The sequence below is a fragment of the Neorhizobium phenanthreniclasticum genome, assembly GCF_040066075.1.
Taxonomy (GTDB): domain Bacteria; phylum Pseudomonadota; class Alphaproteobacteria; order Rhizobiales; family Rhizobiaceae; genus Neorhizobium; species Neorhizobium petrolearium.
In genome coordinates this window covers 54,617-110,893 of the sequence record NZ_JBEAAL010000005.1, presented here as the reverse complement: position 1 = coordinate 110,893, position 56,277 = coordinate 54,617, and the positions used below count along the sequence as shown (strand labels likewise).

Genomic DNA, 56,277 nt, shown 5'->3' with positions numbered 1-56,277 from the left:
GCATCGACATGCATCTCCATTTCGTCCGTGCCGTATTCGAGACTGTAGGCCATCCGCACGGTCTCATGCGGCAGCTTGCCCTTCTTGCGGATCGGCACGAAGCCCGCTGAGAGTTGATGCGCCAGCGCGCCGCCTAGGATGAAGCCGCGCGCCTCGATGCCGGCGATCTTGTCGACGCCCAGGCCGACATAGGGTTTCACAAGCTCATCGACTGCCTGGCGGAAAGCAACGGCATCCCCCAGCAGCGTGGTGATATCGCGGAAAATGATACCGGGTTTCGGATAATCCGGAATAGACCGGATGGAGAGAGCGAGATCGGTTTTGAAAGACATGGGAGCCCGGAAGGATTGGTGAGACCACGAGGAATGAGCCTATCAAGTCGCGCCCATTCACCCAACAAAAAAGGCGACCGAAGTCGCCTTCCTATTGGCTTCTGAAACCGAAGTTTCAGTGTTCCTTGTTGGCGTAGACCGACTTTTTCGTCAGGTAGATCAGGCCGGTGAAGATCACCAAGAAAACCATGACCATGAAACCGGTCCGCTTGCGCTCTTCGAGATGCGGCTCGGCTGCCCACATCAGGAAAGCGGAAACATCCTTGGCATACTGGTCGACCGTCTGCGGCGTCCCGTCGTCATAGCTCACCTGGTCGTCGCTGATAGGCGGAGCCATGGCGAGAGAGGCCGAGGCAACGAAATACGGGTTGTAATGCGTACCTTCCGGAACCTCGACACCTGCCGGCGGGTCCTGGTAGCCGGTGATCAGCGAGTAGATATAATCGGGCCCGCCTTCCTGGTACTGGGTGAAGATGTCGAAGATGAACTGCGGGAAGCCGCGGGTGATACCGCGCGCCTTTGCAAGCAGCGACATGTCCGGCGGAGCGGCACCGTTGTTGGACGCTGCTGCGGCCTGCTCGTTCGGATAGGGCGGCGGGAAATTGTCCGAAGGCAGCGCCTTGCGGGCGAACATCTCGCCATCGTCGTTCGGCCCGTCCTGCACCTCGTAATTTCCGGCGAAGGCCTTCACCTGCGCCTCCGAATAGCCGAGGTCCTCGAGCGTACGGAAGGAGACGAGCTTCATCGAATGGCAGGCGGAACAGACCTCGGTGTAGACCTTCAGGCCCCGCTGAAGCTGGCCCTTGTCGTAGTGGCCGAACGGGCCTGCAAAGCTCCAGTCGACATGCTTCGGATGATTGATCGGATAATGCGGCGTACCGCCTTCCGCATGCTCCGCACCGGCTTCGCCACCGCTTTCCTGCGCCACTGCCGAAGCGACGCCGAGACCTGCCATGAAGGCCAGCGACACGAGGCTTGCAACAAGCTTTTTCATTTTTTTAATCCCTCTCGGTCGCGAGCTGTCAGACGCTAGCTGTGGCTGTGGCAGCGGCGGACTTGCCGTTCTTTTCCAACACGGCTTCCGTGATGGAGTTCGGAATCCGTCGCGGGGTCTCGAACAGGCCGAGCAGCGGCATGATCACAAGGAAGAAGCCGAAGTAGTAGAGCGTGCCGAGCTGCGACATGACGACGAAGATGCCCTCGGCGGGTTGAGCGCCGAGCCAGCCGAGCATGATGCAGTCGGCGACGAACAGCCAGAAGAACAGCTTGTACCATGGGCGGTAGACGGCAGAGCGAACCTTCGAGGTGTCGAGCCAGGGCAGGAAGAACAGGACGATGATCGAACCGAACATCACCAGAACACCGCCGAGCTTCGAGTCGATCGGGCCGACATTGAAGGTGATGGCGCGCAACATCGCGTAGAACGGCAGGTAGTACCATTCCGGGACGATATGAGCAGGCGTCTTCAGCGGATTGGCCGGGATATAGTTGTCCGGGTGGCCGAGATAGTTCGGCATGTAGAAGATGAACCAGGCATAGACGATCAGGAATACCGATACGCCGAGCGCGTCCTTCAGCGTCGCATAGGGCGTGAAGGCGACGGTATCCGTCTTGGATTTCACCTCGACGCCGGTCGGGTTGGTCTGGCCGGTGACATGCAGGGCCCATACGTGCAGGACGACGACGCCGGCGATCATGAAGGGCAAGAGATAGTGCAGCGAGAAGAAGCGGTTGAGCGTCGGCTGGTCGACGGCGAAGCCGCCGAGCAGGAATGTCTGAATCCACTCGCCCACCAGCGGAAAGGCCGAGAAGAAGCCGGTGATGACGGTGGCGCCCCAGAAGGACATCTGACCCCAGGGAAGCACATAGCCCATGAAGCCGGTCGCCATCATCAGGAGGTAGATCACCACGCCGAGGATCCAGAGGATTTCGCGCGGCGCCTTGTAGGAGCCGTAATAGAGGCCGCGGGCAATATGGAGGTAGACGGCGATAAAGAAGAACGACGCGCCGTTCGCGTGCATGTAGCGCAGCAGCCAGCCGTGATTCACGTCGCGCATGATCTTTTCGACGGAGTCGAAGGCGACGCCGGTCGACGCGGCGTAATGCATGGCAAGCACCACGCCGGTGAGGATCTGCACCACGAGCATGACCGACAGCATGGCGCCGAAGGTGTAGGCGTAATTCAGGTTCCGGGGAACGGGATAGGAGACAAAGCTATCATGGACCATGCGCGGCAGCGGAAGCCGCGAATCGATCCACTTCTCGATGCCGGTCGATGGCTGGTATGTGGAATGACCGCTCATAGGTATGAATCCCCTCACCCGATCGTAATCACTGTGTCGGACGTAAATGTGAAAGTCGGAATGGCGAGGTTCTGTGGCGCCGGGCCCTTACGGATACGGCCGGCCGTATCGTAATGCGAGCCATGGCAAGGACAGAACCATCCGCCGAAATCGCCGGCCTGGCCGAGCGGCACGCAGCCGAGATGCGTGCAGGAACCGATCATGACGATCCAGTTCTCCTTGCCCTCGCCGGCCGACCGGTCGATGTCTTTCGCTTCGGCATCAGCCGGAAGGTTGGCATTGCGGGCGACCGGGTCCTTGAGGTCGGAGAGCGGAACCGCATTCGCCTCTTCCACTTCCTGCTGCGTCCGGTTGCGAATGAAGACCGGCTTGCCCCGCCACTTGACGGTCAGCGACATGCCGGGCTCCAGAGCTCCGACATTCACTTCGATCGAGGCGAGCGCCAGCGTGGAAGCGTCCGGCCGCATCTGATCGATGAACGGCCAGGCAACCGAAACCGCACCGACGACGCCGGCCATGCCAGTCGTCAGGTAAAGGAAATCACGGCGAGTGGGCTCGCCCAGTGTTTCGCTATGTGTGTCGTGCTCGCTCACGGCTCAATCTTCCTTCTCACGCAATTCGCGAAATCGCATAGCCCTGGCCGGCGAATCTCATCTGAACACAATTCCAACACAGATTCCCCGGCAATCCGGCGCCTTCTATGCTTGATCGCAAAATATGTCCAGCCTTGGCAAGGGCCTGAGGCCAGTTTATCGCAGGAAAACCTGGGGCTTTCCAATCCGCAAGAAACGTGGCTGTGGAGAGCCTCGCAAGCGAGACGAAAATCCGGCACTTGGCCCCGCGAAGGCAGGTGGCAACATAAAAAACGCGGAAATCCAGCGTCCAGCGTTAACCGCATCGCGGGATGCCGCATTGCAACAAACCAGGCCTCGTGATAGGCCGGGCGCACGACAAGAGGCGGCCGTTCCGGACAGACCTGAATGAGACAAGCAATATCGGTTGCCATCTGCGTCATCGTGTCGCTTGTGCTTGCCGCGATCGGCACCCGTTACATCCATCCCCATTGGATTCTGGCCACGCTTTACAGCCTGCAGCTGCACGCGGCGGCAATGTGTGTCCTCGCGATGCTTATTGCCCTTGTCGTGAAACGGCACTTCCTCGTCTGGCTGCTTTTTGCTGCAGCATTGCTCTTCACGGGCCATGCCGTGCTGATCAGTCGCGAGTTCGCAGAGCCGATGACCGCGTCCGACGCCGCTGCGCCGACCTTCCGGCTAATGTCCTTCAACATCCTCAACGACAATTATGAAAATACGGAAAATATCACCCGCACGATCCTGTCGTCGGGTGCTGATCTGGTGAATATCATGGAGGCGGCGCCGCTGCGCGTTCATATGAATGAACTGGCGCAAACCTATCCCTACCGGATCGGATGCGGCATCCTCATCCAGGATTGCGACCAGCTGATGCTGTCCAAGGTGCCGATTGAGTCGCCTCAGGTGCGGACGCTCAGCGATATCTTCCCGGAACGTTTCATCCTGGCGAAGGTCACCGTCGCGGGCCGGACGATCAATTTTGTCGGCATCCATACGACCAAGCCCTATTTCGACAATTTCCACTCGCTCGAACTGAACCGGGCCGCCCTGGCAATTGCCGAAACGACCGGTCCCCTGCTTCTTTCGGGTGATTTCAATGCATCGAGCCTGGCGCCGAACATGCGCCGTTTTCTGCGCATCACGAAACTCAAGACCGGGGGATGGGAACCGCCCACCTGGCCGATCAGAGCCGGCAGGCTCGGCGTGCCGATCGACCACGTCTATGTTCGGGCGCCGTTGAAGATAAAGTCGGTGACACAGATTCCCGATGCACATGGCTCGAACCATTACGGGCTCATAGCCGAAATCGCCATCACCGGCGCCGGCAGCGGGGATTAGACCTATTGCGCCGCGTCGGCGGCAAGGAAACCGCCGGACTGCCTCGCCCAGAGCTCGGCATAGAGCCCGCCTCGCGCAATCAGTTCGTCATGGCTGCCTTCCTCGATGATCCGGCCTTCGTCCATGACGATGAGTCGGTCGAGGGCGGCGATGGTGGAGAGCCTGTGGGCGATCGCCATGACGGTCTTGCCCTGCATCAACCGTTCGAGATTGGACTGGATCGCAGCTTCCACTTCGGAATCGAGCGCCGAGGTCGCCTCGTCCAGCACCAGGATGGGCGCATCCTTGAGCATGACGCGGGCGATTGCGATGCGCTGACGCTGGCCGCCCGACAACTTGACACCCCGCTCGCCCACATGTGCATCGAAACCCTTGCGGCCACGCTGATCTTCAAGCGCAGCGATGAATTTATCGGCTTCTGCCTTGCTTGCGGCGTCGAGCAATTGCGCTTCCGTCGCATCCGGTCGACCGAACAGGATATTGTCGCGGATTGAGCGATGCAGCAGCGATGTATCCTGCGTCACCATGCCGATCCGGGCGCGCAGGGATTCCTGTGTGACCTCTGAAATATCCTGACCGTCGATCAGGATGCGCCCGCCTTCAAGGTCGTAGAAGCGCAACAGCAGGTTGACGAGCGTCGACTTGCCAGCCCCCGAGCGCCCGATGATGCCGATTTTCTCGCCCGGCCGGATGGTGAGGGAGAGATTGTCGATCACGCCCCCCTTCCTGCCATAGTGGAAGCTGACGTTTTCGAAACGGATCTCCGGCCGCTTGACGACAAGTTCGGCCGCGTTCGGCGCATCCACAAGCCCGATCGGCTGCGAAATAAGCTCGGTGGCGTTTTGCACCGTTCCGAAATTGCGCATGATGCCGTTGAATTGCGTCATGAGTCTTCCGAGCAGGAAGTTGAGACGCAGCACTAGCGCCAAAGTGAAGGCCACGGCGCCCGCGCTGATTTTGCCTGAAAGCCACAGGTGAATGCAGAGCGCGGCCATGCTGGTAATCATCACGCCGGACAGAAGCGCCATCGAGGCCCGCACTCCGGTGATGAAGCGCGTGAACATGATCAGCGTGCGCTGATAGATATCGAAGCCCTCGCGCATATAGCGGTCATTGGCTTCGTCGCGACCGAAGAGACGCAGCGTCTGGATATTGCTATAGGCGTCGACCATGCGCCCATTCAGCATCGAGGCCGCTTCGGCCGTTTCGCGGGAATGATAACGGATGCGCGGAACGAAATAGCGGGCGAGCAGCGAAAAGATGAACACCCAGAGGCAAACGACCACGGCCAGCCGCCAGTCCAGGCCGCCGACGAGCAACAGCATGGAAACCGAATAGATGCAGACGAACCAGACGCTTTCCATCAGCGACGTCACCAGATCGCCGACGGCCTGACCGCCGGACCAGACCTTGGTGACGATCCGCCCGGAAAAATCGTTCTGGAAGAACGTCAGCGATTGCCGTGCGACATGCAGATAGGACTGCCAACGCACGAGGTTGTAAAACCCGGGCGTTATGATCTGCTGATCCGTCAACGCCGTCAGAAGCGTGACCAGGAAACGGACGACGCCGATCAGCACAAGCATGCCGAACAGCTCGGCTCCGTGCTGTGCAAGCAATCCATGCCATCCGTCGCCGGGCTTCACTGTCGCAAGAATATCGACGAGACGGCCCACGAACCAGAACAACGCAGCCTCGATCGCAGCGGTAAGACCGCCCAGAACGAGCATGACCAGGAATGGAGCCTTGGCCTGCGAGATGTAGAACCAGATGAAGGCGAATACGTCCTCAGGCGGCTTGAGATCGTCCCGCCTGTCAAATGGTTTGATCCAGTTCTCGAACGTGCGGAACAGCCAGCTTGTCATAGCTCGGATATAGGCGGTTTCCCGCAACCGGCAAAGCAAAAGCAGCCGATGACCGGCTTACATTTTTTTAATGTCGGCTGCCCCTTTGAGATGAACAATCGAAACGGCGGCGGATTACTCCGCCGCCTCTTCTTCCGGCACCTCATGGCCGATGAACCCACCCGACTGGCGATTCCAGAGGTCGGCATAGATGCCGCCGGACGCGACCAGCTCCTGATGCGTGCCGGTCTCGATGATCCGGCCCCGATCAAGCACGATAAGCCGGTCCATCTCGGTGAGCGTCGACAGCCGGTGGGCGATCGCGATCACCGTCTTGCCCTGCATCAGGGCGAAGAGGTTTTCCTGGATCGCCGCTTCCACTTCGCTGTCGAGCGCCGAAGTCGCCTCGTCGAGCACCAGGATCGGCGCGTCCTTCAGGAAGACGCGGGCAATCGCGATGCGCTGCCGCTGGCCGCCAGAGAGCTTCACACCGCGTTCGCCGACATGCGCGTCGAGACCCTTGCGTCCCTGCATGTCCACGAGCCCTTCGATGAAGTCCCAGGCGTTCGCCCGCTTTGCCGCCTCGATCACCTCCGCATCGCTCGCCTCCGGCTTGCCATAGGCAATGTTGTCGCGGATCGACCGGTGCAGGAGCGAAGTATCCTGCGTGACCACCCCGATCAGCGCGCGCAGGCTGTCCTGCGTCACTGTCGAAATATCCCGGCCGTCGATGGTGATGCGGCCGCCCTCCAGATCGTAGAAACGCAGGAGAAGGTTCATCAGTGTCGTCTTTCCGGCACCGGAGCGCCCGACAAGACCGACCTTCTGACCAGCCGGGATGTCGAGACTGAGGTCGTCGATAACGCCCTTCGTCTTGCCGTAGTGGAAGCGGATGTTCTCGTAGCGGATATGCCCCTTCTTCGCGGCGAGCCCAGCAGCATCCGGCCGATCCACCACATCATGCGGCTTGGTCATCATCGCCATGCCGTCATAGACCGTGCCGATATTCTCGAACAAGGCCGAGACTTCCCACATGATCCACTGCGACATACCGTTGATGCGCATCGTGAGGCCGATGGCGATCGCGATGGCGCCGGTCGAAATCGCACTCGCCAACCAGAACCAGATGGACATGCCCGCGACAACAAAGAGCGCCACGCAGTTGATGAGGTAGACCAGCACCTGGAAATTGGTGACCTTGCGCATCTGCCGGTGCACCGTCTCCAGAAAGCTGTTCATCGCATCCTTGGCGTAGCCCTCCTCGCGACCGGCATGGGAAAACAGCTTGACCGTGGCGATATTGGTGTAGCTGTCGACCACGCGGCCGGTCATGAGCGAGCGGGCATCCGCCTGCTCGGCCGAAATCGTCCTCAGCCGCGGCACGTAATAGGCCACGATCGCGGCATAGAGGATCATCCAGACGACCAGCGGGATGACGAGCCGCCAGTCGGCATTGGCAACGACCACGATCATTGAGATGAAGTAGACCGCGACGTACACAAAGACGTCGAGCACCTTCATCACCGTCTCGCGAATGGCGAGCGACGTCTGCATCACCTTGGTGGAGACGCGGCCTGCAAACTCGTTGGCGAAGAACGTCATCGAATGCCGCAGCAGGAAGCGATGCATCTGCCAGCGGGCGATCATCGGAAAATTGCCCATCAGGATCTGGTGCATGATGAGCGCGTTGAGACTCGCCACGACCGGCAGACCGATCAGCACGACGAGCCCCATCATCAGCAGCCGCGGCCATTCGGTCGCGAGGAAGGTCTCGCGATCGGCAGTTGACAGCCAGTCGACGATATCGCCGAGGAACTGGAAGAGCGCCACTTCCCCGACGGCAATCAACGTCGTGAGGATGGACATCAGGACCAGCCACGGCCAGACCGGCTTTGTGTAATGCCAGAGAAAGGCGACAAGGCCGGAGGGCGGCAGCGCGGGCGTTTCGTCCGGATAGGGATTGATACGCCGTTCGAACCACGAGAACATGGAAATAGCTCCGTAAATCGGATGACCGGCCTGCCCTGCGCGCACAATGCGAACCTTGGGCCGGACGGCGAAAATTCAAGACAGCATGGCCGCGTGTCGGCCACGTAATGGATCAGAAAGGGAAGAGTTTGCGTGAAACCGCGAAACGCCTAAGCCAGATGCGAAATGTTCTGGCAGCGGAGGCGCGAGAGCACGGTCATATCCATGTAGGCCTCCTGGGATTGGCGTTAAGATGCGCGGTCTTTCTAACCGTTTGCGAGCGAATTGAAAAGGCCAAATCGACGCGAAAACATGCTTGAGGCTTTCCTGTTGCCCGATCGTCACAGCCATGGCGCGTATCGAAAAAGCTTGAGGCAGCCCTCGTCTTTCCCGTAAAGACCGGCCATGAACGACACTTCCAACGCTATACCTCCCAGGCTTCGGATCGCCCTCTACCAGCCCGACATCCCCGGCAATACGGGTACGATCCTCAGGCTTGCCGCCTGCTTGGGCCTCAGCGTCGATATCATCGAGCCAGCCGGCTTCGATATTTCCGACCGCAACCTGAAGCGCTCCGGCATGGACTATCTGGCAAGCGTCGCCCTCACCCGCCACGTCAACTGGCAGCGCTTCGATGAATGGCGCCGCGAAGACGGCCGCCGTCTTGTGCTTGCTTCCAGGAAAGCCGCCCTGCCCTATACGCGCTTCGAATTCCGCCCGGACGACATCCTGCTCTTCGGCCGCGAAAGCGCCGGCGTGCCGGACCACGTACACGAAACGGCCGATGCCCGGATCCTGATCCCGATGATGGCAGGACAGCGCTCCATCAACGTCGCCATGTCCGCGGCAATGATTGCCGGTGAGGCGCTCAAGCAAACGTGCTGGAACTAAAACGGCCGATTTCCGGTAAGAAACTGTCGCGAGCGGCCCTGTGCACGGGCGTGCAAGCGACTTATATTCATTAGCCGGCAATTGAAAATCGCCACCCGTTCGCCTTTGAATGAGGAGCATTCGCGTGGAGTCCACCATCGTCATCATCAATCTCCTGGGTGCAGTCGCCTTGCTGCTCTTCGGTCTTGCACAGGTGAAGGATGGCGTGACGCGGGCTTTCGGCGCCCGGCTGAGGAGCAGTCTCGCCACCGGCACCCGCAGCGGTTTGCGCTCCTTCGTCTCGGGTCTTGCGGCCACGATTGCCCTGCAAAGTTCCACTGCCACCGCACTCACCGTCGCTTCTTTCGCCGAGCGCGACCTGATCCGCCCGCGCATGGCGCAAATCGTGCTGCTCGGTGCCAATATCGGAACAGCAATTACCGCCTGGCTGGTCGCGACAGGCATTGAATGGCTGTCGCCGCTGATCATCCTCATCGGCCTCGTCCTCCGTCGCGGCAACTCCGGCACGCGGCAGGGCGCCGGTACGGCGCTCATCGGTGTCGGCCTCATGCTGCTGTCGCTGCATCTGCTTGGGCTTGCGACCGAGCCCATGCGCCAGTCGCCGGCGCTTGCCGCTTTCATCGGCCTCCTCGACAATGCCTGGCCCGTCGCACTCATCGTCTCCGCAGCTCTTGCCTTTGTCTCCTCGTCCAGCCTCGCAACGATCGTGTTGATCCTGTCGCTCGCCTCGACGGCAATCCTCTCGACCGGTCTCGTCATCGTACTGGTTCTCGGCGCCAATCTCGGCGGCGCCGTCCCGCCGGTCATTGCCACGCTTTCCGGTCCCGCAGCAGCAAGGCGCATCACGCTCGGGAACCTGATCATTCGGGCCATCGGCTGTGCGATCGCTCTGCCGCTTGCCGGCTTTGGCGCCGACATCCTGCAATCCTTGCCGCTTTCGCCGCAAAAACTGCCGGTCGACGCCCACCTCGCCTTCAATATCCTGCTGGCGCTGATCGCTTGGCCTTTCTCAGGCCTGCTGTCGGACATGACCACACGTCTCGTCCCGGCCGATCCGGAGGTCGAAGACGGCCCACGCTTCCTCGATCCGCAGGCACTCGAAAATCCCGTCATGGCGCTCGCCAATGCCACGCGCGAAGTGCTCGGCGTCGGCGACGTGATCGAACGCATGCTGATCCGGGCGGAAAACGCCTTCAAGCACAACGACCTTGCCCCGCTTGCCGAGATTGCTGTCCTGGAGAAGCGCGTCGATCGCCTCCAGCAGGAGGTGAAGATCTACCTCTCGAAGCTCGGTCGCCAGGGCCTCGACGATGAGAGTGCGCGCCGGTCCATCGCCATTATCGACTATGCCATCAATCTCGAACATATCGGCGACATCATCGAGAAGGGAGTGTGCGAGCAGGTGAGCAAGAAGGTCACGAGCGGCCTGAAATTTTCCGACGACGGGTACCAGGAGCTGGAGAGCCTGTTCAACCTGACGATCGACAACCTGCGCACCGCCCAGACCATCATCGTGACGGGCGACTTCAATCTCGCCCGCCAGCTCATGGAGATCAAGGTGGACGTCCGCCGGCTGGAGAAGCGCTCCTCCGAGCGGCATCTGGAGCGTCTGCGGGACGGGAAGATGGAAAGTCTCCAGACCAGTTCCTTGCATCTCGACATGCTGCGCGACCTGAAGCGCATCAACGCCCATATCGTCTCGGTCGCCCACCCGATCCTCGATGACAGCGGCGTGCTGATCGAAAGCCGGCTGCGCTACGCCGAGCCACACAATTGAGGTTTTAGAAGTCATGAGCGGCCTCCTTCGGCTCTCAGTGGGATCCGCGGCGTAAGCCTCGCCGCCAAGGAAGCGAAAGCAGCAACCAGCATCGCGACGCCCGCCAAAGCATAGGTGGCTGCAAAGCCGTTCAAGCCGATGGCCGGCTGGGAAAGGATCGGCGACAGGAATTGGCCGCTGAAAATGCTTGCGACGAGCAGGCCCGATATCCGGCCTCTCAGGTGCGGCGGCGCGATCATCATCGCGGCGCCGGCAAAATTCGGCATGATCGTGCCCATGCCGATCCCCGAGACCGCCATCGCGAACAGGATGCCGTTATAACCTTCCGCAAAGGACAGCAGGACGAAGGCGGACCCCATCGATCCGAAAGCGAGCGCGAAAACGCCCATCACGCCGAAAGCCTGCCGGAACCGGGCAAAGACCAGCGAAGCGACGATGCCGACCAGTTGCCCGAGGCCGATCGCCATGCCGGCAAGACTGGGAGCTTCGAGCCCCATCGATTTCAGATAGAAGGGAAGCTGTGTCGGGATCATGTAAAAGCAGAGCATGTTGAAGATCGCCCCGGCAAGCAGGATCGCAAGCAGCATGACCCGACGCGGTCCGAGCCCATCCCGCGGCATCGCCGCCTGTCCCGCGACCGTGCGCACTGGTTCACGGATGAAGAGGAGTGCTGCCGGCAGGAGCAGGAAGGCCAGCGCATAGATCAGGAATGGCGCCCGCCAATGAAGCTCGGCGAGAAATCCGCCCCCGGTCAGGAAGATCGTGCCGCCGATGCCGACAAAGGCCTGCTGCAGGCCCATGTAGCGGTCTCGGGCGGGGCCCGCGAAGTAATCACCGACCAGCGCCGTGCCCGTCGTCATGATCCCTCCGACCGCGATGCCGAGGATTGCCCGGCCGATCAGCAGGCCTGTCAGGCTGTCGGCGACAAGCCCGGAGCAGCCGGCAAGCGCAAAGAACACAAGGCCAGCGACCAACATCGGCTTGCGGCCGTGACGGTCGATAACAAGACCTGCGATCGGCGAGAAGACGGCGATGAACAGTGCCGGCAGGGTCAGCACCAGCCGGCTGAGCAGTTCGACATTCGGCATGTCGGAAAAGCGTGCGGCAATGCCCGGCAACGAGGCGGAGATCGTCGCGCCCGACATGATCGTCAGCGTGCTGACCGAAAGCAGGGTCGCGTTACGGCCGAATTCTGACGCAGGCCGCACTGCCAAGGACGCATTCTTACGGGCGGGCATCACGCGACCTCCTCCAGAACCACCGTTTCCCGGCCGGCCTTGAGTGTCACCGCCCACCAGGAAAGCTGCTTTGCCAGGCGTTCAAGCTGACGGATCGTCCGCTCGGGATCGCGGACGTCGCCGTTTTCGTCAAAACGCTCGACGGCATGCGGGAAACTGAGGGTCTCGCGGATGGTAGCGGCACCGAGCTCGGCAAAGACCTGCCGCAACTGCTCGATCGCTCGCAGCCCGCCGGAAATGCCGCCGTAAGAGACGAAGGCGACCGGCTTTCCCCACCACGGCCGATAGAAGCTGTCGATCAGCTCCTTCAGCGCGGCTGTATAACCGTGGTTGTATTCCGGCGTCACGATGAGGAAGGCATCGGCACGGGCAAGATCGCGCGCGATCCGGCTTTCTGCTTCCGCCCTCACGATACGGGATTCCGCAATCAGATCGGCCGGATCGACAAGGACGATATCGGCGGCAACCATGTCCGGCAGACGGGCGAGAATCCAGTCGACGACCATATCGCAGAAACGGCCTTCGCGGGCGCTGCCATAGATCAGTGCCAGGGTGAATTTTGTCTTCATCAGACAATGCTCCCGGGTTTCGGTTCGAGGGAGCATCTGCTATAAAACCTCAAGTAATATTGAGGTCAATAGCGGTGATGAAGAAAAATCCGGACGGACGCATTCCCCTTGAGCTGACGGTCGGTGAAGTCGCCGAACGCAGTGGCGTGGCAGTCTCGACCTTGCATTTCTACGAGACCAAGGGGCTAATCAAAAGCTGGCGCAACCGCGGCAACCAGCGGCGTTATCCCCGCGTGGTGCTGCGCCGGGTCGCCGTCATCAAGGTGGCGCAGAGAACGGGTATTCCGCTTGCCGATATTGCCGCGGCCTTGTCCGTCCTGCCACACGACCGGCCGCTGACCGCGAAGGACTGGCAGCGCCTTTCGGAAACCTGGAAGCAGCAGCTCGACGCCCGGATCGCCAGCCTCACCGCGCTGCGCGACCAACTGACCGGCTGCATCGGCTGCGGCTGCCTGTCGATGCAGGACTGCCCGCTCAGGAATCCCCATGATGAGCTCGGCGAGAAAGGGGCAGGTCCGGTCCTGCTCGAGCCGTAAATGGAGCTCGAGAACCTTTTGTCGCAGCCTGAAATTGCGGTTGGCACTGCAGCATGTTTATGAGAAGCTCTACTTTGAATGCATATCACGAACGAACGGCAACCGGGCGAGGCCACCATGTTCCCTACCGCATTCACCCACAACCTGACGCAGTTTGCGCGAACTTTAAGCTTTCCCGAGCGTCTGCAGAAGACGCCGCTTCGCAATTTGTCGCTGGAGACGCTGCGGCAGCGAAACACGACGCTCGACTCCCTCTTCTATGACGTCAAGACCGTGACGCCGGAGGAAGCTTTCTACATCAGCGACTCGCTTGCGGCCGAGGGGGCGATCCTGATCGTCCCGCCGTCGGGCGGCGCGCCCCTGAAACTCTATGACACGCTCGACGAATTCATCCTCGACGGCGGGCTGGAAATCGACATCCTCGCCGTCGCGGGCGTCGGCAGTTCCGCCCTCGGTTCGGCTGCCTTTGCCCGCAATATTGCAGATGCCGCGGGCCGGTCTGCAGCCGTCGTCGTGTCAGGCTACGGTTTAGCCGATGTGGTGACGGAAGCGCTCGGCGGCCATTTCCTGTTTGGTTACTTGAACAACATCCGCCATTCATTTGAAATACTGGACGAATTCTCAGGAAGGCCTAAATTCGGGGCCGCGCCGTATCTCAGCGGTGAGCGACTGACCGGCAGTAGTCTCGACACGCAAACGGTCAGAGCCATGCTGGGCGATCCCCGTCTCTCCTTCCGCCTGCTGACCGGCCATTCGAAGGGCAACCTGGTGCTTTCCGAAGCGCTGTACGATCTTCAGAAAACCGATCGGCCGGCGGCGGAAAAGCTCGCGCGCCAGGCAAGGATCGTCACCTTCAGCGCCCGGATCGCCATGCCGCCGCTGTTTTCCGACGTTATCGACGTGATGGGCGAATGGGACTGGTTCGGCGAGATCAATTCCCGTGCTTTCATCTCGAATGACGAAGTGATCCCGCAAGCCTGGCATCACACCAATACGGATCTGCCGAACCATCTGCCGGTCACGGCTGTCCTTCGAGAGATTTTGGCTCGAATGGCGGCGGCGGACAGGAAGAAAACCGCAGACCCCGCTCAGCCGGAACAAGCGGTGTCGATCGAAGAACGGGCCGGCGCGGTCCAGCCGCCCGGTGCCCAAGAAACGCCGGAAGAGCCCCCGCCGGCAACTCCGGCCATGAATTCAACAGCGCGGCGTCCGGTTTCAACGCCGCACCGGACATCGCAGCAGAACCGGCGGACCCGTTCCAAGCCGAGCTGAGAACTGGTTTAGTCATATCTGTCAGGGAAATATCACGAGCAATCGGCACGCGCTGGTGCCCGATTTCCAGGTGGTGATATCAATCCGCGCTCGGCAGACGCCGCATGGTGAATTCAATGCGGTCGCCATCGACCTGGCGCCAGCTTTCCACCTCGGTCCAATAGGCAGCTTTCGGAAATGCATCGAACCACTCACGTGCCTTTTGGCGCGCTTCCTCCCGCGACAGCAGGAAGGTTTCCCGCACGAACATCCCCGAACGCTCGCCGGCCTTCTCCTTCCGGTGTCGTTCGATCCTGCGTTTCAGCCCGTCGAGCGGCGGGGGTGTGAATTTCGCCATAAAAGCCTCTGATCCGCACCTATCCAGAGAGTTAGGATAGTGTTTAAGAACATGCTTTGCGAGTCTGATTTTCCATCCGCGATAAGCAATGGAATGGTTTGCGAAAGCCATAACTGCTAATGCCTGACGAAGGAAAAGCGCGAATCGCCAAGGGGATGGCGAAAGGAATCGACGACATGGAACGGCCGGTACTTCCCAAGGGGTTGCCTGAAGACATCGAGGAGAAGAAGGCGACAGCCAAAGCTTGGTTCGAGAGCCTGCGCGACACGATCTGCGCATCCTTTGAAACGCTGGAGGATGAACTAGCCGGTCCCCTTTCGGACATGGAGCCCGGCCGCTTCACGAAAAAGGACTGGCTGCGCGAAGGCGGTGCTGGTGGCGGCGGCCGGATGTCGATGATGGAAGGCCGCGTCTTCGAAAAGGTCGGCGTCCATACATCCACCGTCCATGGCGAATTCTCGCCCGACTTCCGCACCCAGATCCCCGGCGCGGAAGAGGACCCGAGTTTCTGGGCTTCCGGCATCTCGCTGATCGCCCATCCGGTCAATCCCAATGTTCCTGCCGTGCATATGAATACCCGCATGGTGGTGACGTCCAGCCAGTGGTTCGGCGGCGGCGCGGACCTGACGCCGGTGCTCGACCGTCGCCGCACTCAGACGGATCCGGACAGCACTCTCTTCCATCGGGTGATGGAAATCACCTGCAGCCGCCATGCGGATGTCGCCGATTACGGCCGCTACAAGGCGTGGTGCGACGACTATTTCTTCCTGAAGCACCGCAACGAACCGCGCGGCATCGGCGGCATCTTCTTCGACTGGCTTCATTCGGAAGAGGAAAAAGGCGGTTGGAACGCGGATTTCGCTTTCGTGCAGGATGTCGGCCGGGCCTTCAATCTCGTCTATCCAAGGATCGTGCGCTCCAATTTCAACCAGCCCTGGACCGAAGAGGACCGTGACGAACAACTCATTCGCCGCGGCCGCTATGTGGAATTCAACCTTCTTTATGACCGCGGCACAATCTTCGGATTGAAGACCGGCGGCAACGTGGAGTCTATCCTCTCTTCGCTGCCTCCGGTTGTGAGGTGGCCGTAGACATCCCGGATCGGGAGATCACAGGGGATCAACTTTCGGATATTCAAGCCGTCCCAACATCTCACAATTGATAAATGCGATATCCGAATTGGTTCGGCAGTGTTACCTTCTTTCCGGTTGCACGGAGGAGGATCGCCATGACCACGCCGAACAGCATGCCAATTCCAGACGTGTCCATCGCCAAGGATATGTCCCGTCCCCTCGATACCCCTGAAATGATCGACCGGCTCGCCACCGAAATGCGAGTGAAAAGCGGTGGTGAACTGCCTCAATCCTTCTGTATCGAGCAGGTGAAACGCCAGCTTTCGGGCAAGCCCGCCAAAGCTTCGGCCGCCAATGACGAGCCGGCTCAGACGAAGCCACCGGAACAGCCCTCCGTCTTTCACGCCTGGGCGCTCTCCGAATAGAAGGAGGGAACGGTCGGTCCCCTTGGGGAGTTATGGAGACAGAGGCGGGAGGAAAAGAGGAATTCCTGCCGTCTCCAGGCCCAACGACAGCAGGAGAAAATACGATGCGACTGTTCGAATGCGGCACGCTTGTGCCCGGTTGCCAGTGGCATACCCGCGCCGACGAGGACGCCGAAGTGGTCCGCCGCGCTGTGGAGCACATGCGCATGGCTCATGGCGAGGAGATTATCCGCGAAAACATGGTCGAGAACATCAAGGCGCGCATTCGCGATGAAGGCGGCGCCGCCGCGGCCTGACGATCCGAAGCACTGCTTAAAGTGAATTGCGGATCATTTCGTCGAGCCGGGCGGCAAGCGCCGCCCGGTCGGGTGTGAAATTGCGTTCCACCCAGAAATCTTCCAGGTTCTTCAGGAATTCCCCGACCCGTTTGCCCGGCGGTACTCCGGTCGCGACGATATCGGAACCGCTCAAGGGAAAGGCTGGCTTTTCGTATTTCTCGGCCCGTTTCAGGAGGGTCGAAAGCCGCGCCGATCGGCGCATTGCCGCCGGGTCGCCGCTCTTCGCCCCTGCCCGCTCGACCGAAAGACCCAGCTTCAGCCGCATGATCACGCCTTCCGCGCCATGGCGGTAAAGCAGCCGGTCGAACGCCACATCGGCTATCTCGTCCGGCGGCATGGGCGTGCTGGCCCAGTTCGTCAAGCGCGCGCCCTCCGCATTCGACATCCTGAGCCGCTTTGCCATGGCCTCCAGCCGCTCGGCATCGGGCGGCACGATCGCCGCAAGCCTGAGCATCGGGTCAGGCGCCCAGCCGAGCGCCTGCTCGACCGAAACGAGACCGTGAATATTGTCGATGCCCCATTTCTCCGTCTCGGGAAGGATTTCGGTGAGTACGCCGACCTGCCGCATCCACAGAAGCGCCCGGGAAGGATCGGCGGCCGAAAGCAGTTTCTTCGTCTCCGACCAGATGCGTTCGGCCGACAGCGTCGAGAGCTTGTCCTTGGCACGCGCGCAGGCACGTAAGCCATCCGCATCCGGCCGGCCGGAACCGTAATGGGCGAAAAATCGGAAGAAGCGCAGAATGCGAAGGTAATCCTCCGCGATCCGCTGACCCGCATCACCGATGAACCTTATCGTCCGCGTCTCGATGTCCGGCAGGCCACCGACGAGGTCAATCACCGTACCGTCCGCGGTCGCGTAAAGTGCATTGATCGTCAGGTCCCGGCGCTCGGCGTCCTCCTGCCAGCCGGTGCCGAAGGCGACCTTGGCATGCCGGCCATCGGTCTCCACGTCCCGGCGCAGCGTCGTCACCTCGAAGGCGTGGTGGTCGATCACCAGCGTCACCGTGCCGTGCTCGATGCCGGTCGGCACCGTTTTGATACCGGCTTTTTTTGCGCGCTCTACAACGTTTTCCGGCAGAAGCGTGGTCGCGATGTCGATATCGGCGACCGGCAGGCCCATCAACGCGTTGCGCACCGCGCCGCCTGCAACGCGGGCCTCGCCATCGGCGTTAAGCATCGCGAGAACGCGCTGCAGAGCCTGATCGTGGAACCAGGCCTCGCCCGCGACGGAGGTCATGCCCAGGGTCATGCATACAGCCTTTCATATAGCGTGCGCAGAATGCCGGCGGTAATACCCCAGATGTTCCGCTCCTCATAGGGCATGAGATAGAAATGCCGTTCCGTACCGTTCCATTCGCGGCTGCCACGCTGATGGTTCGCCTCGTTCATCAGGAAGGAAAGCGGCACTTCGAAAACGTCGTCCACCTCGGCCGGATTGGGCTTCAGCTCGAAGCCGCGCCTCACCACCGAGAGCACCGGCGTGATACGAAAGCCGGTCGCCGCATAATAGGTAGGGAGCCTCGACAGCGGTTCGACGAAGGACCGATCGAGGCCGATCTCCTCCTCCGCCTCACGCAAAGCTGCCTGTTCCGGAGAAATGTCCTCCGGATCGATGGCTCCGCCGGGAAAGGCAATCTGGCCGGAATGTTTCCTGAGGTTCGATGTCCGCTGCGTGAGGATCACGTGAGCCTCATCGCCATCGTCGACGACCGGCACCAGCACGGCTGCATCCTTCAGCTTCAGCTCTGCCGCAAGATCGACCAGTGTTGGATTGAGCAGATGGTCGCCATGGTCCCGCCAGGCATGGTCGATCGGGCCGCCATTCTGGTTCAGCGCCCGGCGACGGAACTCACCGGCAGAATAAAGAGGGTATTCCTTCATCGTGATAACGCGTCCAATTCAGACTCGGGCATGACAGGAAAAACCTTTCCTCCCGAGCGGACGGAAAACATCGGCACGCCGTCTACCACAATCGTCTCGCCAAGCTCCACGAGATCGTACATTACCGGCCGCGAGACGAGTGCCTCCAGCCGGCCGCGCACCAGGAGATACGGTTTGAGTTCGCGGTTCTCGCCGGCGATCGCAAAGCGCAGCGGATGCTCCGCGCCAGCCTCCACCACGTCACCGACATTTGTTCGGAACGTGAGGATCCGGTCTCCCTCACGCTGCGTGGCCTGCATCTCGACGGCCAGGAAGGGTGCGTCTACGACCTCGATGCCGACTTTTTCCACAGGTGTTACGAGGTAGGTCTTGCCATCCTCATCCTTGCGTAGAACGGTCGAAAAGAGCCTGACGAGCGGGGCTCGCCCGATCGGTGTCCCCATGTAGAACCATGTGCCGTCGGCGCGGATTTCCATGTCTATATCGCCGCAAAAGGGCGGATTCCATTTCTCCACCGGCGGCAGGCCGCGCTTTTCCGCACCGGCCTGCTCGGAAGCACGCGAAATCAGGGCTGCAAGCCCCGCAGCATCGGATGCCGAATTTATCGTCTGCGCCGCCATCTTTCAGTCCCGGTTCGACCGTAATCATTCAAGGAAGCAATCGTCCCTCACGAGATAGTCATTCGAAACGTGCTTGTCAGCCATATTTCGGGGAATAAGTTTGATCGGATGGGGTGTGTGCTGCGGCGCAGCGATTCGCCCCCGGGAGATGAAACCCGGTCTTGAAAGGCCTGCCAGTCCTGATTTGATGGAGAGCGATATGGGCATGATGAATTCCACCGAAACCGTTCTCGATGAGAAAGCCGTCATCGCCGCTGCCGAAAATGCCCTCTCCGATATCGCCGCTATCCGTGCCGAAGTCGCAAAAGTGATTTTCGGCCAGGAAAAAGTGGTCGAAAACACGCTGCTCGCCGTGCTCTCCGGCGGCCATGCGCTGCTCGTCGGCGTACCCGGCCTCGCCAAGACCAAGCTTGTGGCGACGCTCGGCGCGGTCCTCGGCCTCGGCTCCAACCGTATCCAGTTCACGCCGGACCTGATGCCTTCCGACATTCTTGGCTCGGAAGTCATGGATACCGACGATACCGGCCGCCGCTCCTTCCGCTTCGTCAAGGGCCCGGTCTTCGCCCAACTCCTGATGGCCGACGAGATCAACCGCGCCTCGCCGCGCACGCAGTCGGCGCTGCTGCAGTCCATGCAGGAATATCACATCACGGTCGCCGGCCAGCGCTACGACCTGCCGGCCCCCTTCCACGTGCTCGCGACCCAGAACCCGCTGGAGCAGGAAGGCACCTATCCCTTGCCGGAAGCCCAGCTTGACCGCTTCCTGCTGCAGGTCGACGTTCTCTATCCGGAACTCGCCGCCGAGCGGCAGATTCTGCTTGAAACCACCGGCCTTTCGGAAGCCAAGCCGCGCGGCATTATCGATGCGGCCCGCCTTCAGGAAATCCAGATGCTCGTCCGCCAGATGCCCGTAAGCGACAAGGTGGTCGACGCCATCCTCTCGCTGGTACGCTCCGCTCGCCCCGGCCACGGCAATGCGACGACGGACAAGAACGTAGCCTGGGGTCCTGGCCCGCGTGCCGGCCAGTCGCTGATGCTGACGGCCCGCGCCCGCGCGCTTTATGAAGGCCGCCTGGCCCCCTCGCTCGACGATATCTACGCGCTTGCCGAACCGGTGCTCGAACACCGCATGGCGCTGACCTTTGCGGCGCGTGCCGAAGGAATGTCGGTGCGCGACGTCATCGCCGGCCTGGTAAAGCAGGCCCGTGGGTAACGTCCGGCGGCTCAGAAAGGACAATGCGTGGCATCCATCGGCCAGATCGTAGAGCAGACACCGAGTAGCGAAGTTCTCTCCCGCGCCCAGGCGCGTGCCGCACTGGTCCCGGACTGCATGGTGGAGGCAAAGCGTATAGCCAACACGGTGATCGCCGGCTGGCATGGCCGCCGCAAGCGCGGCATGGGCGAGAATTTCTGGCAGTTCCGGCCCTATGCTGAGGGCGAGAGCCTGTCGCGCATCGACTGGCGCCGTTCTGCTCGCGACGACCATACCTATGTCCGGGACCGCGAATGGGAGGCTGCCCATACCGTGTGGCTCTGGGCCGACATGTCGCCGTCGATGATGTATAAATCGACGTTCGCGCACGTCTCCAAGGAAAGCCGCGCATTGGTGCTGATGCTGGCGCTTGCCGAAATCCTCGCCCGCTCCGGCGAGCGTATCGGGTGTCCTGGCATCATGGAACCTGTTTCTGCACGAAATGCCGCCGAGCGGCTGGCCGCCGCCATCATGCACGCACCGCTGACAACCGGACTGCCGGAAACAAGCATGATCCGGGGCCAGAGCGATATCGTCCTGATCGGCGATTTCCTCGATGACGCCGACAAGGTCATGGAACGCATCGCGCCGCTTGGCCGCCGCGGCCTGCGCGGCCATGTCGTCGAGATCGCCGATCCGGCCGAGGAAACCTTCCCTTATGCCGGCCGCACGGAATTCACCGATCCGGAGACCGGTGAGAAACTCGTTTCCGGCCGCGCAGAGATGATCCGAGAGGATTATCAGCGCGCCTATCTCGCCCGTCGCGAGGCTCTGGGTGAAGCACTGCGCCGCCTCGGCTGGAGCTTCGTCTTCCACCGGACCGACCATCTCGCATCCGAGGCGCTGGCTGCCGTGCATGGCTATCTCTCCGGCATGCCGGCCCAGAAGCCAGGCGGGCTGCAATCTGGCGGAGGCATGCCATGATGAGCGCACTCGCCTTTGCAAACCCGGCCATTCTCTTCGGCCTGATCGCACTGCCGATTATCTGGTGGCTGCTGCGGCTGACCCCGCCCCGCCCGAAGACGGAGGTTTTTCCGCCGCTGAGGATCCTGGCAAGCGTGCTGAAACGCGAGGAGACGCCCTCAAAGAGCCCCTGGTGGCTGACGCTTCTCAGGATGCTGCTCGCGGCCGCGGTCATCCTGGCGATCGCCGACCCGGTCATGAATCCGCGTGCCAACTCGTTGAATGCCGGCGGGCCGCTGGTGCTCGTCATCGACAACGGCTGGGCGACCGCTGCCGATTGGGAGCGCCGCGTCGAGACCGCCGACCTCCTGATCGACGATGCGGAAAGCGCCGATGTACCCGTTTCGATCGCCTTTACCGCCGATGCGAGCCACGAACCTGTGCCCGGCACGGCTGCGGCAGCCCGTGACAAGCTTGCCGCCGCAAGCCCCAAACCGCTGGTGCCGGATCGCGCCCGCGCCGCTGAAGCCGTCAGCGAGGCCATGAACGGCACCCGCCCCGGTACGCTTGTCATCCTTTCCGACGGCATGGCAGCCGCAGGGGACAACGAGGCCCTGTCGGCACTTGCCGCCCTCTCTCCTACCGGTATGCGCCTGATCGAGGGCGACGGCCACAGCGCCGTCGCGCTGACCGATGCAGTCAACAATGCCGGCGCCATGTCTGTCACCGCGACACGCCTTTCGACCGCGGCGCAACAGTTGTTGACCGTCAATGCGCTCGACACGCAGGGCCGCGCGCTTGCCTCCGGCGTGCTCGAATTTGCCGCCGGTGCGGCGACCGCCACCGCCGAGATCGCCTCTCCCTTTGAATTGCGCAACGATTTCGCGCGGCTGAACATCGAGGGCCTTGCCACGGCCGGCTCGGCACACCTGCTCGATGACGGTTTCAAGCGCCGCCGGATTGCGCTGCTGGCTGGCGAAAGCGGCAGCGATTTCCAGCCGCTTCTTCAGCCGCTCTATTACATCAGCCGCGCGCTGCAGCCTTATGCGGACATCATTCAGCCGAACACGGCCGACCTGTCCGTCTCCATTCCGCAAATCCTCGAGGGCAATCCCTCCGCCATCATCATGGCCGATATCGGCCGCTTGCCGGCCGAAACCTATGCACCACTGCAGCAATGGATTTCCCGTGGCGGCACGCTGATCCGTTTCGCCGGCCCGCGCCTCGCCGCCGCTCCCGCCGACGACCCGCTGGTACCGGTCATCCTTCGCCAGGGCGAACGAGCGCTTGGCGGAGCCATGTCGTGGTCCGAACCCCAGTCGCTTGCAGACTTCCCGAGCTTCGGCCCCTTTGCCGGCATGCCGCGTGCCGCCGATATTACCGTGACCCGCCAGGTTCTGGCCGAACCGACCCCGGACCTTGCCGAACGCACCTGGGCAAGCCTCGCGGACGGCACGCCGCTAATTACGGAGAAGGAGGTTGAGGCCGGCCGCATCGTGCTCTTCCACACGAGCGCGGAGGCGACCTGGTCGAACCTGCCGCTCTCCGGTAATTTCGTTGAGATGCTGCGCCGCCTCGTCCAGCTTGCCCGCGCCGGAGGTGCGGCGTCTTCAGGAACCGGCACCGATGGCGCGGCCGTGACGCTGCCGCCCTACCGGCTGCTGACCGCCGACGGCATCCTGACGACGGAAACCGGCACGGCACGGCCGATCCCGATCGCAGCCGGCGAGACACCGGTCGCAAGCTTCGATCATCCACCGGGCCTCTATGGCACGGAGGACGGATTCACTGCCGTCAACCTGCTTGCGCCGAAAACCGTGATTGCCCCCTTCGATACGGCTGCCGCCGGCAGGCCGGTCGTCCGCGAGGGTCTGGCCGGCGGAGAGGCCGTGTCACTTCGTCCGGCACTCTTTGCCGCCGCCTTTGCACTGCTGGTACTGGATAGTCTCGTCGTGCTCTTCATGAACGGTGTCTTCTCCCGCGTTCCGCGCGGCCCACGACCGAGCCGCGGGGCTGCCGCCGCTGCGATCGCTGCCCTCGCCTTCGGCCTTTTCGCCTTTGCGCCCGGCCAGACCCTGGCGCAGGAAATGCCGCCCGGTTCGGGCGCCAAGCCTGGCGACGAACAGATCCTCGAACGGCTCGACACCACCCATCTCGCCTACGTCGTCACCGGCGAGGCGGATGTCGACCGTCTCTCCGAACAGGGCATGGAGGGCCTGAGCCAGTTCCTCACCTATCGCACGACGCTGGAGCCCGGCGCACCGGTCGGCCTCGACATCTCCAAAGACGAGCTTTCCTTCTATCCGATCATCTACTGGCCGATTTCCGCCAATGCGCCGATGCCGTCTCAAGCCACGATCTCCCGCATCGACGCCTATATGCGCAACGGCGGCACGGTGCTTTTCGATACACGTGACCAGTATTCGGCGCTCGATGGCGGAGGCACGACACCCAACGGCGAGCGACTTCAGGCAATCCTTGCCAATATCGATATCCCGCCGCTGGAGCCGACGCCGAATGACCACGTGCTGACGCGTTCCTTCTACCTGCTCACCAATTTCCCCGGCCGCTATACCGGCAGCCCGCTCTGGGTCGAGGCGCGGCAGGAGGCCAGGAACACCGGCGCGCAGCTTTCCTCCAGCGGTGATGGCGTGACGCCCCTCCTCATCACCGGCAATGATTTCGCCGGTGCCTGGGCGATCGACACACAAGGGGCACCCGTCATGCCGACCGTACCGCCGGACGAGATGCAGCGCGAATACGCTTACCGCGCCGGCGTCAACATCATGATGTATATGCTGACCGGCAACTACAAAGCCGACCAGGTGCACGTGCCGGCGCTCCTCGAACGGCTCGGCCAATAAGGAGAGGTGACGATGACCATCGAATTCGCCCCCTTCTTCCCCTGGCCGATCCTTGCCGGTCTCGGCGTACTTGCCGTCATCCTCGCCGCGCTTGCCTTCTGGCGCGGCGTGCGCGGCGCGACGCTGCGCACGCTGGCGCTCGCCGCCCTGCTTCTGGCGCTTGCCAATCCGACGCTGATGCAGGAAGACCGGGAGCAGCTCTCGACCGTCGTGCCGATCATCGTTGACCGCTCACAAAGCCAGGATACCGCTGGGCGCAAAGAGCAAACCGATGAAGCGCTTGCTAGCCTGCAGGACCGCTTCTCCCGCTACCCGCGCATCGAGACCCGTGTCGTCGAAGTCGCCGATGACGGCGATTCCGACACGCCGTCGACAAAGCTCTTCACCGCTCTGCGCTCCGCGATTTCCGATGTCCCCCCGGCTCGCATCGGCGGCACGGTTTTCCTCACCGATGGCCAGATCCACGATCTTCCCGGCATCAATCAGGATCTCGGCTTCAACGCCCCTGTCCACGGCCTGATCACCGGCCAGCCGGACGAGTTCGACCGCCGCGTCGAAGTGGTGCGGGCGCCGCGTTTCGGCATTGTCGGCGAGGAACAGGAACTCACGCTCCGCGTCTTCGATGACGGCCGCTCCAATGGTGGCACCGCGCAGGTGACGGTACGGATGAACGGCCAGCAGATCGCCACGCTGCAGGCAACGCCCGGTGCGGAAACGCCTTTCCCCTTCACTGTCCCGCGCGGCGGCAACAACGTCATGGAATTCTCGGTCGCCGAGCTTCCCGGCGAAGTGACGACCGCCAACAACCGTGCCGTCCACGTCATCGACGGCATCCGCCAGAATCTCCGCGTCCTGCTTGTCTCCGGCGAACCGCATGCGGGCGAGCGCGCCTGGCGCAACCTCCTGAAATCCGACGCTTCGGTTGACCTCGTCCACTTCACCATCCTGCGTCCGCCGGAAAAGCAGGACGGTACGCCGATCAACGAACTGTCGCTGATCGCCTTCCCGACCCGCGAGCTCTTCGTCGAAAAGATCAAGGATTTCGACCTGATCATCTTCGACCGTTACAAGCATCGCGGCGTGTTGCCGATCCTCTATTACGATTACATCGCGCAGTATGTGCAGAACGGCGGTGCGCTGCTGATTGCCGCCGGCCCCGAGCATGCCGGCGAGGATTCGATCGCCTCGACGCCACTCGAACAGGTCCTGCCTGCCGCCCCCACCGGTGAGGTCCACAATGCCGGCTTCTATCCGCATTTATCGGAAGCGGGACAGAAGCATCCGGTCACCCGAGGGCTCGACGGTTCGAACCAGACCCCGCCCTCCTGGGGTCGCTGGTTCCGCACCATCGATGTCGACACGCCGCAGGGCCAGACAGTGATGGAAGGCGACGGCAACCGTCCGCTTCTCGTCCTGAACCGCCAGGGCGAAGGCCGTGTCGCCATGCTGCTCTCCGACCAGGGCTGGCTGTGGGCGCGCGGCTTCGAAGGCGGCGGTCCGCACGTCTCGCTCTACCGCCGCATCGCCCACTGGCTGATGAAGGAGCCGGAGCTGGAGGAAGAGGCACTGACCGCCCGTGCCGTCGGTCGCACGTTGGAAGCAACGCGCCAGACGATCAGAGACGACCCAGGACCTGCGACGATCAGATATCCGTCAGGCCGTACCGAAACCGTGCCGATGACGGCCGCCGGTCCGGGTGAGTACCGGCTGGAGCGCCGCATGGAGGAAACCGGCCTTTTCGAGGTGACCAACGGCCAGTTTTCGACCCTTGTCCATGTCGGTGCGGTCGACGCCCCGGAATTCAAGGCGATGATTTCGACCGAGGAGACTCTGAAACCCTATGCCGACAAGACCCATGGCCTCGTCACCCGTGTCGCGTCGGGATCCGGTGTGTCGTTGCCGGACATCCTGCCCGTCCGCGGCGAGGTGCGCGTCAATGACCCCGACCGTCTGGTGATCCGCCTGACGGACGAGACCGTGCTGCGGGGGATCAACACGCTGCCGCTGTTTGCCGGGTTCGCCGGCCTTGCCGCCCTGCTCCTTGCGGTTTCGGCCATGTGGTGGCGCGAGGGTCGATAGACGGATGTCTCAGTTCGAAGTGACCGCCTCGCCTTGCGCCGAGGATTTGGCTGCGATCGGTGAAGGACTTGCCGCCTTCAACGATGCTGACGTCGGCCCGTCCGAGCGCAAGCCGCTCGCTGTTCTGATCCGCGATATCGAGGGCAAGGTGATCGGCGGCCTTTCTGGCTATACCGCCTGGGGCTGGCTCTTCACCCAGTGGCTCTTCATTCCCGACGCGTTGCGCGGTGGCGGCATGGCCGGCAAGCTCTTGACGGAAGCCGAACGGGAGGCCCGTGCCCGCGGTTGTCACGGCGCCTGGATCGACACGTTCAGCCCGGTCGCCCGTAAGGCCTATATGCGCCAAGGTTACGAGATTTTCGGTGAGTTGCCCGATTTTCCAAAGGGTCGCACGCGCATCTTCCTAAAGAAGGAGCTTTAAGTTATCCATTCGCGCCTAGGACGAGCAGGCGTTGCCCATGGATATCGAACTGAAACTCATCGAAGGTGTCACGCCGGAGGACGAGGAGATCATCCTCGACCGGCTCAAGGAGTATAATGTCGCCACCTTCGGAGGAAGCGGGCGACGGGAACTCGCCGTGCCGCTTTACAATCCGGATGGCAATCTCGTCGGAGGGTTGACGGGCTATACCGGTCGCGGCTGGCTCTACATTTCGATGCTTTATATCCCCGAGGAGTTGCGCGGCCGAGGCCTTGCCGGTCGGATGTTGGAGATGGCGGAAACCGAGGCCCGTTCGCGCGGCTGCGTCGGCGTCTATATCGACACCATGAACCCACGGGCTCTGAAATTATATCGGAAGCAGGGCTACAGCGAGATCGGCAGTCTGAATGGCCTCACGGGAGGCCATACGGTGACGTGGCTGGAAAAGCGGTTCTGATCGGATCCGGAAAGGCGTCAGGCGAGCGATGCTTGACGCGTTTCCGTATCGATCAGCTGGGCTGCTACGGCGGCGATCACCAGGAGGCCGGCAAATATGCCGATCGTCAGCCCAAGCCCCTGTGCGACGACATAACCCACCAGCGACGGGGCAAGCAGGCCGCCAAGCCGCGCCATGGCGCCCGCCGCTCCCATGCCGGTCGCTCGCGAGGTCGTCGGATAGAGTTCCGGCGTATAGGCGTAGAGCGCACCCCAGGTGCCGAGCAGCGCGAAACTCATCAGCAGCAGCGCGATCCCGATCAGGAGGGCGAAGGGTGCCATGACGAAAAGCAGGCAACCGAGCGCTGAAAGCAGGCAGAAACCGATCAGCGTCGGCTTGCGCCCCCATTTTTCGACACCGTGGGCGGCGAGTGCGTATCCCGGCAGTTGCGCCAACGCGACCAGCACGAGGAATCCATAGCCGCGCACAAAGCCGAACCCTTCGCTGGCGAGCCTGGCCGGCATCCAGGTGAAGACGCCGTAATAGGAAACCGAAACGAGGAACCAGATCGCCAGGATCATGATGCTGCGCTGGCGCAGTTCCGGGGAAAAGATACCGGTCGCCGCGACAGGAGGCGGCGGAACGAGACTGGTGCCAGAAGCAAGCCGCGAATGACCATTGACGATGAGCATCCGATCGACGATCGCCTTGGCTTCGTCGCTGCGGCCGGAGCGCACCAAGTAGAGCGGAGATTCCGGCACGAGGAAACGAAGGCCGACACCGGCGAGCGCAGGAATGGCCGTCACCGCGAAGATATAGCGCCAGGCATCCGCAACACCGGCAAGGCTGGCCGCCCAGGCGGCGAGTGCTACGATCAGCGTTCCGATCGCCCAGAAGCCTTCCAGCAGAACCAGCCAGCGGCCGCGGTTCCTGGCGGGCAAAAATTCCGCCATCATTGCGTAATCGACCGGCAGCGTGCCGCCGACGGCCGCCCCGGTCAGGAAGCGAAGCACGAGCAGGATGGTGAAATCGGGCGCGAAGACGGAAAGCGTGCCGAACAAGGCGTCGCAGGCAACAGTGGCGATCAGCACCCGGCGACGGCCGATCCGGTCGGCAAGCCTGCCGAAGCCCATGGCACCAAGCAGCATGCCAAGGAAAAAGACCGTACCGGTCTGCAGCGCCTGCGGCACGGTGAGACCGAAGGTCGCTGCGATCGATGCCGCGGTGAAACCGACCGCCAGGACCTGCATCGCATCCGCGGTCCAGACAAGGCCGAAGATTGCCATCAGCCGTCGCTGGTAGGTCCCCGCACCCGCACGGTCTAGCGCCTCATCCATCGTGATAGCCGTCATGCATTTGCCCCCTAGCCCGGCATGTCCCGAAACACGCAGCAGTTTCAGGACACGGAATGCGTTCTGCCGAATCTCGCCGTCTGTCACAGCCGACGCACCGGTAGAGGCTTAATGGAATTGTCCTATGGACGCCAGCCGATCGTTCCCCTGAGACGCGCATGCACATCTCCTGAAATGGGAACGACCAGAACGCGGCCCGGATCGACAGGTCCCGGGAATTCGAGTGCGTTGTACGCGACCTTTTCGAAGCCGAGCGGGCCATAGTAAGGAGGGTCGCCGACCAGGATCACCGCTTCCGACCCCTTGCGCTTGGCTGCTTCGATGGCAATTCGCACCAGTTCCCGTCCGATGCCGCGGTTCTTGTGCGATGGGCGAACCGCGAGCGGCCCCAGGAGATGGCCCTTCACGTCGCCCGCGAGGACCGGCGTCATCCGCACCGACGCGATCGTCTCGCCGTCGTCGGTGCAGACGAAGGAAAGTGAACGGTCATGCGGCCCCTGCTCGCGGATACGTGCAGCAGCGCGGGCATGCCGCCCCGGGCCGAAGGCCTCGGCATTGATCAGCTCGATGACGTCATCGTGGGATGCGTCCTCGGTGAGATAGACAAGTTCGTGTTTATGCAGAAGTTCGTGCTGGGACATGGATGGACCGAAGCCGTAGAAAAAGGAGCGGACAGGACAGGCAATCTCGATGACGCCCTTCAAAGGCGCCTTGTCAAAAGATCAACGTCGTCGCAGTGCCCGTGCTTCAGTCATTGGGAAAAACAGTCTCCAAATTTGCGGAAACGCACGTATCAGGAAATTTTCCGCTCGTCCAATGCAAAAACGCAGCGTTCATAAATTCATGCCTCGCAATCTTCCGCCGTCTCCGTATCTATTGCCACAAAGGAACCGAAGGAGACCGCCATGGGCATGCTCGTCGATGGAAAATGGCAGGACGTCTGGTACGATACGAAAGGAAGCAAGGGCCATTTCAAACGCGCCGCGTCGCAGTTCCGCAACTGGCTAACGGCCGATGGTTCCGCCGGTCCCTCCGGCCGGAGCGGCTTCAAGGCGGAAGCAGGACGCTACCACCTCTATGTATCCTATGCCTGTCCGTGGGCGCACCGCACGCTGATCTTCCGCAAGCTGAAAGAACTGGAAGACCTGATCTCCGTTTCTGTCGTCGATTACCTGATGCTGGAGAACGGCTGGGAGTTCAAGAAACGCGAAGGCGCCACGGGCGATGATCTCTTCGGCTCGGATTATCTCTATCAGGTCTATCTGAAAGCCGATCCGAACTATTCCGGTCGTGTCACGGTGCCAATCCTGTGGGACAAGCAGCAGCAGACGATCGTTTCGAATGAGAGTTCGGAGATCATCCGAATGTTCAACAGCGCCTTTGACGCCCTCACTGGCTCAACGGCGGACTTCTACCCGGGAGACCTGCGCGACGAGATCGACAAGCTGAACGCCCTCGTCTACGACACGGTCAATAACGGCGTCTACAAGGCCGGCTTCGCCACCGCTCAGGACGCCTATGAACAGGCCGTCACGCGCCTGTTCGAAACGCTCGACATTCTGGAAAAGCGGCTTGCCGAGAGTCGCTATCTCTTCGGCAATCGCCTGACCGAGGCCGATTGGCGACTGTTCACCACCCTGTTGCGCTTCGACCCCGTCTATGTCGGCCACTTCAAGTGCAACATCCGCCGCATCGCCGACTACCCGAACCTCTCAGGCTACCTGCGCGACCTCTACCAGCATCCGGGCGTGGCGGAGACCTGCAACCTGTTCCACATCAAGAACCACTATTATGGCAGCCACCGCACCATCAATCCAACCGGCATCGTGCCCGTCGGTCCGGCGATCGACCTCGATACGCCGCACGGGCGAGAGAAATTGATGAAAGCGGCGTGAGTAACCTGCCTCTCACCAATAATCCGATTTCTCAGATTCTCCGCTTAACTCCTTGATTCGGCTTCGCGTCGCAACCGTCGCATCCTTTGGCAATGCGTCCAGTGCGAAGAAGCCGCTCTCGGCGATTTCGATATCCGGCATGCGTGGGGCGATCTGCTCCACGGTCACTCGATAGAACAGGACATGGTCGCGCCGGCTGGTGTTGCGATTGTAGTAGACGTGGAAAAGCTCGGGCTCTCCGCAGATTTCAAGATTGCCTTCTTCGCGCAATTCCTTGCGAAGTGCCGCGAGCGCGGTCTCGTGCCGTTCCATGCCGCCGCCCGGCATATACCACCCCGCGACATAGGTGTGGCGGACAAGGAAGATACGGCCTTCCGCATCGAAGCAGGCGGCGCGCACGCCGAGCGTCATGCCGCGCTTCAGGATGAAGAACCGATGCGCCAGCCAGACCATCGCTCTGCTCCGAAATCCACGGATCTCCGGAATGCCCACTTCACTCATTCATAACTCCGAGAGCAGCCGGAGAAATCGATAACGATTTCCCCGACGATGCGTTATGTGTGCGCCATGTTCAAATTCGCGCATATTTCCGATATCCATTTGGGACCGCTTCCAAGACTTTCGCTCCGCGAGCTTTTCTCGAAGCGCATCACGGGTTTTGTGAACTGGCATCGCAACCGGCGCAAGCATCTTTTCGTCAACACCCTCGACCTGCTTTTAAGCGATTTGAAGACGCATGAACCGGACCATCTGGTCGTAACCGGCGACCTTGTCAATCTTGCAACCGGTATCGAAATCAGGCTTGCCGGCGAATGGCTGGAGACGATCGGCGACCCGATCGAGACCACTGTCGTGCCTGGCAATCACGACGCCTATGTGCCGGGCGCGCACGACAAGTCGGTCAACGCCTGGTATCCCTTCATCAGGAGCGACGATGGGCCGGCGGATTGGCCGCAGGACGACCACGTCTTCCCCACCTTCCGCCGGCGTGGGCCGGTCGCGATCATCGGCTGCTCCACCTCGAACGCCACGCCCCCCTTCTCCGCTTCGGGATACTACAGTCCCCGGCAGGCGCGCGAGACGGTAAACCTTCTGAAGAAGGCCGGCGAGGAAGGGCTGTTCCGCGTCGTGCTGATCCATCACCCGCCGATCCACCGCGCCACGTCCTCGCACAAGCGCATGATCGGTATCCGCCGCTTCGCTGCCGCCATCTCCACCGGCGGGGCCGAACTGGTCCTGCATGGCCACACACATCTCAACACGCTCTACTGGCTGACGAGCCATCACGGCCAGGTACCGGTCGTCGGTATAGCCTCCGCCTCGCAAGGCCCGGGGGGCCACAAGCCGCGCGCGGCCTACAACCTCTTCACGCTGTCGGGAGAACCGGGCGCCTGGAACCTTCTGTGCGAGCGTCACAGCCTGACGGAGAACGGCGATGGCGTCGCACTCGACAACAGCCGGCTTCTCTACGGCGAACTCCCGGCTACGGCATCGATTCCCGAAGCGGCCAGAATGTTGTAGAATCAATGCTGTGATTGTTGCGGAATCGCCACAATCCGGTCATAGCTAGTAGCTTGCAGCCGTCATTGTAACGCAACCGCGAGAGCGTCCTCGTCCATGAACCAAGCGAGCTTATCGACCGATATTCGGCGCGACCTCGTCGCCCTCCTGCCGCGCCTGCGCCGTTTTGCGCTGACGCTGACGGGAAATGCGCCGGAAGCGGACGCTCTGGTGCGCGAGGTCGCCGACCGGGCGATCCAGAAGAGCCATCACTGGAAAGGCGAAGACCGGCTGGAGAACTGGCTCTTCAGCATGATGCGCAGCACCCGTGCGGACGAATCACGCAAGCGCAAACGGGTAAATCCGGATGCGACCGATAGCGGCAACGCCCCCGGAAATCGCAAATCATCGAATGCGCTTCTGTCCATGCCGGAAGGGCTCGCGAGCGCCCTGCTGCTGGCGGACGTGGAGGGTTTTACCTATGCCGAAGCGGCTGCGATCCTCGGTATCCCGGCCGATCAGTTTGTGGCCCGGCTCTGCGCCGCCCGTCTGAAGCTTTCCTCCGTCGGCACTGCAACAAGCGAGCGTCGAGCCTGATCATGGGAGCCTTCAAACCATCGCCGCTTGAGCTGCAGCTCTCCGCCTATATCGACGGGCAGGCCAACGAACGCGACCGGCAGGATGTCGAGGAATTGCTGGTCAACGACCCGCAGGCCCGGGCGCTGCACGACGCGCTGAAGCATGGGGCCGAAACCGGCCGGCGCGCCTTCGAAGACATGCTGAAGGAACCGGTGCCGCTCGATCTCGTCCGCGCCATCAGGAATGCGGCGCTGCCGCGCAAGGCCATCCGCCTGCCGCACGCGCCCCATCCGACACTTTCGTTCAAGCCCTCCGGCCCCCAGATCGCCGCCGCCTGCCTTGTCCTTTTCCTCCTTGGTGGCGGGATCGGGTACCTCGTTGGCGCCCGCCCTGTCGCATCGGAGACTGCACTGATTTCAGCGACTGCTGCGAACAGCCGCGACTGGGTTGACGACGTCATCGCCCATTATCGGCTCTATGCACGGCAGACCAATCATCTTGCGGAGATACCCGCTGAAAGGCCCGCAGATATTCTCGAATGGCTGACGACCAATACCGGCGTCGGCTTCCGTATTCCCGATCTCAGCGACAGCGGCTTGACCTTTCAGGGGGCACGTCTGTTCCCCGCCGGCGACGTGCCGGTCGGCCAGCTTCTCTACCGGCGCACCGATGGCGACGGGGACGGCGACGTGGTCGCCATTTCCTTCACCAAGACCCGGCTGGAGGGAAACCGCTCGATCGAGGAGATCCGCAATGACACGGGCCTCGTTTCCTGGGTGACCCCGCTCGCGACCTACATGGTCGTCGGCCCCTCCTCCGCCGCCGATCTGGACGACATCGCGGCCAAGGCGGCGGGACTGATCTGAGCCTGCAATCGGGAATCCGCTTGCTCCGTACCCTCTCTCCGCCTGCGCGGGGATAGGGTTAGGGCGAAGAGCAATCAACTCCTGCTGGAATAAATCTGAGGTCATACGCTTCGACAGGTTCTCTCAACCGGCCATCCAAAATAGCGACGACGGTTTCGAGCACTGGCCCCATCTCATTCAATACGTCTACGTTCCAGAAACGCACGACCGACCATCCTTGAGTGGTCATGAACTGATCGCGCTGGCGATCGTATTCACTGTCGGCATGCTGACTACCATCGACCTCGATCACCAACCGCCTCTCACGGCAAACAAAATCCGCAAAGTAAGGTCCGACCGGAAATTGCCGAACGAACTTAAAGCCGTTCAAGCGCCGCCCGCGCAATTCATCCCAAAGCTTCGCCTCCGCATCATTGTCGAACTGCCGCAATGACCGTGCGCGACTGATTATCTTCGGCTTTCCCCCACGCATCTGCCCCTCATCCCCCTGCCGGGACCTTCTCCCCGTTTCACGGGGAGAAGGAAATATGCCGCATCGACCAATTCCCCTCAAGCCTTTCGACCTGGCGGACGGGAGATAGGGGCACGTCCCCTCTCCCCGCAAGCGGGGAGAGGGTTAGGGTGAGGGGCGATTTAAACGGTCCACCCTTATCCTCGCTCTTCCAGCACCCGGTTCGCCGCCGAGACGATCGCCTCCAGCGAAGCCGCGACGATGTTGGTGTTGATGCCGGCACCGAACAGCTTTCCGCCCGGATACTCAATTTCCACATAGGCGATGGCCGAAGCGTTGGAGCCGTGCTGCAGCGAGTGCTCGGAATAATCGGCGACCGACATGTCGATGCCGAGATAGGTCGAGAGCGCGTTGATGAATCCGTCGATCGGCCCCGTCCCCTTTCCCTCGATGCGCTTCACCTCGCCGCGATCGGTGATCTCGGCTGCCACGATCCGAACCCCCTTGTGATCGCTGCCTGCCGGATAGGTGTGATGGTCGACGAATTTCAGCCGCGCGCCGGGCTGTTCCACGTAGCGCTCGATGAAACGGTCGTAGATGCGCTTGGAAGGAAGCTCCACGCCTTCTTCGTCGGTGATCCGCTGGATGTCCTCGCGGAATTCGACCTGCAGGTTGCGCGGCAGGTTCAGTCCGTAATCCTCCTGCAGGATATAGGCGATGCCCCCTTTGCCGGACTGGGAGTTGATGCGGATGATCGCCTCGTAGGAGCGGCCGACATCGCGCGGGTCGATCGGCAGGTAGGGCACCTCCCAATGGGGGTCGTTGGCCTGCCTGATCGCCTTCATGCCCTTGTTGATCGCATCCTGGTGCGAGCCGGAAAAGGCCGTGTAGACCAGTTCGCCGACGTAAGGGTGGCGCTCCGGGATCTTCATCTCGTTTGAATATTCGTAGACCGCCTTGATCCGCTCGATATCCGAGCAATCCAGTTCCGGATCGACGCCCTGGGTAAACATGTTGAGCGCCAGCGTGACGATATCGACATTGCCGGTGCGCTCGCCATTGCCGAACAGCGTGCCCTCGACGCGGTCGGCGCCTGCCATCAATCCCAGTTCCGTCGCCGCGATGCCGGTGCCGCGGTCGTTATGCGGATGCAGCGAGATGATGATGTTCTCGCGGTCGTCGATGTTGCGGCACATCCATTCGATCTGGTCGGCATAGATGTTCGGCGTTGCCATCTCGACGGTCGACGGCAGGTTGATGATCAGCTTGTTGTCGACGGTCGGCTTCACCACCTCGATCACCGCGTTACAGATCTCCAGGGCCACGTCCAGCTCGGTGCCGGTAAAACTTTCCGGCGAATACTGGAAGCGATAGCCGCCACCTGCTTTTGCAGCCATGTCGGTAATCATCTTCGCCGCATCGACGGCGATCTGCTTGATGCCGGCGACGTCCTTGGCGAACACCACGCGGCGCTGCAGTTCACTGGTGGAATTGTAGAAATGGATGATCGGCTGGTGTGCGCCTTCCAGTGCCTCGAAGGTACGGGTGATCAGCTCCGGCCGGCACTGCACCAGCACCTGCATGGAAACGTCTTCCGGCACACCGCCCTGTTCCACACACCAGCGGGCGAAGTCGAAATCGGTCTGCGAAGCGGAGGGAAAGCCGACCTCGATCTCCTTGAAGCCCATGTCGAGCAGGAGTTTGAACATGCGGGCCTTGCGGTCGTGGCCCATCGGATTGACCAACGACTGGTTGCCGTCGCGCAAGTCGACGGAGCACCAGATCGGCGCCTTCGTGATGGTTTTCGACGGCCAGGTGCGGTCGGGAATGTTGATTGTCGGATAGGCGCGGTATTTCATCGCCGCTTCCGGCATGCCGTGTTTCACGGTCGGCATTTCAGGAGATTGGGTCTTGGCGTCCATGATCTGGAGTCTCTTCTCGCTTCACGCATCGCTTGGCGCCCTTCGGGGCAAAGCCATTGCCGATGCGGACCTTTAACGGTCTGATGTGGATCGGTCTTGAACGTTTGTGAGAGGAGCTCTTACGCCGGCAGGCTTGATCGGCCGCCGGGCGCTCCTCAACGGACCCGGCAACCGCGCGTAAGGTCGAGGCTAAGAAGCGAGGAAAGCGCAAGAACCGGTGCCCCGGCCGCGATGCGGCTGGTCGGCAAACGGTCGGACATGATTGCGCCTGTCATGGTCATGGGCGGATGTATAGCCGCGACCGGATTTTGAGGCAAGTGCCCGATTATTTTTTCGGCGATTGCATGAAATGCCTGAGCGCCATCATCGCGCCGCCGGCGACCAGCCCCCAGAAGGCGCCGGAAATGCCGGCAAACGAGGCTCCCGAGGCGGTGACGAGGAAGGTGATCGCCGCCGCCTCCCGCGTTTCCGGTTCCCGATAGGCTGCGAAGGCCGCGCTGGAGAAGGCATTGACAAGACCTAGCCCTGCTACCGCCTGCAAGAGGATCGGCGGCGCCAGCGACACGAAGGCTATGATGCCGCCGGCGACAAGACCGAGTCCGATATAGCCGAAGCCGCCGACGATCGCCGCCCAGTATCGTTTTGCGTGATCTGGATGGGCATCCTCGCTGGCGCACATGGCAGCGGTGATCGCCGCCATGTTGACCGGCACGCCGCCGGTGAGCCCGCCGAGGATCGAGAAGATGCCCGTGCCGGCAAACAGCAAACCCGGCGGCGGCTCGTAATGATGCACCTTGAGGATCGCGATGCCCGGAATGTTCTGGGACGCCATGGTGACGATGAAAAGCGGCACTGCGACGGAAACGATCCCGCTCCAGGTGAAGACAGGCTCGATGAAAGTGAGGTCCGGATGGATCGCCGCACCGATCTGTTCCATCGTATCCGCCGGCAGTTCGACCCCAAAGATCAGCACCAGCACGAGTGCAACGAGTGCCGCCGGCACGGCCCAGAGCCGCCAGCGCGAAACCACCACCATCCATGTGAGCACGATCGGCAGGCCGAGCGCGGCATTGAACGCCACCGCCTTCACCGGCGCGAGACAAAGGCTCAGCAGAATCCCGGCAAGCATGGCGTTGGCGAGCGGCGCCGGGATCATGCGGATCACCCGGCCAAGCGGCCGGAAGAGGCCCGAGAGCACGATCAACGCACCGCAGACGACGAAAGCGCCAACGACTGCGGGAAATCCGCCCTCGATCACGCTGATGCCGGCAAGCAGCGCGGCACCCGGCGTCGACCAGGCGATGCTGATCGGCATGCGGAACCAGGCTGAGAAGACGATCGCCAGCAGGCCCATCGAGACGGATTGCGCAAGCAGCGCCGAAGCGATCTCCGGTGCGGTCGCGCCCATCGCCTGCAATCCCTGCATGATGACGGCAAAGGAACTGACGAAACCGACGAAGGCGGTAAGCAGGCCCATCATCAGGGCGGAGACGGAGAAATCCTTGAGCATCTCGGGCGGGACTCGTGAACACGAAAATCGCTATCGAGCATAAGCCCTGCGGGAAAGGCAAGGCGCGTTTGCGGCATAAGGGTACGGCAGTCGGCGAAAAGTCATGGGCGAAATGAATGGCGGCGATCGATAATCCGCCGTGTCCTCACAAACAGGGTTGACCCGGCCCTTGGGGCTGCCCCGATAGAGAAGCGGTCAACAACCTACGAGGTGATTCCTTGACGTCTACCGCACAATATCTGAATGCGTCCGAGGCCGCCGAGCGGCTCGGCATATCCCCGAAGGCGCTCCGCCTTTACGAACAGCGCGGCCTGGTTTCGCCAGCCCGCACGTCCGCCGGCTGGCGAACCTATGGTCCTGCCGAATTGGCTCGTGCCGCCGAGATCGCAGCACTGAGAGCGCTCGGCCTCAGCCTCGCCCAGGTGGCGCGGATTCTGAAGGGCGATCCGCAAGGCCTCGAACCGGTGCTTGCCGCTCACCAGATACGACTTGAAACCGAAGCCCGCCGTATCGCCGAGACGGTCCGGACGGTTCGTACACTCCGCACCGATCTGGCCGAAGGCCGTCCACCGAAGATCAACGAACTCGTGCGGCTGACCAAACCGGCAGCCGAGGTGGTCGCCGCCTTCGACCTGCCGTGGCCCTGGGGCGGGGAACGGTTCGAGCTCACCGACATCAAGCCGCTGAACTATATCATCGGCCCGCTCGGCAGCGGCAAGACGCGGCTCGCCAAGGCGATCGCCGACCATCTGCCGGGCGCGGCTTTCGTCGGCCTCGATCGCGTAAAGGACGATGCCGCCGAAGCAGGAGTTCGAATGGAAGCCGATCCTGCGCTGAAAGCCCAGGTCGAGCAAGCGCTTGCCTGGCTTGTCGAGGACGGCGCAACGATATCGCCGGCCTTGATCGAGCTCGTCGCCGCATTGGAAGCCGACGATGCGGCCATCCTGGTCATTGATATGATCGAACAGGGACTGGATCAGGCCACGCAGGAGGCCGTCATCGCGCATCTGCGCAGTCGCAGATCCGATGCATGCCCGCTCTTCATGCTGACGCGCTCGTCGGCTATCCTCGATCTCGCCGCCGTCGGCCCTGACGAGGCGATCATCCACTGCCCGGCCAACCACAATCCGCCGGTCCGGGTGATGCCCTATCCGGGCGCGCCGGGCTTTGAAGCCGTCGCGACCTGCCTTGCTTCACCTGAGATTCGAGCCCGCACCGAAGGCGTCATCGCCTGGCGGCCGCAGGTGGCCTAACCTCTGAGACAAAAAAGCCCCGCCGGCAATACCGGCGGGGCTCCGTCTTTAGGAATTCAAACGCGTCAGATTTCGTTCTGCGAGGTGATGATCCGAGACACAAGGCCGTAGTCCTTGGCCTCTTCTGCGCCGAGCCAGTAGTCGCGGTCGATATCCTTGGCGATCTTGTCCCCCGACTGGCCTGTGGCCCTGGAGAAGATCTTGATCAGCCGCTCGTTCATCTTGATGATCTCGCGCGCCTGGATCTCGATATCGGATGCCATGCCCCGCGTGCCGCCGGACGGTTGGTGCAGCAGGAAGCGGGTATTCGGCAGCGCGATACGACGCTCCTTCGGCGCGGCGACATAGATCAGTGCACCGGCCGATGCCACCCAACCCGTGCCGATCATCCAGACCTTCGGCTTGATGAACTTGATCATGTCATGGATCGAATCGCCCGATTCCACGTGCCCGCCGGGCGAGTTCACATAGATGCGGATGTCATCGTCGCTGGCGGCGGAGAGTGCCACTAGCTGTGTGCAGACCTTCTGAGCCAGTTCCTGGGTGATCGGCCCATAGATGAAGATCGAACGCGACTTGAAAAGATTCGCCTCCGTCTCCTTGCCGAGCGGCAATTCTTTCGTCTTCTCGTCGTTTTCGTCTTCGTCGTTCATCACGGTCACAGTCTCCTGCATGGGATTCATGATACGGGACATAATGTGTTCGCCGCCGTAAGACAATGGAGGGGAAGTCGAAGACTCCCACCTTCTGATAGCTAAGGTGAATGACGTACCCCGAGTGCTCCAGGATAGCCAATTGGCGATAGACACGCGGAAGAGGCTTGCCTATCCTCCGATGTCATTTCGCATGCTCATAATTTCAAGGGGATCACGATGCTGAAACGCCTTTCACTCACCGCCGCCATTTTCACCGCCGCCACGGCACCCGCCCTCGCCCATCTCGATCCTGTGGAGCACGGCTCCTTCATGGCGGGTGTTTCTCATCCGCTGTTCGGCATGGATCATATTCTGGTCATGGTCGCGGTCGGCCTCTGGGCGGCACAGATCGCCAGGGAAGACCGGAACAACAAGGCGCTGTGGGCCGTCCCCGCCGCCTTCGTCGGCACCATGGCCGTGGGCTTCGGGCTGGCGCTTGCCGGCGTGGCGCTTCCCTTCGTCGAGCCCGCCATCCTGGCATCCGTCATCGCGCTTGGCCTGCTGGTCGCCATGGCGGTGCACCTGCCGTCCGTGGTGGGCGCCGTGATCGTCGGCCTGTTCGCACTCTTCCACGGCCATGCGCATGGCGGAGAGCTCGGCTCGGCTGGTGCGCTGCAGTTCGGTCTGGGCTTCGTCGTCGCCACGACGCTGCTGCACATGGCAGGCATCGCACTCGGCCTTGGCATCTCCCGTTTCGCGCCGAACCTCACCCGCATGCTGGGTGGCCTCACCGCGCTTGCCGGCCTCTCGCTGGTCTTCGGCTGAGCGGAAGATTACAAGGATTTAAGCGATTCCGGCTTGGAAAAGCCGAAATCGCTTTCTACCTCCCTGATCATGGCAACCGCCCTCAAGGAGGCAGATATGTCACCGGAAGAACGCCAGCTTCTCACCACCCTTTTCGATCGTGTGCGGACGGCATCTGCAACACCACGCGATCGCGAAGCGGAAGGCTTCATCGATCAGGCAACCCGTGAACAGCCCTATGCCACCTATTATCTGGCCCAGGCCGTCATCGTGCAGGAAAAGGGCCTGGAAGCCGCAGCCAACCGCATCAAGGAACTCGAAGAACGGATCCATGAGCTCGAAGCCGGCGAGAGCGAACATCATCGCGCCGAACAGGGTGGCGGTTTCCTGAGTTCCGTCTTCGGTTCGAGCCAATCCCAGCATCCGACGCCCGGCCCCTCCTCCGGCCCGTGGAGCCATGCCCCACGCCAGAGCTACCGGACGAACCGGGATCACGACGATGGCTATCGCGTCCCGCCGCCATCTTCCGGCCCCTGGGGAAGCCAGGCCCTTGCATCTTCCGCCGGCGGCGGCTTTCTGCGCGGCGCGCTCGGCACTGCAGCCGGCGTTGCGGGCGGCATGCTGCTCGCCAACTCGCTTTCAGGCATCTTCGGCAGCCACATGTCGTCGCTTGGCTGGGGTTCGCCTTCGGAAGGCGCCAACCCCTTCGGCAACACCCCGACTGGGGAAACCGTGATCAACAACAATTACGGTGATGATGCGATCCGGGAAGCTTCTGACAACGATAATGCAAATGCCGGTGACCGCGACGCGAACGACGCCGATTCAAACGACGGATGGCAGCAGGCCGATTACGGCAGCGATGACTTGGCCGACGACCAGCAGGACTTCGACGACGGCGATTTCGACAGCGACGACTCGATGGACGTGTGAGCCTCTGAATAGGGGATGTTCTTGTGGCGACGTGACCGTCGATGCGGTCCTAAAACTTTATCTGCAGGGCGAACTTTAAAATAAAGCAGGTTAGTTGCTCAGACGCCGAAGTTCTTTTTCGGCGTCTGCCAGTTCCTCAGTCCATCGCGTGATGTCTTCAGGCGTGGCGGGATGATCGAATGCGTCTGCCGCATAAGCAGCCAACATGGCTCTGGCCAGCTTGACTCTCGATTGAGCTGTCTGCCTTAGCAAGGCCAATACCTCAGTATCTTCATAATTGTCAGACATTGGCCCTTTTACCTAAATCATTCATCCACGCCCCCGATATGTCGGCACGCCCTGCTCCGGCAGCCAGACGCCGGCCGGCGCCTCGCCGGTCTGCCAGAAAACGTCGATCGGAATACCGCCGCGCGGATACCAGTAGGCGCCGATCCTCAGCCATTTCGGCTGGAGGAGGTCGACGATTCGCCTGGCGATATAGATCGAGCAATCCTCGTGGAAGGCGCCGTGGTTGCGGAAGGAATGCAGGAAGAGCTTGAGTGACTTCGATTCCACCAGATATCCGTCCGGAATGTAGTCGATCACGATATGCGCGAAATCCGGCTGGCCAGTCATCGGGCAGAGCGAGGTGAATTCCGGCGCGGTGAAGCGCACCACATAGTCGGTGCCCTGGTTGCCGTTCGGCACCTTTTCGAGAACCGCGGCTTCCGGGCTCTGCGGCGCCTCGACCTTCGATCCGAGCTGCGAAAGCCCGCTCACATCCGTCATCGTCATTTGCCAGTTCCTTCGACGTCTACCTTCTGTCCATGAGCGCGCTCGCCTTCGGGCTCCACATGGATCGCCAATGTGGCCTCGGGAATAATCGTTTTGATCGCATCTTCCAAGCGGTCGCAGATCCGATGTGCCTGATCGACGCTCATGCCGGCCGGCACGACCAGATGGAAATCGATGAAGGCGGCCGCCCCGGCGCGCCGCGATTTGAGATCATGCACGCCGAGTGCGCCTTCCGAATGGGTCGTGATCGCCTCGCGCACCGCCGCCTCTTCGTCAGGCTCGAGCGCCCGGTCCATCAGCCCGCCGACCGACTGCGAAATCACCCTGTAACCCTGGAACAGGATGTTACAGGCAACCAGGATGGCGAGCACCGGATCGAGAATCGCATAGCCCGTCATGACGGCGAGGATGAGGCCGGCAAACACGCCTGCGGACGTCACCACGTCCGACATGACGTGATGGCCGTCCGCCGTCAGCGCCGGCGAACGATGCGCCTTGCCGACCCGGATCAGCAGTGTTGCCCAGCCGGAGTTGACGAGCGCCGCCAACCCATTGATCGCCAGACCGAGCACCGGCGCATCCAGAAGCTTCGGCGAAAACAACGCGCCCCATGCCTCCTGGATGATCAGCAGCGCCGCGACGACGATCAGCACGCCCTCGATGACCGCCGAAATATATTCCGCCTTGTAATGCCCGAACTGGTGATCCTCGTCCGCTGGGCGTTGTGCATAGCGGATGACGAAATAGGCAATGAAGGCGGCGACCACATTGACGGTCGACTCCAGCCCGTCCGACAGGAGCGCCACCGAACCCGTCACCCACCAGGCCAGAAGCTTGAGCCCCATGACGCCGAAGGACACGGGAATGCCCCAGAAGGCAAGCCGCTCGACTATGGGATCAACCCTTACCGATACCATCACCAGTTCCTCATGCGCATGCGAACGATTTGCAGGACCTGAAGTCCAAAACGCCGAAACCGCCGGAGCGAGGACATCTCGCTCCGGCGGTTTCGAATGGCCGGGTATATGGATCAGGCGGAAAGGTTTGTCAAAGGCGATATCGACAACCGCGACGGAACATCCCTTGATCACAACGGCATCAAGCAGCAGCCTCGTATTCCGGAATGCGCTTCAGTTCATCTTTCAGAGCCTGCGCCTCGATCTTCAGATCGAAGCTGTTTTGAAGATTCATCCAGAATTCCGGCGAAGTCCTGAAGAATCTGGCCAGGCGCAGAGCGGTATCCGACGTGATGCCGGTCTTCTGGGCAACAATGCGTTCAATACGCGTGCGCGGTACGTTCAGCTTCTTGGCCAACGCATATGGGGTCATCTCCAAAGGCCTGAGATAGAGGTCGCATAGAATCTCACCGGGATGAATAGGCGGCAGTTTGCTGACACTCATGATCAATCTCCTTTGTGCCACGATCGGCTAATGGTAATCAGTGATTTCCACCTCTCCCGGCCCGGCTTCAGTCCAGACGAAGCAAATCCGCCACTGCTTGTTGATGCGGATTGAATGCTGGCCTTCTCGATCTCCGGAGAGCTTTTCCAACCGGTTACCCGGTGGAGAGCGAAGGTCTTCCAAAGATGTTGCCGCATTTAAGACAGTCAGCAATTGTTGGGCGCGACGAACCAGATCGGAAGGGAAACCTTTCCTGACCGTGCCGTCATCGATCGATTGAGTGAGCTTGTCCTTGAACAATCGAATCACGGCCAGCCTCCAATGAACGTATCATAGAGAGATACCACCAGAAATCAATCGAAAAGTATCAGGCAGTGATACCATCTTCCCTCACGTTCTCGAAGCGATCATCACGGCCGAGCCCGTGATGATTCCGGCAGAGCAGCGATTGACGATCCTCATGTGGCGCTCTGATTGCACCAGCCGGCGGGCTCGCTCGGCCACCAGGACATAGACGGTCTGAACGGCAAGATCGATGGACACGCCGCCGATCAGGATGAAGCTCAACTGCTGGAGGGACAGCGCGCCCATATCGAAGGCGTGCGGCAGGATGGCACCGAAAAAGACCACTGCTTTCGGATTTCCGATCGTCAGGAAGGCACCGGAAAGAAAGCCTTGCGCCTTGTCGGTCTCGCGCGGAACCGAGGGCATTGCCCCGGCATTCCAGAGCCTGAAGGCGAGGAAAATCAGATAAGCGACACCAAGCCATTTCACCGCAATAAACACCGGCTCGAAGCGCAACGCCAATTGCGAAAGGCCCAGCACGGCGGCCGTCAACCACAGGAAATTGCCGGACACCATACCGATCGCGAACGGAACAGCATTGCGGCCGCCGCGGGACATGACCTGAGCGATCAGCGCACCCTGGCCCGCCCCTGGAAGGGCAGCCGCGATCGTGAAGGATATGATGAAAAACCAGACCGCATCCCAACCTGTCATTGGCTCCTCCTCGAAATGCCTCCGGCGCGGCTTCCAATATCTACGCTCGCGAAAGCCTAGTCAAAAACCACCGCCATCTGGATCGCATCGATAAACCGCCCGTCGATCTTGACCGCATCGCGCGCCATACCTTCCCGCACGAAGCCGACCTTTTCGTAAAGCGCTATGGCCCGCGGGTTATCCGCGTGAACGTCCAGCTCGACACGATGCAGGCCGATTTCGCGCGCCGCCTCAAGCGTCGCCGAGATCAGCCGCGTCCCGAGCCCTTTGTCCCGGTAACCGGGGATGATCCCCATGCCGAGAGTTCCGCGATGGGCGTGGCTCGGCCGGTCGTGGCGGCGGATATCGCACCAGCCGACCACCCCGTCATCAGCCACCGCCACGAATTGCGGATGGCCGCCCTCGATCATGCCGAGCACAAAAGTGCGCGTCGATTCCAGCGGCGGCGCCTCCAGGAAGCTCAAATATTTCCGCTCGCGCGAGACTGTATCGAGCGCCGTGTGGAAGCTCTCGATATGGTCTTCGCGGATGGATTCGATCGCGATGGTTTCGGACAGCATTCTCACGCAGCCTTGATCTTGGCCTTGCGCGACAAATGCGCCACGACGTTCTCGATCATCCGCATGCCGGCATCGCCGCCAAGCGTCATGATCGATTCCGGATGGAACTGCACCGCCGCCACCGGTTCCTTGGCGTGCTCGATGCCCATGATCGTGCCGTCCTCGCTTTCCGCCGTGATGATGAAATCCGGATGCAGCGTCTTCGGATCGGCGAAGATCGAGTGGTAACGGCCGACCGTCACTTCCTTCGCAAGGCCGGAAAAGACGATGCCCGGCTCCAGCACGCGGATGCGGGACGGCTTGCCGTGCATCGGCAGCGCCAGATGCCGGAGTTCCCCGCCATAGGCTTCCGCCAGCGCCTGCAAGCCGAGGCAGACGCCGAAGATCGGCAAGTTTCTTGCCCTCGCCTTTTTGATCGTCGCCTTGCAGTCGAAATCCTTCGGATTGCCAGGACCCGGCGACAGCACCACGAGGTCCGGATCGAAGCGGTCGAACACCTCTTCCGCCACCGGGGAGCGCACCGTCGACACGGTGGCACCCGTCTGGCGGAAATAGTTGGCGAGCGTATGGACGAAACTGTCCTCATGATCGACGAGCAGGATCTTGACCCCTTGCCCGACCCGCGCCACGTCGCGACCGATCTTCGCCGTATTGCCGGTGCGGGCATCGCGAATCGCAGCGATCATGGCGGATGCCTTGAGCTCGGTCTCGGCCTCCTCTTCATGCGGATCGGAATCATTGAGCAGCGTCGCGCCGGCCCGCACTTCCGCGATACCGTCTTTCACACGGATGGTCCTGAGCGTCAGCCCGGTGTTCATGTCGCCGTTGAAGCCGACCATGCCGATCGCCCCGCCATACCAGGCGCGCGGGCTCTTCTCGTGGTTCTCGATGAAGCGCATCGCCCACAGCTTCGGCGCGCCGGTGACCGTGACGGCCCAGGCGTGGGAGAGAAAACCGTCGAAGGCGTCCATGTCCTCCCGCAAGCGTCCTTCGATGTGGTCGACGGTATGGATGAGACGCGAATACATCTCGATCTGCCGCCGGCCGATCACCTTCACCGACCCCGGTTCGCAGACGCGCGACTTGTCGTTCCGGTCGACATCCGAGCACATGGTGAGCTCGGACTCGTCCTTCTTGGAATTGAGCAGCTTCAGGATCTGCTCCGAATCCGAGATAGCATCCTCGCCGCGCTTGATCGTGCCGGAGATCGGGCAGGTCTCGATGCGCCGGCCGGAGACCCGCACGAACATTTCCGGCGAGGCGCCGATCAGATATTCCTGGTTTCCGAGATTGATGAAGAAGGAATAGGGCGACGGATTGATCGCCTTCAGCCGGTTGGAAATCTCCGACGGCTTCGAGTCGCAGCGCTCCATGAATTTCTGGCCGGGCACAACCTCGAACAGGTCGCCGCGCCGGAAACTCTCCTTCGCCTTCACCACAAGCTCGGCATATTCGCCCGGCTTATGGTCGCCCTTCGGCGGCGTCGTGGTCGTCCGCTGGAAAGGTTCCGGCGCGATATCGGCCGACTTGCCTTCGGTCGTGGCGCCATCCTTTGAAAAATCATAGCGGTCGATCCAGGCCTTGGCCGCGTGATGGTCGACGACCAGGATCTCGTCGGGCAGGAAAAGCACCATGTCGCGCTGGTCTTCCGGTCGCGCCATGGAGAGCTTGATGGCATCGAACTGGAAGGCAAGGTCGTAGCCGAAGGCGCCGAACAGGCCGATCGCCGAGTCCGCTTCCGAATAAAAGAGATCGACGATCGCCCGCAGCACGGAGAAGACCGTCGGCATCTTGGAGCGCTCTTCCTCGGTGAAGACGCGCGTCGGCTCCTTGACGGTGAGGTCCAGCCGGCAGGCGGTCCGTTCACCCAGCGTCAGGTCGGCGACCGTCTTCAGCTTGTCGGCGACGAAACCGAGCAACACCTCGCCCCGCTCATTATAGGCTTCGATCCACACCCTGCGGCCGTTGCAGGAAATCCCGAGCGGCGGATCGGCGATCGCCGTATCCCAGCGGGTATAGCGGCCCGGATATTCGTAGTTGGAGGAGAAGACGGCGCCCCGCCGCTCGTCGAGCCGGTCGACATAGGAGGAAATCGCCGTCGCATAGTCGGCCGCGCGCCGCTGCCGGCTGACGGTGATCCCTCCCCGGGTCTCGTAGACTTCCGAACCGTCATCCCGAATGATCGTTACCATTGTCCTGCCTCTCCGATCTGGTTCGCCGATCCCCGTGCGGCCAATAAAAAAGCCGCCTCGGTTCTCGGGCGGCTTTGGTCTTGTCGATGGACATGACTGGTCAAGGCCGCGTAATGCGTGCCGGCCACCAGTTACCAATGTTCATCGAAATCGTCATGGGTGGAATTGTTAGCTTGGCTCGCGGCTACGCGCAAGCGAATTTCTTCGGCTCACGATGCGACCAAACGGAAGGGAAATGCGTTGCTCCTCCGCCAACCTGCCGGAGGAGGCCAGAAGCATGAAGCGATCCCTTTGCCTGCTTGCGATGAGCGTACCGCTTTTGCTCGGCGCCACCCTGCCGAAGCACGGCCCTGTTCCATCCGCAAAGCCGGCCGAAAGGACCGGGCCGGCACCGGAGGCTGCGGCGCCCGAAGTTCGGAGCGAGGAACCAGAAGCCCCGGCAATGAAATCCGAACAGCCCAGGGCCGCCGAAGTTCCCGCACCCTTGCCAAAGCCTGAAGAAAAACCGCAGCAGCCAGTTCCTTCCGTGACGACTACCCCGGACGATGGACCAAAGCCCGACGGTAAGGAAAAGGAGGAAGACGAGGCCGAAGCTCCACCGCCTCCGCCCCCGCTCGTCAAGGAAGATCCGGAAGAACTGAAAGCTTGCCTGGCTGAACTTTCCGCACTCGGCGCGAAATTCGAGCCGGGCGATCCGATCGACGACGGCAATGGCTGCGGCATCGAACATCCGGTCGAGGTCGCGGAAGTCCTGCCGGGCGTAGACCTCGGCGGCGCCACCATGCGATGCAAAACCGCGGTGACCATGGCGCACTGGCTGAAGGACACCGTCCAGCCCGCGATGAACATCGCGATGCCGGGGCGGAAGATCGTCGGCATTGCGCCTGGCTCCACCTATGCCTGCCGTCTGCGAAACGGCGCGTCGACCGGCAAGATTTCCGAGCACGCCCGCGGCAACGCCATCGATGTCGCCGCCTTCAGGCTCGACAATGGCGAGACGATGGAGATGAAGCCACGCGACGAGGATTCCACACTCGAAGGAGCATTCCAGCGCACCGCGACCGCCGGCGCCTGCCTGCACTTCACCACCGTCCTGTCACCCGGCAGCGATGCCGCACACCAGACTCACCTGCATCTCGACATCATGGAGAGGAGGAACGGGTACAGGTATTGCCGGTGAATCAGATTGGGCACTGCCTGAAATCTATCAGAACAACCCTTCCACAAACCCCTCGTCATTCAGGAAAATCCGCTCGGCCGAAGGTACGCGCGGCAGGCCCGGCATGGTCATGATCTCGCCGGTGATGGCGACGACGAAGCCGGCGCCGGCCGAAAGCCTGACCTCGCGCACATGCACGACATGCCCTTCCGGCGCGCCGCGCAGGTTGGGATCGGTGGAGAAGGAATATTGCGTCTTGGCGACGCAGATCGGCAGGTCGCCGTAGCCCTGTTCCTCCCAGGTCTTCAACTGGTCCTGCACGCCCCTGTCGGACGTCACCTCGCCGGCATGATAGATTTTCGAAGCGATGATCTCGATCTTCTCCATCAGTGGCAGATGGTCGGGATAGAGCGGCTGGAATTTCGCCTGACCGCCCTCGGCAAGCTCGACCACCTTTTCCGCCAGTTCCTCGATGCCCGCCGAACCCTCCGCCCAGTGACGGCAGAGAATGGCGTCGGATCCGTGCCGCGCCGCATAGTCTTTCACGGCAGAGATTTCGGCATCGGTATCCGACGTGAAATGGTTGATGGCGACGACCACCGGCACGCCGAATTTCCGCACATTTGCGATGTGACGGCCGAGATTGGCGCATCCGCGCTGCAGCGCCTCGACATTTTCAGCGGAAAGATCGTCCTTCCTCACTCCGCCGTTCATCTTGAGCGCCCTGACGGTTGCGACGATCACCGCCGCGTGAGGCTTCAGTCCAGCCTTGCGGCACTTGATGTCGAAGAATTTCTCCGCCCCGAGATCTGCCCCGAAACCCGCTTCCGTCACCACGTAGTCACCGAGCTTCAGCGCCGTCCTGGTGGCGATCACCGAATTGCAGCCATGCGCGATATTGGCGAAAGGCCCGCCATGCACAAAGGCCGGATTGTTTTCCAGCGTCTGCACGAGGTTCGGCTGCATGGCATCCTTGAGCAGAACCGTCATCGCCCGATGGGCCTTGATGTCGCGCGCAAACACCGGCGTCCTGTCGAACCGGTATCCGACGACAATGTCGCCGAGCCGCCGTTCGAGGTCGTTGAGGTCCGACGCCAGGCAGAGGATCGCCATGACTTCCGAGGCGACGGTGATATCGAACCCGCTCTCCCGTGGGAAACCGTTGGCCACACCACCGAGTGAGGCAACCATCTGGCGCAGAGCCCGGTCGTTCATGTCCATCACCCGCCGCCAGGTGATGCGCCGCACGTCGATGTTCTCGGCGTTCCCCCAATAGACGTGGTTGTCGATCATCGCGGCGAGCAGGTTGTGCGCCGCCGTGATGGCGTGGAAATCGCCGGTGAAGTGCAGGTTGATATCTTCCATCGGCACGACCTGGGCATAACCGCCGCCGGCCGCTCCGCCTTTCGTTCCGAAGCAGGGCCCGAGCGACGGCTCGCGGACGCAGATCACGGCCTTTTTGCCGATGCGGTTGAGCCCGTCGCCCAAACCCACGGTCGTCGTGGTCTTGCCCTCGCCCGCCGGCGTCGGATTGATCGCCGTGACGAGGATAAGCTTGCCGTCCGGACGATCTGAAAGCGAGGTGATAAAATCGGCCCCGACCTTCGCCTTGTCGTAACCATAGGGCGCCAGCGCATCCGCCGGTATCCCCAGCCGCGCGCCGATTTCGGCGATCGGCTTTTTCTTCGCGGCGCGCGCAATCTCGATATCCGATTTGACGGCTGCCATGCGTTCCCCGCTCCCGTTCGTTCTGTGGAGTTCGAATATGCCCGTGCGGTTATGAATAGCGAAGGAAACGTAATGTGGGAATGGCAGTGATGGAAAGGGACGCCCCCAGAAGTGTGGCTTTTACGCATCACACGATAACTTGACTCAAAAAGTCAGATTCAAACTTGACTCCTTTTGTTTAGATTTTTAATTCTCGCCGCCGGGGCTTCCGCTGAGCGGAAATCGACAAATCCGAATTCTTTTCCGCGCGTTGGGCAATGAACGGCGCGCGACGTTGCCGCATGCTTTTTAAAGGGGGCTTTCATGGGTTCACGCTTTTTACGACACCAGCATCTTTGGGCTGGAACTGCCATGGTCATGGCACTGGGTATCACCTCCACGGCTTATGCGCAGGAGGCGACGACGGACGACCAGTCGACGGAGCTGAAACCGATTGTGCTGACGACGGAGAAAGGCGGTCGGGTTGCAGATTCCCCGCAGACACAGACCACTGAGCGCGCAAAAATCCAGGAGCGCATGGTCACCGATTTCAAGGATTTCGCCCGCCGCATCGATGCCGGCGTGAATTTCAACAGCAACACCAAGAGCGTCAATATCCGCGGTCTGCAGGACCAGCGAGTCCTGACGACGATCGACGGCATTCGTCTGCCCTGGCTCACCGACCCGCGCGACAGCGCCCAGGGCGGTGTCAATTCCTTCGATTTCGACAGCTTGTCTTCAGTCGATATCACCAAGGGTGCAGATTCCAGTCGCTACGGCTCCGGCGCACTGGGCGGCGTCGTGGAACTGCGCACCCTCAATCCGGAGGACCTGATCGATGAGGGCAAGAATTTCGGCGCGCTCACCAAAACCACCTATGACAGCGCGGACCAGAGCGCGGGCGGCAATGCCGCCATCGCCGGCAGGTTCAACGATAGCTGGCTGCTCGTCCAGGGCGGTTACAAGAAGGGCCACGAGACCGAGAACCAGGGACACATCGGCGGTTATGGTACGACCCGAACGGAAGCCAATCCGGCCGACTTCGTTCAAAAGAACCTCCTCGTGAAGTTCCATCAGTATCTGGAAGGCGGTCACCGCTTCGGGCTGACGGCGGACCTCTTCAACCGCGACGAGGACTTCGACAACATGCGCGGCACAACGTCCAGCTATGAGCAGGGCGGCTTCAAGTCCGGCGAGGAAGTCGATCGCAAGCGCTTCTCCGGCTCCTACGACTTCATCTCCCCCGATGGCACCGATATTGTCGACCAGGCGAGCGTCAACATCTATTGGCAGAAGGAAAAGCTGAACAATACGACGGATGCAGTCCGGCTGATTGATCCTCGTGCCTTCGCACCGGGCGGTGCCGGCTGGCACTATGGCCCTCCCTACGGCGTATACAAGCGCGACAACACGATCGAGCAAACCTCCTACGGCATCACCGGCAATGCCGAGAAAGAACTTGAGATCGGCGGAGTGGCGCATGAATTCCGGTTCGGCGGCGAACTCTACTGGCAAAAGACCCACCAATACTCCTCCGGGGTCGATAATTGCCCGGATGTCGACTGGACGACCGTTCCTCAGCCCTATGGCCCGCAGTCCTGCCGCCTTCTGCATTCCAACGCCTCGGACATGCCCGATGTGGATAGCGTCGTGTTCGGCGCCTTCGTGGAAGACGACATCAAACTGATGGACAATCGCCTCACCATCACTCCGGGTGTGCGTTTCGACTGGTACAGCCACGATCCGAAATCCACCGCGGCCTTCGAACGAAGCCCGAACTACGATCCGTCCTATCTGAACTCGAACGAGGACTTCGGTATCTCGCCGAAGCTGCGCTTCGCATGGCAGGCAACTCCCGAACTCGAACTCTTCGCGCAATATGCGAGAGGCTTCCGCGCCCCGACCGTGACGGAACTCTACCAGAATTACGGCGCGCCGGGTTCCTATGCCCGCATTGGCAATCCCGACCTCGAAACCGAAACCAGCAACGGCTTCGAGATCGGCGCGAAATATGTCGGGACCGACTATTCCGTCTCGGCGACCGTCTTCAACAACTACTACCGCAACTTCATCGATACCGTCACGATTGCACCGCCCGGCGGAGAATATCCGATCGGCGGCATCACCGGTTACGACAACATCAATAAGGTCCGCATCTACGGCATTGAACTCGCCGGCGAATGGCGGTTCCATCCGCATTGGCGCACCTGGGGTTCGTTTGCCTGGACCAACGGCCGCGATAGCGAAACGGGTGCATATCTGAACTCCGTCGCTCCGCTGCGCGCCATCGTCGGCCTCGGATATGCGCAGGAAACCTGGGGAACGGACGTCTCGCTCACCATGGCGGCGGACCGCGACAAGGTCAGCGGCAGCGGCTTCGAAGCTCCGGGCTACGGCATTGTCGATCTGTCCGCCTGGTGGGCTCCCGAACAGATCGGTGAGGTGGATGTCAGAGGCCTGAAGGTGCAGGCAGGTGTCTTCAACGTTTTCGACAAGAAATATTGGGACGCCGTCAGCGTACCGGACGGCACGACCATCGCCAGCCGCGACTATTACAGTGAGCCGGGCCGAACCTTCAAAGTCTCCATCAGCAAGAAGTTCTGATCACTTCTTGTCCGAGACCGGAAACGCCGCGCCGCCAGGTGCGGCGTTTTCTCGTTAGCCGCCCTGTCTTGCAACCTTCACCATCGCCAGCTAAGTGACGCGGGTTTCACGAGCCTGGAGAAGACAATCGTATGAAATCGCTGGAGTTGCTGGTCGAACGGATCATCCTGTCGAGCCGCTGGATTCTCGTCGCTTTCTATCTCGGACTGGTGGCAGCGCTCGCCGTCTATGCTGTCTCCTTCGCAGTCAAATTCCTGAAGGTCGCAGAAAACGTCTTCGCGCTCGGCGAGGCGGAGATGATCCTCGCTATGCTCGGCCTGATCGATGCGGCTCTTGTCGCCAGCCTGATCGTCATGGTGATGATCTCCGGCTACGAGAATTTCGTCAGCCGCTTCGACGAGGCCGAAGCCGACGTCTCCTTCCTCGGCAAGCTCGATGCCGGCAGCCTGAAGATCAAGGTCGCCTCCTCGATCGTGGCGATCTCCTCCATCCACCTGCTGCAGATTTTCCTGAATGCCAGCCAGTACGACAATACGAAGCTGATGTGGTACACGATCATCCACCTTGCCTTCGTCATCTCCGCCGTCATGCTCGGCTGGCTGGAGCGCATCATGTCGAAGGCCAAGGCCGAGAAATACGAAGAGAAGCTTTGAGAGCCGCCTTCACCGAATGGCCCGGAGCGCTCCGGGTTTCCTCGTTGCGAATACCGACAGGCCGTCGTGCCACCTCCCGGCGCTTCGCTTTGGCTCGGCGAGTTCGACGCTCAAAACGCTCCACCGGAGGGTTTTGCCAGCAAGCCGTCGCGGCTCACCCCTCACCGATCGCGATCAGGCTGGCATTGCCGCCCGCCGCCGCGGTGTTGACCGAGATCACCTGCTCCTCCGCAAACCGCATCAGGTAGGCCGGGCCGCCCGCCTTGAAGCCGGTGCCGGAAAGCTTGGAGCCGCCGAAGGGCTGCGTGCCCACCACGGCGCCGATCATGTTGCGGTTGATGTAGACATTGCCGGTATCGAGCGCTTCGGTCACCTTGCGAATGGTGGATTCGATGCGGCTATGGACGCCAAGCGTCAGCCCGTAGCCCGTCGCATCGACTGCGGCGAGCACCTTGTCGAGTTCCTTCGCCTTCCAGCGCACCACGTGCAGCACGGGACCGAACACCTCCCTGGTGAGTGCCGCCGGACTGTCGAGCTCGATGATGTGAGGCGCGAAGAAGTTGCCCGTCTCCGGCACGTTGCCGGCATAGCACACCTTCTGCTTCACGCGCATCTCGGCCACGTGGTCGGCGAGCATCTGCCGCTGGTTCTCGTCGATGATCGGCCCGACATCGGTATTCTGCTTCGAAGGATCCCCGAGATTGAGTTCGGCCGCCGCGCCCTCGATCATCTTCAACATCCCGTCCGCCACGTCCTCCTGCAGGAACAGGATGCGAAGCGCCGAGCAGCGCTGGCCTGCCGAACGGAAAGCCGACACGACCACATCGTCCGCGACCTGTTCGGAAAGCGCTGTCGCATCGACGATCATCGCGTTGATGCCGCCGGTTTCTGCGATCAGCGGCACGATCGGACCGTCCTTCGCGGCCAGCGTCCGGTTGATTGCCCACGCCGTCTTCGTGGAACCGGTGAAGGCGACGCCGGCGAGCCTCGGATGCGCCGTGATCGCAGAACCGACATCCGGCCCGCCCGGCAAGAGCGCCAGCGCTTCTGCCGGTACGCCCGCCTGGTGAAAGAGCTTGACGGCTTCATAGGCGATCAGCGGCGTCTGCGGCGCGGGCTTGGCGATGACCGTGTTGCCGGCGACCAGCGCCGCCGATATCTGGCCCAGGAAGATGGCGAGAGGGAAATTCCACGGCGAGATGCAGCCGAATACGCCGCGGCCGCGCCAGAGGTGGCGGTTGTCCTCCCCCGTCGGTCCCGGCATCTGTACCGGCGCACCGAAAAGCTCGCGCCCCTTGTCGGCATAGTAGCGGCAAAAATCCACCGCCTCGCGGATTTCCGCGATACCGTCGTCCAGCGTCTTGCCGGCTTCCGCAGCGAGCAATGCCAGCAGCCGGTTGCGGTTTTCTTCGAGCAGACCGGCCATGCGTTCCAGGCACGCGGCGCGCGTATCCACCGGCTGGCGCGACCAGGCCTTGAACGCCTTGTCGGCTGCGGTGAATGCGGCATCCACATCCGCAGGCGTGGCCTCCTTCACCGTACCGACGGTCTTCGACCGGTCGGCCGGCGACGTGACCCGCTTTTCCTCCGCCCTGGAGGTCACACCGGCGACGAGCGGCCCGGCCTTTACCTCCGGCAACGGCTTCGACAAATCCCCCATCAGCCGGTCGAGACTTTCGCGATGGCCGAACTCGAAACCAGCGCTGTTCTTGCGGCGGCCATAGATGTCGGAGGGCAGCGGAATCTGCTTGTGCCGCGCGCTTGCACCATCGTCGAGACCCAGCCGGGCGGCCGGCCTTTCCAGCAATTTTTCGACCGGAACCTGCTTGTCGCCCGCAACCGCCACGAAGGAGGAATTCGCACCATTCTCCAGCAGCCGCCGCACCAGATAGGCGAGCAGATCGCGATAGCCGCCGACCGGCGCATAGATGCGGCAGGCGATCCGGTCGTTGCTTTCGAGCAGGTCGTCATAGAGCGCCTCGCCCATGCCATGCAGCCGCTGGAATTCAAACCCGGTGCGATCCGGGCCTGCAAGTTCCAGAATGGTCGAGACGGTCAACGCATTGTGGGTGGCGAACTGCGGGAAGATGCGTGCACGCTTGGAAAGAAGCTGCTGCGCGCAGGCGAGATAGGAAAGATCGGTCGCCGGCTTGCGCGTCCAGACCGGATAGTCATCGAGCCCGCGTTCCTGCGCCCGCTTCACCTCCGTATCCCAATAGGCGCCCTTGACGAGCCGCACCATCATGCGCCGGCCAAGCGTCGCACAGAGCTGATCGATATAATCGATCACCGCAGCCGCACGCTTCTGATAGGCCTGGATGGCGAGACCGAAGCCGTCCCAGCCGGAAAGCGACGGGTCCGAGAAGACGGCAGCGATGACGTCGAGTGACAGTTCCAGCCGGTCGGCCTCTTCCGCATCGACGGTGAAATTGAGCTGATGCTCCTTGGCCATGCGGGCAAGGTCGGTGAGCGCAGGAACGAGTTCCTTCATCACCCGGTCGCGATGGGTGGCGAGATAGCGCGGATGCAGCGCCGAGAGCTTGACCGAAATGCCCATCCGGTCGGGAAGCTGCTTGCCCTTGCCGCGCTTCGCCATATGCGCACCGATCGCCTGGATCGCATCCGCATAGGATCGGAAATAGCGCTTGGCATCCTCGGCCGTGCGAGCCCCCTCGCCCAGCATGTCGAAGGAATGGCGGTATCCCTTCTCCTCGCTTTTGGCGGCGCGGGAAAGTGCATCCTTCATCGTTTCGCCCAGCACGAAATGATGGCCGAGGAAACGCATCGCCTGCTTGGTCGCGCTGCGCACCGTCGGCAAGCCGACACGCTTGACGAGACCGCGCAAGATTCCTTCCGGCGTCTCACCGGGGCCGATGACACGGGCCGAAACGGCAAGCGCCCAGGCGGAAGCCGATACGAACCAGCTTTCGCCGGAGGCTTCATGGGTGCTCCAGCCGCCCTCGCGCAACTTGTCCTCGATGAGGCGGTCCTGCGTCAGCGCGTCCGGCACGCGCAGAAGCGCCTCCGCAAGGACCATCAGCGCCAGCCCTTCCCGCGTCGAAAGACCGTATTCCCGCAAAAAATCCTCGACGCCGCCGACCTTGCCCCCGCCATCGCGGATGGCATTGATCATCCGCCTGGCCCGCTGGTCGATTGCCGCATCCTGCGCGGGCGAAAAGCTTGTACGGGCCGCAAACTGTCGGATCAGCCGGTCGTCATCTCCGGCATAGGGCGCGCT

53 protein-coding genes (2 of these 53 only partly in view) are annotated in these 56,277 nt (G+C 61.7%); 24 read left to right on the top strand and 29 right to left on the bottom strand.

Features of this window, described 5'->3' with window-relative positions:
• The 4 genes from ABK249_RS09445 to petA all read right to left on the bottom strand — a co-directional run.
• On the bottom strand, positions 1-332 hold the 5' portion of the coding sequence (locus tag ABK249_RS09445; RefSeq protein WP_037148030.1) for an adenine phosphoribosyltransferase. Its footprint begins 208 nt before the window's first position; the window shows 332 of its 540 coding nt (coding positions 1-332); it begins with the start codon at positions 330-332; its stop codon lies beyond the left edge, outside the window.
• 115 nt (positions 333-447) lie between these two features.
• A complete protein-coding gene (locus ABK249_RS09440; RefSeq protein WP_227703253.1) occupies positions 448-1,326 on the bottom strand; it encodes a cytochrome c1 in 879 nt (292 codons plus the stop codon).
• A gap of 28 nt (positions 1,327-1,354) precedes the next feature.
• A complete protein-coding gene (locus tag ABK249_RS09435; protein ID WP_037148034.1) occupies positions 1,355-2,635 on the bottom strand; it encodes a cytochrome b in 1,281 nt (426 codons plus the stop codon).
• Between the two features lie 14 nt (positions 2,636-2,649).
• A complete protein-coding gene (gene petA, locus ABK249_RS09430; RefSeq protein WP_227703254.1) occupies positions 2,650-3,228 on the bottom strand; it encodes a ubiquinol-cytochrome c reductase iron-sulfur subunit in 579 nt (192 codons plus the stop codon).
• 387 nt (positions 3,229-3,615) lie between these two features.
• On the opposite strand from petA, the gene ABK249_RS09425 reads away from it, so the two are divergent.
• Positions 3,616-4,566: an endonuclease/exonuclease/phosphatase family protein gene (locus ABK249_RS09425; protein ID WP_348862696.1), complete on the top strand. Its 951-nt coding sequence runs from the start codon at positions 3,616-3,618 to the stop codon at positions 4,564-4,566.
• A gap of 2 nt (positions 4,567-4,568) precedes the next feature.
• On the opposite strand, the gene ABK249_RS09420 is transcribed toward ABK249_RS09425, so the two are convergent.
• Together ABK249_RS09420 and ABK249_RS09415 are read right to left on the bottom strand one after the other, a co-directional pair.
• Positions 4,569-6,431 (bottom strand): ABC transporter ATP-binding protein, encoded by a 1,863-nt coding sequence (locus ABK249_RS09420; RefSeq protein ID WP_348862695.1) that lies wholly within the window; start codon positions 6,429-6,431, stop codon positions 4,569-4,571.
• 114 nt (positions 6,432-6,545) lie between these two features.
• On the bottom strand, positions 6,546-8,399 hold the full coding sequence (locus tag ABK249_RS09415) for an ABC transporter ATP-binding protein (RefSeq protein WP_348862694.1): 1,854 nt from the start codon (positions 8,397-8,399) through the stop codon (positions 6,546-6,548).
• 384 nt (positions 8,400-8,783) lie between these two features.
• Between ABK249_RS09415 and ABK249_RS09410 the strand changes: the two genes are divergently transcribed.
• Positions 8,784-9,269, top strand: coding sequence for a tRNA (cytidine(34)-2'-O)-methyltransferase (locus ABK249_RS09410; protein WP_348862693.1), 486 nt, complete (start codon positions 8,784-8,786; stop codon positions 9,267-9,269).
• A 124-nt stretch (positions 9,270-9,393) separates the two neighbouring features.
• Positions 9,394-11,046: a Na/Pi cotransporter family protein gene (locus tag ABK249_RS09405; protein WP_348862692.1), complete on the top strand. Its 1,653-nt coding sequence runs from the start codon at positions 9,394-9,396 to the stop codon at positions 11,044-11,046.
• Positions 11,047-11,057: 11 nt separating this feature from the next.
• On the opposite strand, the gene ABK249_RS09400 is transcribed toward ABK249_RS09405, so the two are convergent.
• Positions 11,058-12,284 carry an MFS transporter gene (locus ABK249_RS09400; protein ID WP_348862691.1) on the bottom strand — a complete coding sequence of 409 codons (1,227 nt, stop codon included), beginning with the start codon at positions 12,282-12,284 and terminating at the stop codon, positions 11,058-11,060.
• Positions 12,284-12,853, bottom strand: coding sequence for an NADPH-dependent FMN reductase (locus ABK249_RS09395; protein WP_348862689.1), 570 nt, complete (start codon positions 12,851-12,853; stop codon positions 12,284-12,286). Before ABK249_RS09395 ends, ABK249_RS09400 begins: the two co-directional genes overlap by 1 nt.
• A 77-nt stretch (positions 12,854-12,930) precedes the next feature.
• Between ABK249_RS09395 and soxR the strand changes: the two genes are divergently transcribed.
• Complete coding sequence (gene soxR, locus ABK249_RS09390; protein WP_348862771.1) at positions 12,931-13,389, top strand: redox-sensitive transcriptional activator SoxR; 459 nt, start codon at positions 12,931-12,933, stop codon at positions 13,387-13,389.
• A gap of 117 nt (positions 13,390-13,506) precedes the next feature.
• Complete coding sequence (locus ABK249_RS09385; RefSeq protein WP_348862688.1) at positions 13,507-14,661, top strand: hypothetical protein; 1,155 nt, start codon at positions 13,507-13,509, stop codon at positions 14,659-14,661.
• 79 nt (positions 14,662-14,740) lie between these two features.
• Here the strand turns inward: ABK249_RS09385 and ABK249_RS09380 are convergent, their stop codons facing one another.
• The gene (locus ABK249_RS09380) at positions 14,741-14,998 is read right to left on the bottom strand and encodes a hypothetical protein (protein WP_037148052.1); all 258 of its coding nucleotides are present in this window, start codon (positions 14,996-14,998) and stop codon (positions 14,741-14,743) included.
• A gap of 176 nt (positions 14,999-15,174) precedes the next feature.
• Here ABK249_RS09380 and hemF point away from each other — a divergent pair, with 176 nt between their 5' ends.
• The 3 genes from hemF to ABK249_RS09365 all read left to right on the top strand — a co-directional run bounded on the left by hemF (position 15,175) and on the right by ABK249_RS09365 (position 16,792).
• A complete protein-coding gene (hemF, locus tag ABK249_RS09375) occupies positions 15,175-16,089 on the top strand; it encodes an oxygen-dependent coproporphyrinogen oxidase (RefSeq protein WP_348862687.1) in 915 nt (304 codons plus the stop codon).
• 137 nt (positions 16,090-16,226) lie between these two features.
• On the top strand, positions 16,227-16,496 hold the full coding sequence (locus tag ABK249_RS09370; RefSeq protein ID WP_348862686.1) for a hypothetical protein: 270 nt from the start codon (positions 16,227-16,229) through the stop codon (positions 16,494-16,496).
• 104 nt (positions 16,497-16,600) lie between these two features.
• Positions 16,601-16,792 (top strand): DUF1059 domain-containing protein, encoded by a 192-nt coding sequence (locus ABK249_RS09365; protein WP_227703264.1) that lies wholly within the window; start codon positions 16,601-16,603, stop codon positions 16,790-16,792.
• 16 nt (positions 16,793-16,808) lie between these two features.
• On the opposite strand, the gene ABK249_RS09360 is transcribed toward ABK249_RS09365, so the two are convergent.
• Genes ABK249_RS09360 through ABK249_RS09350 form a run of 3 tightly spaced genes read right to left on the bottom strand, consistent with a single transcriptional unit; the run spans position 16,809 to position 19,335 of the window.
• Positions 16,809-18,071 (bottom strand): CCA tRNA nucleotidyltransferase, encoded by a 1,263-nt coding sequence (locus tag ABK249_RS09360; protein WP_348862770.1) that lies wholly within the window; start codon positions 18,069-18,071, stop codon positions 16,809-16,811.
• Between the two features lie 8 nt (positions 18,072-18,079).
• A complete protein-coding gene (locus ABK249_RS09355) occupies positions 18,080-18,715 on the bottom strand; it encodes a CoA pyrophosphatase (RefSeq protein WP_037148058.1) in 636 nt (211 codons plus the stop codon).
• The gene (locus ABK249_RS09350; protein ID WP_348862685.1) at positions 18,712-19,335 is read right to left on the bottom strand and encodes a DUF1285 domain-containing protein; all 624 of its coding nucleotides are present in this window, start codon (positions 19,333-19,335) and stop codon (positions 18,712-18,714) included. Before ABK249_RS09350 ends, ABK249_RS09355 begins: the two co-directional genes overlap by 4 nt.
• A 199-nt stretch (positions 19,336-19,534) precedes the next feature.
• Between ABK249_RS09350 and ABK249_RS09345 the strand changes: the two genes are divergently transcribed.
• Genes ABK249_RS09345 through ABK249_RS09320 form a run of 6 tightly spaced genes read left to right on the top strand, consistent with a single transcriptional unit; the run spans position 19,535 to position 27,311 of the window.
• A complete protein-coding gene (locus tag ABK249_RS09345; protein WP_037148063.1) occupies positions 19,535-20,548 on the top strand; it encodes an AAA family ATPase in 1,014 nt (337 codons plus the stop codon).
• A 27-nt stretch (positions 20,549-20,575) separates the two neighbouring features.
• Positions 20,576-21,511, top strand: coding sequence for a DUF58 domain-containing protein (locus ABK249_RS09340; protein ID WP_037148065.1), 936 nt, complete (start codon positions 20,576-20,578; stop codon positions 21,509-21,511).
• On the top strand, positions 21,511-24,354 hold the full coding sequence (locus ABK249_RS09335; protein ID WP_348862768.1) for a DUF4159 domain-containing protein: 2,844 nt from the start codon (positions 21,511-21,513) through the stop codon (positions 24,352-24,354). The genes ABK249_RS09340 and ABK249_RS09335 overlap by 1 nt, the downstream gene beginning before the upstream one ends.
• Positions 24,355-24,366: 12 nt before the next feature.
• Positions 24,367-26,433: a hypothetical protein gene (locus tag ABK249_RS09330; RefSeq protein WP_348862684.1), complete on the top strand. Its 2,067-nt coding sequence runs from the start codon at positions 24,367-24,369 to the stop codon at positions 26,431-26,433.
• Positions 26,434-26,437: 4 nt separating this feature from the next.
• The gene (locus ABK249_RS09325) at positions 26,438-26,854 is read left to right on the top strand and encodes a GNAT family N-acetyltransferase (RefSeq protein ID WP_037148069.1); all 417 of its coding nucleotides are present in this window, start codon (positions 26,438-26,440) and stop codon (positions 26,852-26,854) included.
• 37 nt (positions 26,855-26,891) lie between these two features.
• Positions 26,892-27,311 carry a GNAT family N-acetyltransferase gene (locus ABK249_RS09320; RefSeq protein ID WP_348862683.1) on the top strand — a complete coding sequence of 140 codons (420 nt, stop codon included), beginning with the start codon at positions 26,892-26,894 and terminating at the stop codon, positions 27,309-27,311.
• Positions 27,312-27,328: 17 nt separating this feature from the next.
• Here ABK249_RS09320 and ABK249_RS09315 read toward each other — a convergent pair whose 3' ends face one another.
• Both ABK249_RS09315 and ABK249_RS09310 read right to left on the bottom strand, forming a co-directional pair.
• Positions 27,329-28,642: an MFS transporter gene (locus ABK249_RS09315; RefSeq protein WP_037148071.1), complete on the bottom strand. Its 1,314-nt coding sequence runs from the start codon at positions 28,640-28,642 to the stop codon at positions 27,329-27,331.
• Positions 28,643-28,764: 122 nt separating this feature from the next.
• Complete coding sequence (locus ABK249_RS09310) at positions 28,765-29,283, bottom strand: GNAT family N-acetyltransferase (protein WP_200883927.1); 519 nt, start codon at positions 29,281-29,283, stop codon at positions 28,765-28,767.
• Positions 29,284-29,547: 264 nt separating this feature from the next.
• Between ABK249_RS09310 and ABK249_RS09305 the strand changes: the two genes are divergently transcribed.
• Positions 29,548-30,537 carry a glutathione S-transferase family protein gene (locus ABK249_RS09305; RefSeq protein ID WP_348862681.1) on the top strand — a complete coding sequence of 330 codons (990 nt, stop codon included), beginning with the start codon at positions 29,548-29,550 and terminating at the stop codon, positions 30,535-30,537.
• Between the two features lie 12 nt (positions 30,538-30,549).
• On the opposite strand, the gene ABK249_RS09300 is transcribed toward ABK249_RS09305, so the two are convergent.
• The gene (locus ABK249_RS09300) at positions 30,550-31,038 is read right to left on the bottom strand and encodes an NUDIX domain-containing protein (protein WP_037148075.1); all 489 of its coding nucleotides are present in this window, start codon (positions 31,036-31,038) and stop codon (positions 30,550-30,552) included.
• Between the two features lie 66 nt (positions 31,039-31,104).
• On the opposite strand from ABK249_RS09300, the gene ABK249_RS09295 reads away from it, so the two are divergent.
• The 3 genes from ABK249_RS09295 to ABK249_RS09285 all read left to right on the top strand — a co-directional run bounded on the left by ABK249_RS09295 (position 31,105) and on the right by ABK249_RS09285 (position 33,482).
• A complete protein-coding gene (locus tag ABK249_RS09295) occupies positions 31,105-32,058 on the top strand; it encodes a metallophosphoesterase family protein (protein ID WP_037148683.1) in 954 nt (317 codons plus the stop codon).
• Positions 32,059-32,154: 96 nt separating this feature from the next.
• Entirely contained in the window at positions 32,155-32,634 is a 480-nt protein-coding gene (locus tag ABK249_RS09290; protein ID WP_348862679.1) for a sigma factor-like helix-turn-helix DNA-binding protein, read from the top strand.
• A 2-nt stretch (positions 32,635-32,636) separates the two neighbouring features.
• Entirely contained in the window at positions 32,637-33,482 is an 846-nt protein-coding gene (locus tag ABK249_RS09285) for an anti-sigma factor family protein (RefSeq protein WP_348862678.1), read from the top strand.
• Between the two features lie 58 nt (positions 33,483-33,540).
• On the opposite strand, the gene ABK249_RS09280 is transcribed toward ABK249_RS09285, so the two are convergent.
• From ABK249_RS09280 to ABK249_RS09270, 3 genes are all read right to left on the bottom strand, one after another.
• Positions 33,541-33,954, bottom strand: coding sequence for an endonuclease domain-containing protein (locus ABK249_RS09280; RefSeq protein ID WP_348862677.1), 414 nt, complete (start codon positions 33,952-33,954; stop codon positions 33,541-33,543).
• A 176-nt stretch (positions 33,955-34,130) separates the two neighbouring features.
• The gene (gene leuA, locus ABK249_RS09275) at positions 34,131-35,855 is read right to left on the bottom strand and encodes a 2-isopropylmalate synthase (protein ID WP_348862676.1); all 1,725 of its coding nucleotides are present in this window, start codon (positions 35,853-35,855) and stop codon (positions 34,131-34,133) included.
• A gap of 325 nt (positions 35,856-36,180) precedes the next feature.
• Positions 36,181-37,365 (bottom strand): benzoate/H(+) symporter BenE family transporter, encoded by a 1,185-nt coding sequence (locus ABK249_RS09270; RefSeq protein ID WP_348862675.1) that lies wholly within the window; start codon positions 37,363-37,365, stop codon positions 36,181-36,183.
• Positions 37,366-37,583: 218 nt separating this feature from the next.
• Between ABK249_RS09270 and ABK249_RS09265 the strand changes: the two genes are divergently transcribed.
• On the top strand, positions 37,584-38,618 hold the full coding sequence (locus tag ABK249_RS09265) for a MerR family transcriptional regulator (RefSeq protein WP_348862673.1): 1,035 nt from the start codon (positions 37,584-37,586) through the stop codon (positions 38,616-38,618).
• Between the two features lie 65 nt (positions 38,619-38,683).
• On the opposite strand, the gene ABK249_RS09260 is transcribed toward ABK249_RS09265, so the two are convergent.
• Entirely contained in the window at positions 38,684-39,271 is a 588-nt protein-coding gene (locus tag ABK249_RS09260) for an ATP-dependent Clp protease proteolytic subunit (RefSeq protein ID WP_348862671.1), read from the bottom strand.
• 219 nt (positions 39,272-39,490) lie between these two features.
• Here ABK249_RS09260 and ABK249_RS09255 point away from each other — a divergent pair, with 219 nt between their 5' ends.
• Complete coding sequence (locus ABK249_RS09255; RefSeq protein WP_348862670.1) at positions 39,491-40,078, top strand: HupE/UreJ family protein; 588 nt, start codon at positions 39,491-39,493, stop codon at positions 40,076-40,078.
• A gap of 96 nt (positions 40,079-40,174) precedes the next feature.
• Positions 40,175-40,990 (top strand): DUF2076 domain-containing protein, encoded by an 816-nt coding sequence (locus ABK249_RS09250; protein ID WP_348862669.1) that lies wholly within the window; start codon positions 40,175-40,177, stop codon positions 40,988-40,990.
• A gap of 90 nt (positions 40,991-41,080) precedes the next feature.
• Here the strand turns inward: ABK249_RS09250 and ABK249_RS09245 are convergent, their stop codons facing one another.
• The 8 genes from ABK249_RS09245 to ABK249_RS09210 form a co-directional block, all read right to left on the bottom strand.
• The gene (locus ABK249_RS09245; RefSeq protein WP_037148093.1) at positions 41,081-41,278 is read right to left on the bottom strand and encodes a hypothetical protein; all 198 of its coding nucleotides are present in this window, start codon (positions 41,276-41,278) and stop codon (positions 41,081-41,083) included.
• Between the two features lie 21 nt (positions 41,279-41,299).
• The gene (queF, locus tag ABK249_RS09240) at positions 41,300-41,764 is read right to left on the bottom strand and encodes a preQ(1) synthase (RefSeq protein WP_210054088.1); all 465 of its coding nucleotides are present in this window, start codon (positions 41,762-41,764) and stop codon (positions 41,300-41,302) included.
• A complete protein-coding gene (locus ABK249_RS09235; protein WP_348862668.1) occupies positions 41,761-42,681 on the bottom strand; it encodes a cation diffusion facilitator family transporter in 921 nt (306 codons plus the stop codon). Before ABK249_RS09235 ends, queF begins: the two co-directional genes overlap by 4 nt.
• A gap of 181 nt (positions 42,682-42,862) precedes the next feature.
• Positions 42,863-43,165, bottom strand: coding sequence for a HigA family addiction module antitoxin (locus tag ABK249_RS09230; RefSeq protein WP_037148097.1), 303 nt, complete (start codon positions 43,163-43,165; stop codon positions 42,863-42,865).
• A 27-nt stretch (positions 43,166-43,192) separates the two neighbouring features.
• On the bottom strand, positions 43,193-43,474 hold the full coding sequence (locus ABK249_RS09225; protein WP_348862667.1) for a type II toxin-antitoxin system RelE/ParE family toxin: 282 nt from the start codon (positions 43,472-43,474) through the stop codon (positions 43,193-43,195).
• Between the two features lie 81 nt (positions 43,475-43,555).
• Complete coding sequence (locus ABK249_RS09220; RefSeq protein ID WP_227703284.1) at positions 43,556-44,164, bottom strand: LysE family translocator; 609 nt, start codon at positions 44,162-44,164, stop codon at positions 43,556-43,558.
• Between the two features lie 56 nt (positions 44,165-44,220).
• A complete protein-coding gene (locus ABK249_RS09215) occupies positions 44,221-44,724 on the bottom strand; it encodes a GNAT family N-acetyltransferase (RefSeq protein WP_348862666.1) in 504 nt (167 codons plus the stop codon).
• A gap of 2 nt (positions 44,725-44,726) precedes the next feature.
• The gene (locus tag ABK249_RS09210; RefSeq protein ID WP_348862665.1) at positions 44,727-46,916 is read right to left on the bottom strand and encodes an anthranilate synthase; all 2,190 of its coding nucleotides are present in this window, start codon (positions 46,914-46,916) and stop codon (positions 44,727-44,729) included.
• 277 nt (positions 46,917-47,193) lie between these two features.
• Between ABK249_RS09210 and ABK249_RS09205 the strand changes: the two genes are divergently transcribed.
• On the top strand, positions 47,194-48,096 hold the full coding sequence (locus tag ABK249_RS09205) for an extensin-like domain-containing protein (protein WP_348862664.1): 903 nt from the start codon (positions 47,194-47,196) through the stop codon (positions 48,094-48,096).
• 27 nt (positions 48,097-48,123) lie between these two features.
• Here ABK249_RS09205 and ABK249_RS09200 read toward each other — a convergent pair whose 3' ends face one another.
• Positions 48,124-49,803, bottom strand: coding sequence for a formate--tetrahydrofolate ligase (locus ABK249_RS09200; RefSeq protein ID WP_227703287.1), 1,680 nt, complete (start codon positions 49,801-49,803; stop codon positions 48,124-48,126).
• 303 nt (positions 49,804-50,106) lie between these two features.
• On the opposite strand from ABK249_RS09200, the gene ABK249_RS09195 reads away from it, so the two are divergent.
• Entirely contained in the window at positions 50,107-52,386 is a 2,280-nt protein-coding gene (locus tag ABK249_RS09195; protein ID WP_348862663.1) for a TonB-dependent hemoglobin/transferrin/lactoferrin family receptor, read from the top strand.
• 131 nt (positions 52,387-52,517) lie between these two features.
• Positions 52,518-53,039 carry a TIGR00645 family protein gene (locus tag ABK249_RS09190; RefSeq protein ID WP_348862661.1) on the top strand — a complete coding sequence of 174 codons (522 nt, stop codon included), beginning with the start codon at positions 52,518-52,520 and terminating at the stop codon, positions 53,037-53,039.
• Between the two features lie 154 nt (positions 53,040-53,193).
• Here ABK249_RS09190 and putA read toward each other — a convergent pair whose 3' ends face one another.
• On the bottom strand, positions 53,194-56,277 hold the 3' portion of the coding sequence (gene putA, locus ABK249_RS09185) for a bifunctional proline dehydrogenase/L-glutamate gamma-semialdehyde dehydrogenase PutA (protein WP_348862660.1). The gene runs 39 nt beyond the window's last position; the window shows 3,084 of its 3,123 coding nt (coding positions 40-3,123); its start codon lies off the right edge, out of view; the stop codon is at positions 53,194-53,196.

Excerpts from the sequence above, each read along its gene's own strand:
- ABK249_RS09440 (WP_227703253.1), bottom strand. The coding sequence starts at position 1,326 with ATGAAAAAGCTTGTTGCAAGCCTCGTGTCGCTGGCCTTCATGGCAGGT.
- ABK249_RS09435 (WP_037148034.1), bottom strand. The coding sequence starts at position 2,635 with ATGAGCGGTCATTCCACATACCAGCCATCGACCGGCATCGAGAAGTGG.
- ABK249_RS09425 (WP_348862696.1), top strand. The coding sequence starts at position 3,616 with ATGAGACAAGCAATATCGGTTGCCATCTGCGTCATCGTGTCGCTTGTG.
- ABK249_RS09420 (WP_348862695.1), bottom strand. The coding sequence starts at position 6,431 with ATGACAAGCTGGCTGTTCCGCACGTTCGAGAACTGGATCAAACCATTT.
- ABK249_RS09415 (WP_348862694.1), bottom strand. The coding sequence starts at position 8,399 with ATGTTCTCGTGGTTCGAACGGCGTATCAATCCCTATCCGGACGAAACG.
- ABK249_RS09410 (WP_348862693.1), top strand. The coding sequence starts at position 8,784 with ATGAACGACACTTCCAACGCTATACCTCCCAGGCTTCGGATCGCCCTC.
- ABK249_RS09400 (WP_348862691.1), bottom strand. The coding sequence starts at position 12,284 with ATGCCCGCCCGTAAGAATGCGTCCTTGGCAGTGCGGCCTGCGTCAGAA.
- ABK249_RS09395 (WP_348862689.1), bottom strand. The coding sequence starts at position 12,853 with ATGAAGACAAAATTCACCCTGGCACTGATCTATGGCAGCGCCCGCGAA.
- soxR (WP_348862771.1), top strand. The coding sequence starts at position 12,931 with ATGAAGAAAAATCCGGACGGACGCATTCCCCTTGAGCTGACGGTCGGT.
- ABK249_RS09385 (WP_348862688.1), top strand. The coding sequence starts at position 13,507 with ATGTTCCCTACCGCATTCACCCACAACCTGACGCAGTTTGCGCGAACT.
- ABK249_RS09380 (WP_037148052.1), bottom strand. The coding sequence starts at position 14,998 with ATGGCGAAATTCACACCCCCGCCGCTCGACGGGCTGAAACGCAGGATC.
- hemF (WP_348862687.1), top strand. The coding sequence starts at position 15,175 with ATGGAACGGCCGGTACTTCCCAAGGGGTTGCCTGAAGACATCGAGGAG.
- ABK249_RS09370 (WP_348862686.1), top strand. The coding sequence starts at position 16,227 with ATGACCACGCCGAACAGCATGCCAATTCCAGACGTGTCCATCGCCAAG.
- ABK249_RS09365 (WP_227703264.1), top strand. The coding sequence starts at position 16,601 with ATGCGACTGTTCGAATGCGGCACGCTTGTGCCCGGTTGCCAGTGGCAT.
- ABK249_RS09360 (WP_348862770.1), bottom strand. The coding sequence starts at position 18,071 with ATGACCTCCGTCGCGGGCGAGGCCTGGTTCCACGATCAGGCTCTGCAG.
- ABK249_RS09355 (WP_037148058.1), bottom strand. The coding sequence starts at position 18,715 with ATGAAGGAATACCCTCTTTATTCTGCCGGTGAGTTCCGTCGCCGGGCG.
- ABK249_RS09350 (WP_348862685.1), bottom strand. The coding sequence starts at position 19,335 with ATGGCGGCGCAGACGATAAATTCGGCATCCGATGCTGCGGGGCTTGCA.
- ABK249_RS09345 (WP_037148063.1), top strand. The coding sequence starts at position 19,535 with ATGGGCATGATGAATTCCACCGAAACCGTTCTCGATGAGAAAGCCGTC.
- ABK249_RS09335 (WP_348862768.1), top strand. The coding sequence starts at position 21,511 with ATGAGCGCACTCGCCTTTGCAAACCCGGCCATTCTCTTCGGCCTGATC.
- ABK249_RS09330 (WP_348862684.1), top strand. The coding sequence starts at position 24,367 with ATGACCATCGAATTCGCCCCCTTCTTCCCCTGGCCGATCCTTGCCGGT.
- ABK249_RS09325 (WP_037148069.1), top strand. The coding sequence starts at position 26,438 with ATGTCTCAGTTCGAAGTGACCGCCTCGCCTTGCGCCGAGGATTTGGCT.
- ABK249_RS09320 (WP_348862683.1), top strand. The coding sequence starts at position 26,892 with ATGGATATCGAACTGAAACTCATCGAAGGTGTCACGCCGGAGGACGAG.
- ABK249_RS09315 (WP_037148071.1), bottom strand. The coding sequence starts at position 28,642 with ATGACGGCTATCACGATGGATGAGGCGCTAGACCGTGCGGGTGCGGGG.
- ABK249_RS09310 (WP_200883927.1), bottom strand. The coding sequence starts at position 29,283 with ATGTCCCAGCACGAACTTCTGCATAAACACGAACTTGTCTATCTCACC.
- ABK249_RS09305 (WP_348862681.1), top strand. The coding sequence starts at position 29,548 with ATGGGCATGCTCGTCGATGGAAAATGGCAGGACGTCTGGTACGATACG.
- ABK249_RS09300 (WP_037148075.1), bottom strand. The coding sequence starts at position 31,038 with ATGAGTGAAGTGGGCATTCCGGAGATCCGTGGATTTCGGAGCAGAGCG.
- ABK249_RS09295 (WP_037148683.1), top strand. The coding sequence starts at position 31,105 with ATGTTCAAATTCGCGCATATTTCCGATATCCATTTGGGACCGCTTCCA.
- ABK249_RS09290 (WP_348862679.1), top strand. The coding sequence starts at position 32,155 with ATGAACCAAGCGAGCTTATCGACCGATATTCGGCGCGACCTCGTCGCC.
- ABK249_RS09285 (WP_348862678.1), top strand. The coding sequence starts at position 32,637 with ATGGGAGCCTTCAAACCATCGCCGCTTGAGCTGCAGCTCTCCGCCTAT.
- ABK249_RS09280 (WP_348862677.1), bottom strand. The coding sequence starts at position 33,954 with ATGCGTGGGGGAAAGCCGAAGATAATCAGTCGCGCACGGTCATTGCGG.
- leuA (WP_348862676.1), bottom strand. The coding sequence starts at position 35,855 with ATGGACGCCAAGACCCAATCTCCTGAAATGCCGACCGTGAAACACGGC.
- ABK249_RS09270 (WP_348862675.1), bottom strand. The coding sequence starts at position 37,365 with ATGCTCAAGGATTTCTCCGTCTCCGCCCTGATGATGGGCCTGCTTACC.
- ABK249_RS09260 (WP_348862671.1), bottom strand. The coding sequence starts at position 39,271 with ATGAACGACGAAGACGAAAACGACGAGAAGACGAAAGAATTGCCGCTC.
- ABK249_RS09255 (WP_348862670.1), top strand. The coding sequence starts at position 39,491 with ATGCTGAAACGCCTTTCACTCACCGCCGCCATTTTCACCGCCGCCACG.
- ABK249_RS09250 (WP_348862669.1), top strand. The coding sequence starts at position 40,175 with ATGTCACCGGAAGAACGCCAGCTTCTCACCACCCTTTTCGATCGTGTG.
- ABK249_RS09245 (WP_037148093.1), bottom strand. The coding sequence starts at position 41,278 with ATGTCTGACAATTATGAAGATACTGAGGTATTGGCCTTGCTAAGGCAG.
- queF (WP_210054088.1), bottom strand. The coding sequence starts at position 41,764 with ATGACGATGACGGATGTGAGCGGGCTTTCGCAGCTCGGATCGAAGGTC.
- ABK249_RS09235 (WP_348862668.1), bottom strand. The coding sequence starts at position 42,681 with ATGGTATCGGTAAGGGTTGATCCCATAGTCGAGCGGCTTGCCTTCTGG.
- ABK249_RS09230 (WP_037148097.1), bottom strand. The coding sequence starts at position 43,165 with ATGAGTGTCAGCAAACTGCCGCCTATTCATCCCGGTGAGATTCTATGC.
- ABK249_RS09220 (WP_227703284.1), bottom strand. The coding sequence starts at position 44,164 with ATGACAGGTTGGGATGCGGTCTGGTTTTTCATCATATCCTTCACGATC.
- ABK249_RS09215 (WP_348862666.1), bottom strand. The coding sequence starts at position 44,724 with ATGCTGTCCGAAACCATCGCGATCGAATCCATCCGCGAAGACCATATC.
- ABK249_RS09210 (WP_348862665.1), bottom strand. The coding sequence starts at position 46,916 with ATGGTAACGATCATTCGGGATGACGGTTCGGAAGTCTACGAGACCCGG.
- ABK249_RS09205 (WP_348862664.1), top strand. The coding sequence starts at position 47,194 with ATGAAGCGATCCCTTTGCCTGCTTGCGATGAGCGTACCGCTTTTGCTC.
- ABK249_RS09200 (WP_227703287.1), bottom strand. The coding sequence starts at position 49,803 with ATGGCAGCCGTCAAATCGGATATCGAGATTGCGCGCGCCGCGAAGAAA.
- ABK249_RS09195 (WP_348862663.1), top strand. The coding sequence starts at position 50,107 with ATGGGTTCACGCTTTTTACGACACCAGCATCTTTGGGCTGGAACTGCC.
- ABK249_RS09190 (WP_348862661.1), top strand. The coding sequence starts at position 52,518 with ATGAAATCGCTGGAGTTGCTGGTCGAACGGATCATCCTGTCGAGCCGC.